Source organism: Streptomyces rishiriensis (genome assembly GCF_003112535.1).
Taxonomy (GTDB): Bacteria; Actinomycetota; Actinomycetes; order Streptomycetales; family Streptomycetaceae; genus Streptomyces; species Streptomyces rishiriensis.
In genome coordinates this window covers 266100-323467 of sequence record NZ_BEWA01000001.1, presented here as the reverse complement: position 1 = coordinate 323467, position 57368 = coordinate 266100, and the positions used below count along the sequence as shown (strand labels likewise).

Sequence of the window (57368 nt, the reverse complement as noted above, 5' to 3'; positions counted from 1 at the left end):
GCGGGTGGCAGGCCGATCGATGGCCGAGTTGCTGCGCACAACTGTCGCGCAGGCGGGTGGGGGCTGACTCCGGTGAGCGAGACGGGCGGCCCGAGTGCGAGTAGGTACTGAGCACAGGACTCGCCAAAGGGCTGTCCCGCAAAGATCTTGAAGCCGCCTCGGGCATGGTGGCCGGCTTGCGGCCCGAGATTCGGCATCGGACCCGGGGTGCAGCGCGTGGCCGACCCGTCGGTCCCCACCGCGGTGCTCACCGATACCCTGCGCCTCGTCCTCGGTCCGGATGCCGGGCACTCCTGAAACCCTGTGCCGGCGGGCCGGGTTCCCGGGGCGGCCTGACCGGCAAGGTCCACCGTGCGGTCGAGCATGGACAGAAGCCCTTGTCGGTGATGGTCACGGCGGGACAGCGGGGCGACTCACCGCAGTTCGAGCTGGTCTCGCATCCGATCCGGGTGCCCCGGCCCGGGCGCGGCAGGCCGCGCAAGCACCCGGACCGACAAGGCGTACGACTCCCGCAGCAACCGCTCCGGCCTGCGCAGACGCGGGATCAAGGCCACGATTCCCAGCCCCGGCGGACCGTGTCGCAACCGGATCGAGCGCGGCTCGCCCGGTGGACGGCCGTCGGAGTTCGAAGGGACGACGACAAGCAGCGGCACACGGTCGAGTGCGGGATCAACCGTCCGGGTCACCCGGCGCGCTGGGTCGTCTCCCCGGCCTGAGCGGGTACGGCGGGCAGGGGGACGGTGCAGGAGGCGCAGCGTCGGGCCTGTGCGGGGACGGGGCTGAGGCATTCGGGGCAGTCCCGTTTGGGGGCCTGGACGTCTTGGTGCGGGGCGAGGCGTTCGTGGAGCTTGTTGATCGGGAGCACGACCAGGAAGTACAGAGCGCTGGCGAGGAGGAGGAAGCTGATCGCCGCGTTGATGAAGGCGCCGTAGGGGAACTTCGTGGCGCCTACGGTGAAGGTCTTGCGGCCCATGTCGCCCGTGGCGCCGGTGGCCAGTCCGACGAGTGGTGTCAGGAAGGCGCTGACGAAGCCGTTCACCACGGCGGTGAACGCTGCCCCGATGACGATGCCGACGGCCAGGTCGACCACGTTGCCGCGCAGGATGAAGCTGCGGAAGCCCTTCACCTTCTCACTCCCAAGAGACTCTTGACGTCGACGGGCGGCCCCGAAATCGCGGTCAGCCCACTGCCTTCACCTCGGATGCCCTACCGCCCCTCACCCATGTCGGCTCCGCCGCGCGGCACGGTGATGGACGTCAAGCGCGCCATCGCGACCTGTCGCCCAGCATGAGCTGCACCCCGAAAACCGGCATTGGCTCACATACCGCCCTTTAGTAGTGTGTCCCATGTGGTGATCGAGTCTCGACGGTCCAGCCGACCTCCAGGATCATCCAGGTCTTCGGCGGGGCCATGACCCCCGTCGGTTGGACCTCGTAGCGGCCGTCTCGACGGGTGCCCCCTCGCTCGCCCGGGTGCGGCCCGCCCCCGCCCCTCCCGGGCGCGCGGGGCGGGGCGGGGCTGGTACGCCTACACCATTCCCCCGAGCCGCTGGTAGAGCACGTGCCGGGACCGTCGGGCACGGGTGACGAGCCCGGCCCGGTGGAGGATCTGCAGGTGGTAGGAGACGGTGGCCGGACTCAGGTAGAGCCGCTTGGCGATCTCCGTCGTGGAACGCGGTTGGCTCAGCTCGGCCAGGAGCTTTCGCCGCGTCGCGCCGATCAGCGGGTCCTGGGCGGGCGGAAGACAGTCGACCTTCGCGGCGGGATAGACGATGAGCGGGGTGCGCGGCGCGGGCGTTCCGGGCGGTTCCCCGGCGCAGAAGAGGGCCCGGTCGACGAAGACGCTCGGCGTGAGGATCACCGCTTCCGCGTCCAGCGTCAGCCGGTGGATGCTGTCCGTGCGGAGGTGGACGAGCAGTTCGCCGCCGCGCCATTCCAGGTTCGGGGCCAGCCGGTTGAGGGCCTCGGCGAGCCCGTACTGGGTGATATCGGAGGCCCGGGCGGTGACGTCGGCTTCCAGTCGGGTCCGGATGGCCGGCCACGAGGGCTTCAGTGCCGCGTGCCAGAACCGTGCCATCTCGTCGGCGAGTCGGCGCGCGAAGTGGTCCTCCCCCCGGCCGAGGGCCTGCAGGAGCTGCCGCGGCGCCGGGTGGCCGGAACCGGGGTCCCAGGAGTGGCCGTTGACGGCCTCGGCCAGCTCGTAGCGGATCCGTTCCTGCGGGGTCGTCGCGATCTGGTGCAGCGCGGTGTCGATGTCGGTCAGGAAGGCCGGGGGTTCCGGCCGCAGGAAGTCCGGGGCGTAACCGAGGGGGCCTCCTCCGCCGACCACGGCCAGCAGCCCGAGCCGGTGCCGGGTCAGCGCGTCCGTGGCCCTGCTCCGCCAGGACGGCGTCAGGGTGCCTGGGTTGAAGCCGACGAGGCGCAGCAGGTCTTTGGCCGAGCCCATCGGTGAGACCGCGAACCGCACGCCCCCCAGCCCCCGGGCGCCCAGGCGGATCCGGATCACACGCGTTCCCCTTTCGCCAGTCGCTTCGAAAGAAATCGAATCATTGGACCGGTCAATCGGCGTGCCGTTTCCTGGATTTCACCGCACAGACCGACCCCGAAAGGAAACAGGACCTGTGATCCTTCACAAGAAGCTGGCCGCCGTCGCGACCGCCGTGGCGGCCCTCACCGTCGGTGCCTCAGGCGCGGCATCCGCCCAGCCCGCCGAGCCCGCCGCCCACCACGTGGCCTGGGAGCAGGGCCAGGCGCCCGGGGCCCGGGCGGGCTCCCTCGCCGCGGGCATCTACGTCCGGATCTACAGCCTGTACCAGGCGACCCCGGGCCAGTGCCTGGACGCCGACGCCACCGCCGGCGGCAACGGCACCAAGGTCCAGGTGTGGGGGTGCAACGGCACTACCCAGCAAGAGTGGCTGCTGTCCACCGACGGCAGCCTGCGGAGCGTGCGGTTCCCGGGCATGTGCCTGGACGCCGACACCAACGGCGGCGGCGCCAACGGCAACCGGGTGCAGCTGTGGCAGTGCAACGGCACCACCCAGCAGCAGTGGTACCACCCCTCGGGGGACCTGGCCATCTACAACGCCCGCTTCAACAACGGCAACAACACCGTGCTGGACCGCAACACCAACGTCCCCGGCAACGGCGCCGAGGCCCAGCTGTGGGGCAAGAACTTCCAGTCCCAGCAGTGGTGGGACGTCCGGACCGCGTGACGCCTCCGGGCACCGGCACCGGCACCGGCGCCCGGAGAACAGCACGTCTCGACAGGAGGGAACACGCATGAACGCAGCGGCACGTCCTCGGAGGAAGCTCAGCGCGGGGGCCGTGGGACGCGCCGCCGCGATCGCGTCCCCCTCGCTCAAGGTCGGGGAGATCGTGGAGCTCTGGAACTGCAACAGCCAGCCGATCCACCGGAGAGTCCCTGACTCTTCTGCGTGTCCATCGCATCGGACGGTGCCAATGTGCGCACGACGTCGAACTCGTTGCCCTCGGGGTCGGCCATGACCACCCAGCTCCGGCCGGGGTCCTGGCCCACGTCTGCCTTGACGGCGCCGAGGCCGATCAGCCTCGCCACCTCCTCGTCGGTCCCGGCGTCGATCGGGCTGACGTCCAGATGGAGCCGGTTCTTCACGGCCTTGCTCTCGGGGACCTGGATGAAGAGCAGGGTGGGCGGCATCTGGCGGGCCCGGACCTCCTCGACGGTCGGCTCCCAGGAGCCGATCTCGACCTTGCCCTCGCTCCGGCCGATCACCTGGAAGCCCAGGACCGCGCACCAGAAGGCCGCGATCCGCTCCGGATCATGGCAGTCGACAACCAACTCGGTGAACCTACTGGTCATTGCTCCCCCCAGACAGTGCGGACGGGGCTCAGACTATGGGGTCGCGCCATCCCTCCGGTCGGTATCCGCCATGACCGGCCACCCATGCAATCGATCATCATGCCCGAGTGCCTGAGTCGACGTCAGGCTTGTTACCGGGTCCCGCGCCTGCGTCGGCTGCCGGTCGCGCACTCCTCGGGAGCCCGTGCGCTCGACACGATGATCGCCGCCTACGACATGCACCGGGGCCAGCCGGCCGCCGGTGAGCGCGCCCGCCGGGTCGCGGTCGCGGGCCCGGGCCGGCCGCCGGGCACCGACTCGGCGCACTGGTCGCGCCCCGCGCGCAGGGCGCCCTGCTGCGCGAGGCCGTCGACGTGCGCTCGACAGGGCCAATCCGGCCGCCGAGGCCCACCGCGCCGTCCGGGACGAGATGGACCCCGACTTCCAGTACGACGTTCAAGAGCTGAGCGAAACGCTCGAGTCGGAGCACGTCGAGTGGGAGTACGCCACGAAGAACATCGACTGGTACACCCAGGACACGCTCTTCTTCCAATTCACCTGACACTGCCGACGTTCGCCAGGCGGGCGGGAGCGCGACGGACCGAGGGGACGCCTGTCACGCGACCGCGCGGTGCTGAGCGGCAAACCAGATCGACGAGGATCAGTGGGATGAGCGATCATGTGTTCATGCCCCTGAGTGAGACGCTTGCCCGAGTCGACGCAGACCTGGCCGCCGGCCGGATTCCCGTCGCGCGCCAGCGTCTGCGCGGTCTCATCTCGTCCTTTCCGCACGACCTGACGCTCCGTCGGCGTCTGGCCGAGGTGTACCGGCGCTACGGCGACGCCGCCGAGGCCGGACGCTGGATGTTCCTCGAAGAGGACCGCGACGCGGACGAGACCGCCGCCTTCGAGTCGCGCTACGGGTCTCCCGGGTGGCGGATGAAGGCCCTCGCCTGGCGCGGCCCCGAGGCGTTGGCTGCCACATCCTTCGCGGAGAAGCAGTTGCTCGCAGTGCGGACCGCCTGCGCCGAGGAACTGGGGCGCCCCGTCGACTGGGACGACCCCGCCTCCTACGGCGAACTGGAAGAGCAGCACAAGGCGCCCTTCGAGCCATGGACGGTCGCAGGCGTGCTGGCGGGCGTCGGCAGCCTGGTGATCGCCCTTGCGTTCCTCGCGATCTGGATCAGAGGAGTCGCCGCCCTCTTCGAGTGACCCAGAGCACCGCGGGAGCAGGGGGCGTCCGCCCGGGGGCAGGGGGCGGAGGCGCGCGTTCTCTCAGGGGAACCGCCCGTCTCGCGGGCTCCGCTCAGGAAGAAAGCATCGGGAAGACAATCAAGTAACCGACAGTCATCACTTCTTCCCGCCTTCGGCTATTCTCCGAGGGGCGCACCGGGCCCGTGCAGGGCCGGCCGGACCCGGCTTCGCCCAGGGTTGCACGACAACTCGCCGAAGCGGAGCCTGTGTTCGCCCCCCGGATCCCCGATGGTGCCCGACCACCTTCCCGGATTGTGAAGGAGTGCGAATTGCGCGTACGTGTGGGCGTTCGAGGGCGCTTCCCATTGAGGGCGCTACGCGCAGTAGCAACGGTTGTCGTGTCCGCGGCCCTCGTGGTGCCCATGGCTGCGGCCCCGTCGAGTGCGAACACGATCGATGAGAGTGCGGCGGTCCGGGAAAGTGCGGCCGGCGGCCTTCGCCTGCCCCCGGCGACCCCGCGGGACCGCACTGCGAAGGCGCGCGCTCACCTGCGGGAGTTGGCGCGGAAGTTGGTGGACGAGGGAGTGCCTGGGGTAGTCGTGCGGGTGGACGACGGTCACGGCAGGCCGATCGAGATCTCCGAGCAGGCCGCCTGGACGAAGAAGGACCATCGGTTGCGGGCGGACGACGAGGTGCGAGAAGCGTCCAACACCAAGACGGTGATGGCCACCCTCGTCCTGCAACTGGTCGCCGAGCACAGACTCGCTCTGGCCGACCCGGTCGACAAGTGGCTGCCCGGCGAAGTGCGCAACGGCAGGGCGATCACCCTGCGCATGCTGCTCAACCACACCAGCGGGCTGTTCGACTACACCGAGGACCCCGCCCTCGCACCGGCGCTCACCGGCTGGGACTCCCACGTGTGGACGTCGACGGAAATCCTGGACCTTGTGAACGGACACCCGGCACTGTTCGAGCCCGGCACCGAGTGGTCGTACAGCAACACCAACTACATCGCGATCGGTGCCGTCCTGGAGAAGGCCACCGGGAAGACGCTCGCAGCGCTGGTCCGGGACCGGATCACCGAACCTCTCAGGCTCCACCACACCTTCTACGCCACCGGCTCCGCCTGGCACGACCGGCACGCGCACGGATACGAGCCCGACGCCGCCCACATGCCCGCGGGCGTCCCCGAGGAGTTCAGGCACTACGCCGGACCGCAGCACGACGACCACGTGGACGTCACGGGCGACTACGTCACGGCCGCCGGAGCGGATGCCGCGATCGTGTCCACCGCCGCTGACTGGTCCCGCTTCTACAATGCGCTGATGTCGGGCCGCTTGCTGTCCGCCGCCCAACTGGCCGAGATGCGCACGACCGTGCCGGAGAGCGGGCCGGAGGACCCGGACGAGCTCGGCTACGGGTTGGGCATCGAGACGGCGAAGACCTCCTGCGGCACGGTCTGGGACCATGTGGGCGTCGTCCCTGGCTATGCGACCTACAACGTCACCGACTCCACCGGCCGTCGCACGGCTTCCTTCTACTTCACCACGTCCACGCTCACCAAGGAGGCGCACCGGACCGGCGCGGCCCTGATGGACGCGGTCCACTGCGCCATGTTCGACTGACCCGCACGCCACGTCGTCCGCGTCCAATTCGTCGGACCCTCAGATGCGGGCGAAGACGTTCACCACCACTCCGATGTAGAGAATGACGAGGATGGTCCAGAACGTGTAGACGACGCCGGGATACCGGATGTACAGCGGTATCCGGATCGTCGGGTAACGCTTGCGAAGCTCACGTGGGGTCGGGGTACCCCCGAACTTCTCAGGAAGAGCCGCCCTGCGCCACACCTTCTCGAGCTCGGCCTCACGCCACTGGCGGGGATTGAGCATGACGGCGGCGCGGTCGTCACTCACGACGAGCACGGCACCGGCGATGCCGCTGGAGTTGATGTGGGTTCGCGCCACGGAGCCGGGTCCTTCGATGACGGTCAGCCGGCGTGCCCAGTTGCGCACCAGAACGGCGCCGTCGGCGAAAGCCACGTACGCGTTCACGGTGTGCAGGACCGCATAGGCCAGGTACCACAGGAAGGGGAGCGCGACGAGAGCGATGGCCGCGGGTATCGACATCGGCCCGAGCCCCTCACTGGTGCCGCGCCCGTTCGCGAGCAGGCGCGTCATGCTGATGCCCGGCACGAGGACCGCCGGTACCACGGCCAGGGCAACGCGTCCGAACCGGCTCTTGTCCGGGGATACGACAAACTCTGTGCGGCGGTCAGTCACGGTTGCTCTCCACTCTCTTCCACACGGCGGCGATGGAAGGCCGTCACGGACAGCGTCCCCCGATGCCGTCGGTGCCCAGTCCCCATTGCCTCCTTTGCCTTCTCATCAGAGGGGTCATCGCTCACCGCCGACGGGGACGGGGACGGGGAGACGACTGTCGCGTCAGTGGCGACCTGGTGATAAGCCGGGTCAGCTCGCCCGGGCTCCGGCGGCGATCAACCGGGCGTACCAGTCACGCATGCGTGCCGCCGCTCCACCGTTGAGCAACTGGTCCACGACGCCGCCGGAAGCGGCCGGTCCCCGTGATCCGCTTCCGGCGTGCTCCGAAGCCCGCTGCTGCTCCGCGCTCGGTGCGGGGGACAGGGAAGCGCCCCGTCCGGCCAGGGCGTAGCGCCGCCCGTCGGCTTTCAGCACGAGAGTGCCGAGCCGGGAGAGCCGGGCGGAGACCGCATGCGGGTCGACCTGCAGAACGGTGCTGAGCGAGCGGTCCCGCACGTGCAGGCTGTCGGGACGCAGGGTGACCAGCACGGGCTCGCAGTGCGCGCCGTTCCACAGGCTGCGCCGCCAGTAGACGATCCCCGAGTGCCCGGTGTCTGTGCTCATGCCGCAGATCATGGCATGGACACAGGCCTGTCCGGCCGGTCGGGCCGAGGTGCGCGCTCTGACGGCCCGGAGAAACCTGGGCCCCGAGCGCTGTGTCGACGCGTCGGCACGTCTGCCCGGGCAGGAAGCCGACGTGGCCGGCAACTCTTGACTCCTGCGACACAGAGGTTTCCTGATGGAACGTCGGGTCACTCGGCGGTCACTGGCCGGGACCGTCCCGGTCGGAAGGGAGTCCCTCTCGGTCGGCCGCGATCCTGGCGAGCGCGACGGCACTGGCCTGCCTGCCCGCGGTCACCGCTGCGGCCGCGCCCTCGCAGGCCCAGCCCTGCGTGCAGAAGGTGGCTGTGGTCAACAACGCAGGTCTCGTCCTTTCCTGGGCCGCCGCCGCCCGAACCGGCGAACAGTCCGCCCAGACCGACGAGTACCCGATCAACCAGGCCAGGGTCGTCGACCTGGCCACCACCTTATGGCCGCAGGGCACCGACGTCCGCCCGTTCGTCGACGCCGTGGCCGGAACCAAGGAGTTCGGCAGTTCTGACGTGTCCTCGCGTCACTTGTAGGGCGGCATGTTGCTGGTCGGGTATCCGGGACTCCAGTCCAGGTGGATCACGAGGACGATCCCGAGGAGGGTCAACACACCAACCCTGACCGGTCGTCAGGGACGTGTCAGGGGGAGGATGGGGGTGTTCCCGGATGGCACCGCCAGGGCGTGGCGGAATCATGATCGTCATGACTTCGACCTTCCTGTCTCGCCGGGCCCTCGTGAGTGGCGCTGTGACCGTCGCCCTCCTCGCGGCCGCCGCGGCCCCTGCTGCTGTAGCTGCCACGCCGCCGCCTGCGACTTCGCCCGCGTCCACCACGCTCCCGCCGCTCGATACGGCGGCGCTCCGCGCCGCGATCTCCGATCTGGACCACCCGCAGGCGACGGCCGCTCAGCTGCTGATCAGCGGCAAGGCGGGACATTGGTACGGCACGGCAGGAGTAGAGGACAGAAGGACGGGCGCACCGGTCTGCCAGGACGACACGTTCCGTGCGGGCAGCATCACGAAGGTCTTCGTGGCGACGGCCGTGCTGCAGCTCTCGGCGGAGGGCCGGTTGGACCTGGACAGGCCTGTTCAGGACTACCTGCCCGGCGTCCTTCCCGACGGCTACGCCCCGATCAAGGTCTCGCAACTCCTCAACCACACGAGCGGGTTGCCGGACGAGCGCATCCCCGACTCTCAGCGGACCGACACCCCGGAGCAGATCCTTGAGCACCGCTACGACCAGTGGACGCCGATGCAGCTGGTGGCCGCTCTCCCCGAGGACGCCCCGATGAAGTTCACGCCGGGCACGAAGCAGGAGTACCGGGGCATGAACTACGTCCTGGCGGCCCTGCTGCTCGAAAAGGTGACGGGCAAGCCGTACGGCAAGGTGATCGGCGACCGCATCCTGCGTCCGCTGGGCCTGCGTCACACGTCCTTCCCGGGCAACGACCCGAAGATCCACGGCCGTCACGTCCACGGCTACCTGGCGATGTCGGACGGCACCCTGCAGGACGCGACGGAATACAACCAGTCCGAGGCGTGGGGCGAGGGCGAAATCATCTCGACCACACGCGATCTGAACCGCTTCATCACAGCCCTGTTCACACCGGGCAAGCTGCTGCCGAGGGCGACGCTGGACAAGATGTTCGCCCTGCCGGCGCCGGAGGTACGGATGGTGGACGGCTCCCCGGCCCGCTACAGCGTGGGCCTTCAGACGGTCACGGTCAACGGCGTGTCCCTGTGGGGCAAGACAGGGGAGCGGTACGGATACAACTCGGCCATGGTGGCCACGCGGGACCTTGCGCGCAGCGCGGTGTTCTCGTGGACACCGACGCACCGTGATGCCACCCAGTTGCAGATGACCCTGCGGATAGCCGATGCGATCACGAAGCCGGAGGCGGCTTCGCGGTAGAGCGGTCAGGACTTGGCCTGCGCGTAGGCGCTGACGGTGTCCCTCCCCTCGTAGCGTGGAGTCCGTGATTGCAGGGGAAGTTGGGGTTCATGGGGTCCAAGCAACGGACGCACACGCCTGAGTTTCGCGAGGGTGCTGTACGCATTGTGATCGAGTCGGGCAGGCCGATCCCGGAGGTCGCCGAGGAGCTCGGTGTGCATTCCGGCACGCTGCACAGCTGGGTGTCGCGGTGGCGGCGCAACGGGCCGGCGTCGTTCCGACCAGCCTGCCGAGCCCGCACCGGGTGGGCGGCTGCGCGAAGCCGAGCGGGCCGAGCTTGGAGCGACTGCGGCGGGATGGGGCGGGGAAAAACAAGCGGATCCGCGAGCTGGAGATGGAGCGTGATGTCCTCAAGCGATGCATGGTCCTCTGGGTGAAGTGACCGAAACGGCCCCGGCCGCCCTGGCCGCGTTCATCGGTAACCGGAGGACCGAGCACCACGTCCCGCACCGCCTGGCCTGCCGGGTTCTGGGGGGTGTCGGAGTCCTGGTTCTACAGGTGGCGCGACAAGCCCACCACCGCGCGTGAGATCCGGCGCGGGCAGCTGGCCGACGTGATCCGGCAGATCTTCGAGGGCTCCGGCGGCACCTACGGCTCCCCGATGGTCTGGTTCCTCCTGGTCCGCGCGGGCTGGCGGGTCTCGGTGAACTCTGTCGCCCGTCTGATGGCCGAACTCGGCCTGGCCGGACGGAAGGTCCGCCGACGGCGCGGGCTGACCCGGCCCGGCAAACGGTCGGCGGCCCCGGACTTCGTACGGCGGGACTTCACCGCGGACGCTCCTGACCAGGTGTGGTGCGGCGACCTGACCGAGATCACGAACGGGCTGCTGCGTCAGTGTTTCCCGAAGGGCACCGACCTGTCCCGGTGGTCCGCCGAGGACCTCGAAGCCGTCGCCCTGGCGATCAATATCCGACCCCGCAAGATCCTCGGCTGGAAGACCCCGGCCGAGGTCTTCGAGGAGCAGCTACGCTCACTACTGCAGCTTGGTGTTGCAACGACTGGTTGAACTCGCCGAATACGGCTCCCGGCGCTTTCGCCGGGCCTGTCGTCGCTTGGGCGTGACCCGGTCCATGGGCCGCGTCGGGTCGTGTTTCGACAACGCCGTCAGCGAGGCGTTCCACAGCGTGCTCAAGGTCGAGTACGTCTACCGGCACACGTTCGCCACCCGCACCGAGGCCCGACTGCGGATCGCGACCTGGAGCACCGGCTTTTACAACACACACCGACTACACAGCGTGTGTGGATATCAGAGTCCGATCGACTACGAGCACGACCACCGGGCCAACTCCGCCTTGGAGCTCGCCGCTTAGGAGCTGTCCGGCCGATCACGTAACCCCATCGAGTCCACATCGTTGGCCCCATCATGGGGCGGGGTGAGCGTGGTGATCTGTCGGATGCCGAGTGGGCACGGCTGCGACCGTTCCTGCCGGTGAGCAACGGTCGGTGCGGCAGGTGGCGTGACCACCGGCAGGTGATCGACGGGATTTTGCACCGGGTACGGACCGGGGTTCAGTGGCGAGACCTCCCGGAGCGGTTCGGGCCGTGGAAAACGGTTTACGAACGTCACCGGCTGTGGTCGGGCGACGGCACCTGGGAACGCCTTCTGCAGCAGGTCCAGGCCGCGGCGGATGCGGCTGACGACATCGACTGGGACATCTCGGTCGACTCCACAAGCGTGCGCGCGCACCATCATGCCGCCGGCGCCCGCACCGACCTCCCTCCCGTGCCCGCCACATCAAAGGGGGGCGCGGCGGCAGAACACCAGGCCGAGACCGTGTGGCAGAGCCTGGTCGACCGCCTGGTGGAGGTGGTGCAGGAGGCGAGGGCTTGGGTCGCTCGCGGGGTGGCTTTACCAGCAAGATCCATCTGAGCGCCGACGGGCGCTGCCGACCGTTGTCCCTGATCGTTACCCCCGGCCAACGCGCGGACTGCACCCAGTTCGTGTCGGTACTGGAGAAGATCCGGGTTCCCCGCCTCGGGCCGGGCAGGCCCCGCAAGAAGCCGGGCAGTGTCGCTGCCGATAAGGCCTACAGCAACGGACCCTGCCGTCAGTACCTGCGACGCCGGGGAATCCGGCACACTATCCCGGAGAAGGCGGACAGCCAGGCCGCCCGCCTACGCAAGGGCTCACGCGGTGGACGGCCACCAGGCTTCGACGAGGACCGGTACAAGAAGCGCAACACCGTCGAACGTGCCGTCAACAAGCTGAAGAACTCGCGGGCGGTGGCTACCCGCTATGACAAACGCGGCTACGTTTTCCTCGGTACCGTCACTGCGCAGCCCTGATCATCTGGCTTCGTGCCTGATCGCCGGGCGGACGGGTGTTCGTGCCCAGCCGTCCGGGATCAGAAGATGGCCCAGGCTTCCCTCGGCAGCCGGTGGTAGACGTCATCCATGACATCGGCGGCCAAGAAGACGGGGCGCGTGAGCAAATGATCGCCGGCTCGCTGCACGCAGAGCGCCACCCCAAGAGTCAGCGATCCGGGCTCCGCGCCCGGCAGATAGAAGAGCTCCGTGAACGGTTCCCGGCTGTCCGCACGAGCGAACAGCCACTGTTCCAGCTCGGAGGGAACCTGGCCGACCAAGGCCGTCTCGTCCGCACGGACTTGCGGTCCCCGACGCGCATCGATCGAGACTCCACACAAACCCTCAACCGCGAAGTAGAGCTTCAGACCCACTTCGGAGTAGGTGTGGCACACGACGTCCCAGCGAGGGTAATGCTGGCGCGTGGCCGCACGGATGCCTCCGAGTGCAGCGAACGCCTCGTCAGAAGTCATTCCAAACCGCAGTGGACCCACGCTTACGAACGGATCGAAGATCCACTGCTGTCGTTCTCTGTTCGACAAGACGTCCCACAGGCCCATGAGCCGCAGCCTACGACGAAGCGTTCGGTCAGGCCCCAGACCCCCGACTCAGGGCAATCACATGATCGGCCGGACAGCTCCTAGAAGATCTCCACAGTTCGAGGGGATTGACACGGCGACAACGATGCTTGCGTCTGATCCACCCGGGCCCTCCACCATGCCCAGCCACCGTGGAGTCCACGACGATGCACATCAACCGCACCATCAGGAGTGATCGAACAGGGTGACTACGCTCTCAGGTGCTTGCGGGCCGAAGAAGATCTCCAGGTTCTGTGCCGAGCGCCTGGCGGCGTCGCTGCTACGCAGGAACATGCGTTCTTCGTAGGCGGTGAGCGCGACCTCGATGTCACGTCGCTCAACCAGCATGCTGGCCAGGTCCGCACCGTCATACATGGCGAGGTTCGCACCCTCGCCGGAAAAAGGCGACATCAGATGAGCGGCATCGCCGATGAGCGTCAAGCCGGGCACCCTGTCCCAGGTGAGTCCAATGGGAAGAGCGTAGATGGGACGCAGCAACGGTTCCGTGTCGCTCTCTGTCACGAAGGCGGTGAGCAGTGGCGACCAGCCATCGAACTCGTCGGCAACTTGGCGGAGGCCCTCGGACGGGTCGCCGAAGTCGATCGACCTCATCCACTCCTCGGGCCTGTTCAGTGCCACGTATCCGAGCACGCGCCCGTCGGCGTAGCCATGGGCGATGATGCCTTTGCCCGACGCAACCGCCATCAGCGTGCCGCTGCCGATCGCAGCCACGTGCGCTCGACGTTTCTGGCCACTGGAGGCGAGAGCGATCTCGATGAAGCAGGTTCCGCTGTAGACAGGTTTGGCGGGGGTGAGCAGCGGACGCACCTGCGACCAGGCACCGTCCGCGCCGATGACGATGTCGGCGCGCGTGGCCGAACCTTGGGCGAAGAGAAGGTCGTAGTCGCCCTCCGCACCGCGCCGGACCGAAGCGAGCTTGTGACCCCACCTGATCGTCGCGGGCGTCAGCGAGTCGATGAGCAGCTGCCTGAGTTCGCCTCGGTCCACCTCAGGACGGGCTGAGGCGGGGTTCGCAGGCATGTCGCACAGAATCGTGCCGTGGCGGTCGACCACACGCTTGGCGTCCTCGCCCGGGCGGACCCGAGTGAGGAACTCGTCGTAGAGACCGGCTGCGCGAAGCGCGACCTGGCCGGTTTCTTCGTGGATGTCGAGCAGGCCGCCTTGCGTCCGGGTCGTCGCCGAAGCTTCACCCTCGTAGATCGTCGCGGCTATGCCGTGAGCCTGAAGCACCCGGGCCAGCGTCAGCCCACCCAGTCCCGCTCCGACGATGGCGATGGTCTTGTGCATGCTGCGCTCCTCTGTCGCACCGGCACGCGCCGGCGATGGTCAGTGCCGGGAACGGACGGGATGCCCGGTCACAGCAAGGAGACGCTCAACGATCAGAACCATCTGCATCGATGTACGAGCGATGTCCTGCGGGGGGAGCCCGCGGAACATCGCTTTTCGCGACCAAGCGACTATAGCTCGGCGGCAGCCTCTCGGCGGCCGGGAGGGGTCATGTTGCGACGCGCTGCGCCCGCCACGTTCCTCCTCGACCACCGCCTCGGCTGGCTCAGCAGTCAGGCTCGCTGACTCGGTCGTCGGCGCGCGCCGTGCGGTGCTCGACGTGGCGGGCACCTTTGGGGCGTTGCGCATCCGACAGCGGGGGAGGGGCCGAAGTGTAGAGAGGGCGGCAGTGAGCGAAGTCGACGAGGCAGGAGACTGCCTGGCCCAGATGAATCCTGCGTCCCGAGGGTGGCCGGCCGGAGGGACGTGAATGCGGGCTCTGTCCATGCGAGGACCCTCCCGTCGGCGGGCAGCTCTGCGTAGTGGTGCCTGATGCCGCTTTGCTCGGCTCATACCGCGACGACAGCGCCGTGCTCCTGGTGCTCGTTCATGCCGTCCTCCCCGCGGAGCCGGCCGGCTCGGTGGCGCGGGAGAGGAACGCGGCGGTGGCGAGCCGGACCGCGAACAGGCAGGAGACCGGCGGCGGCTTCGCGGGCGGCCGGGTCGCGGTAGTGCCCGAGGTGCGCGGCCAGGGCGTGGGCGAGCCACACGTCGGCGCTGGCTTGGACGTACGACGTACGACCCGGCGCAGCGGGTGAGTTCGGCCCGGACGGCTTCGTCGCCTTCATGCACTGTTGCCCCGTTCCGCCTACTACGCGCACAGGGCGTCACGGCCGGCCCGGACGGTGCGGGAGCGGGCCGAGGAGGTGCTGGTGGGTGAGATCCGGGTGCTTCACGCCGGATCTCGCGGTGCCTACGGGGTCCCGCGGATCCACGCTGCCCTGCGGCGGGCCGGGCGGGTGGTGAACTCCAAGAAGATCGAGCGGCTGATGCGCAAGCACCGGATCGTCGGGATCACCCGCCGCCGTCGGCGGGGCCTGACCCGGCAGGCGAAGCGGGCGGTGTTCGCGCTCGACCTGGTCGGCCGGGACTTCACCGCGCCCCGGCCCGGAATGCGGCTCATCGGCGATATGACTGAACTCAGCACGCTGGAAGGAAAGTTGTATCTGGCGACCTGTATCGATCTTGCGACGCGGGAGGTGGTCGGCTGGGCGATGGCCGACCACCACCGCGGCGAGCTGCCGGTCGCCGCTTCGCGGATGGCGGCCGGGCGTGGCGGCCTGGAGCAGGGTTGCGTCATGCATACGGATCGGGGCAGCGAGTACACGAGTGACGAATTCCGCAGCGAAATACGCAAGTTGGGCATGAGGCAGTCGATGGGGCGCGTCGGCTCTTGTTACGATAATGCCGCCGCGGAAAGCTGGTTCGCCATCCTGAAAGCAGAGACCGGGACGACCATGTGGGAGACCCGCGAGGCCGCCCGGGCCGACGTTTTCCGCTACGTCGAGGTCGAGTACAACCGCAGCCGGCTCCGTCGGCACCCGGACTACGGGTACGTCACCCCCCTCGAAACGAGATCCTTGCTCAGTCAGAACCTCGTTCCGGCAGCGTAAACACCCGCTGTCCAGTTCGCGGGGGGACTTCATCACCTGGATCCTCCGAATTTCCGGACATGCAAGCACGCGAACGGCCGGGGTGACACCGGACTTACGTGCCCACCTGCGTGTCCCGTCGCTCCGGAGGACGTCCGGAGCGACGGGATCACCGGCCTGTGGTGCGGCAGGCGGCCGCTGGGCTCAGTGGAGGCTGCCGACGAGTCCCGCGTGGAAGGGGGTGAGATCCTCGACACGTCCGGCGCGGACCTTCTCCAGCCACTCGGGGTCCCCGAGCAGGGCACGGCCGACCGCCACGAGGTCGAACTCGTCGCGCTCCATGCGGTCGAGCAGCTCGCCGATGCCCGTGACCTCGGCCTGCTCGCCCTGGAACACCTGGAGGAACTCATTGCTCAAGCCCACCGAGCCGACGCTGATGGAGGGCTTGCCGGAGAGCTTCTTCGCCCAGCCCGCCAGGTTGAGGTGGGAGCCCTCGAACTCCGGGAGGTGGAAGCGCCGGGTGGAGCAGTGGAAGGCGTCGGCTCCCGCGTCGGTCAGCAGGCCGAGCATGGTCTGCAGTTCCTGCGGCGTCTCGGCGACCCGCGCCTGGTAGTGGTTCATCTTCCACTGGGAGAACCGGAAGGAGATCGGGAAGCCGGCGGAGACGCTCTGCCGGCATGCGGCCACGATCTGGGCGGCGAAGCGGCTGCGGCCGACGATGTCGCCGCCGTAGGCGTCGGTGCGCCGGTTGGTGTGGGCCCACAGGAACTGGTCGACCAGGTAGCCGTGGCCGCCGTGGATCTCGACGCCGTCGAAGCCCAGCGCCTCGGCCGACGCGGCGGCCGTGGCGTAGGCGGCGACCACGTCGTCGATGTCGGCGTGGGTCATCTCCCGGCCCGACTTCGTGCCGTCGAGGGCGATGCCGGAGGGACCGATCCGCGGGGCGTCGGGGACCGGCGGATTGCCGGCGGTGCGGTCCATGCCCACGTGCCACAGTTGCGGCATGATCCGGCCACCCGCCCGGTGGACCGCCTCGGCCACGGCCGACCAGCCGACGAGCGCCTCGTCGCCGTAAAAGTGCGGGACCCGGGCGCTGTTGCCCGCCGAGTCGTGGCCGACGTAGGCGCCCTCGGTGATGATCAGACCGACGCCGGCGGCCGCCCGCCGGGCGTAGTACTGCGCCACGTCCTCGCCCGGCACGCCGCCGGGGGAGAACTCGCGCGTCATCGGAGCCATCACGACACGGTTGGGCAGCGTGAGACCTGCCAGGGAGAACGGACGGACCAGGATGTCCCTGACACGTTCGACGGAATTCGTGGGCATCGGCGTTCGCCTTCGGTGAAGGCCGACCGCATGGACGACGGGGGATTCGGACCGTGTGGTCGGCAGCGTGGATGGGTGAGGTGGAACCGGGGGGCGGCCGGGCCGGGCTCAGTCCCCCGGCAAGGTCCGGGCCGAGTCCTTGCCGGGGCCGGGGCCGATCCCGGCGGTCGGCTGCACGGCGGCCGCCGGGGGCGTGGCCGGCGCCGCGCGGACGAACCACGCCGTGCCGAACGCGACCGCGGACAGGACGGCCGCGCCGACCAGGACGCCGTGCAGTCCGCTGCTGACGGCGTCCGCGACGACCTCGCGCACAGCGTCCGGCATGTCCTTCAGCAGAGCCGGGGTCAGTCCGCCCCCCGCGGTCAGCCGTTCCTGCGTGCCGGCGTCGAGCCGCTCGGCCAGCACGTCGCTCATGCGGCTGCTCTGCACGGCTCCGAGCACCGCGACCCCGAGCGAGCCGCCGATGGTGCGCACCAGGGTGACCGTGCCGGTGGCCGCGCCCATGTCGCGTGAAGCCGCGTTGTTCATGGTGGTCAGCAGGGTGCTCTGCATCAGGGCCCCGACGCCCACCCCGATGACCAGGGTGAGCGCGGAGGCCGCGACGAGCGGGGTGTCCGTGCCGAGCAGGAGCAGCAGCAGCGCCCCTGCGAAGGTGACGGCGCCGCCGGTGAGCGGCACGACGCGGTCCAGACCGCCGCCGTCCATCAGCCGCCCGGTGGCCAGCTGGGACGTCAGCATGCCGAGCATCAGCGGCAGGATGAGCAGGCCGCTGGCCGTGGACGAGGAGCCCTGGACGAACTGCATGTACGGCGGAAGGTAGTTGAGGACAGAGAAGAGGATGGCGCCGACCAGGAAGCTGAGGATCTGGGCCAGGGTGAAGTCCCGGCCGGCGAAGAGCCGGGGCGGCGTGATCGGTTCGGCCGTGCGCCGTTCCACCCGGACGAACCAGGCCAGGCTCAGCACGACGAGCACGGCGAGCCCGGTGATCTGCCAAGACGTCCACGCGTAGGCGGTGTCGGCCCAGCCGCCCAGCAGGGTGAGGGCGAGGATGCCGGTGGTGAGCAGGGCGGTCCCGAGGTAGTCGATCCGTCCCGTGGCGCGGCCGGCGGGCAGCCGTACGCCCTTGGCGATCGCCAGCAGCGCGACGAGGCCGACGGGCACGTTGACGTAGAACGCCCAGCGCCAGCTCACGTAGTCGGTGATGAACCCGCCGAGCAGGGGGCCGCCGACGAACGCGACCGGCATCATGACGCCCACCATCGACTGGATGCGGCCGCGCTCCTGCGCGGGCACCACCACGCCGATGACGGAGAGCGCGCCGACCATCAGGCCGCCCGCGCCCAGGCCTTGCAGGGCCCGGAACGCGATGAGCTGCCCCATGCTTTGGGCCAGACCGCACAGCACCGTCCCGACCAGGAACAGCAGCACGGAGTTCATGCAGGCGGCCTTGCGGCCGTAGAGGTCCCCCAGCTTGCCCCAGATGGGAGTGGATGCGGCCATGGCGAGCAGGTACGCCGTCACCGACCACGCGAAGCGGTCGAGACCGCCGAGGTCGCCCACGATCGTGGGAAGCGCGGTGCTGACGATCTGACCGTCGAGCGTCGCCAGGAAGATGCTGAGCATCAGCCCGAAGACGCCCAGCCGGGGCAGACCGGGCCGGTCGGGCGCGGGAGTGTCGGTCGCGCGGTCGTTCATCGCTGCCCCCAGGACACGAGTGGCGGGGGGTCAGACGGCATACCGGCGGACCCGCCTGGCCTCGCGCAGGGCCTGTCCCCACCAGGTGAGCTGGTCGAGCATCGCCTTGGCCGCGACGTCGCACCCGGGGTCGGACGGCCTGCCGTCGGCGCCGAAGACCTCGCCGTAGTTGTGGAAGCTGACGGTGTTGCGGATCGTGACCGCGTGCAGCTCCGCGAGCACGACGCGCAGCTGTTCCACGGCGCGCAGGCCGCCCGAGATGCCGCCGTAGGAGACGAAGCCGACCGGCTTGGCGTGCCACTGCTCGTTGTGCCAGTCGACGGCGTTCTTCAGCGACGCGGGGAAGCTGTGGTTGTACTCGGGCGTGACGATCACGAAGGCGTCGGCCCGGGCCAGCCGCGGCGACACCGCGCCCAGCTGGGCCACGACCTCGTCGGAGGGGGCCTGCCCGAATGCCGGGAAGACGGTCGGCAGGGGGGTCGCGACGAGGTCGACCAGGTCGGCCGTCATGTCCTCGCGCTGCGCGATGTGTGCGGCGATCCAGTCGGCGGCGACCGGGCCGAACCGTCCGTCCCGGGTGCTGCCGATGATCACCGCGGTTCGCAGAACGTCGTCCGTCACGTCGGGCATGGAAGGCTCCTCGATGGTGTGTACGTCGTATCATTCGCGTACAACGTACACAGCAAGGTGTACAGCGTCTACTCCTGATACGATGTACACAGCACCGTTCGTCGGAAGGAACCGCGATGGCCGCCCAGGAGAGGCAAGTTGGGAGCGAGGGCAAGGATCACGTCTCCGTGTGGGAGCGCCTCGAACGACCGGCACCCGTCCCCCGCACCACCCTCACCCCCCTGCGGATCGCCGAGGTCGCCGTCGGCGTAGCCGACGCCGAGGGACTCGACGCCGTCACCATGCGCCGCCTGGCCACCGAACTCGGCGTCGCCCCCATGGCCGCCTACCGCTACGTCACCGGCAAGGACGAGCTCCTCGAGTTGATGGTCGACTTCGTCTACGCGGAGCTGGAGCTGCCCGACGGCAAGGAAGGCTGGCGCGCGACCATGCGGTCCGTCGCCCTGCGGATAAGGGAGGTCCTGCTGAGGCACTCGTGGGTGACGCGGGCGACGTGGTGCGCGCCGACCCCGAACCAGCTGGCCGTGCCCGAGGCCGTCCTGGCCACGCTCGACGGCCTCGGGCTCGACGCGGACACCGCCATGGCGGTCTACAGCACCCTCACCGCCTACGTGCACGGCGCGGTGGACTCCGAGGTCGCACTGACACAGATGCTGCGCGTGCGCGGCTGGTCCACCCGGGAGGAGGCCCGCTCGGGACTCGCCTCGCAGATGGCCTGGCTCCTGAGCACCGGCCGTTTCCCGATGTACGCGCGCTACATCGGCGAGGCCCGGCGCAAGGACGACCAGCAGTGGCAGTTCGAGACCGGCCTGGACTCCGTCCTCGACGGCATCGCGGCCCGCCTGGCGATCTGAGAGGGCGCAGGCCCCAGAAGAACCGCGAGTGGGAGGCGCAGTATCCGTATCCGGCCCACCCGGCAAGGTCCGACCGCTTCACCGTCGGCCGCGACATGCCGCACGGCACCAGCGTGGAGTCGACGATCCAGTGATTGTCGAACCAGAAGTCCGTGTCCGCAGCCAGCATCCTTATCGCCTTCTTGACCAGCGGCAACGCCGCCTTGAGGCGCTTGTTGTACCCGGACTGCTGCGGCAGACACGGAATCATCGAGGACATGTGCGAGTTCGCGTAGCGCAGCCAGCGCGTCTCGGAACCGAAGCCCAGCAGAGCCTGAGCGACCGTGAGCGTGACCAGCTCCGCATCAGTCAACTGCGGTGGCCTGCCCATCCATCGGCCTGTCGCGCGGCCGGAGTGGCCGCCGATCGCCCGCCACGTGACGGAGGTACGCAGGTCGGTGCCCGCCGTGTCGAGGACCACGTCGAACAATCCCAGTTCCGTGGGGGACACGGTCCGGTGGTCTGCGGCGTGGTGGGCACCGAGCGTACGGACGAAGTCGAGGTTGGCAGCGCGGGCCAGGGCCGTGACCTCGGCGCCGTACGCCTGTCCAAGCTGGACGGCGGCGTTGCCGACGCCGCCCGCCGCGCCCCGTACGAGCAGCCGTTCGCCGGGGCTCAGTGCGGCCTTGTCGCGGAGAGCCGTGACGGCCGTGGTGGCCACCGGCAGTGCGGCGGCGGCCACGAGGTCCAGCCCGTCCGGGACCCGGCCGAGTCGCTCGGGCCGTACCGTCACGTACTCGGCGGGGCTGCCGAATCCGGAGTTGCGGCCCAGGGCGCCCCACACCCGGTCGCCGACCGCTACGCCAGTCGTGCCGGTGCCGAGTGCGGCGATTTCGCCAGTGAAGTCCAGCCCGATGCGCTGCGGGAATTTTCGGCCGGTGATGAGGCGGAGCCGACCGGAACGGGCGGCCAGTTCGGCGCCGTTCACGCTGAACGCGTGCACGCGTACGAGGACCTCGCCGGGTGCCGGGCCGGGGCGTGGCACCCGGCTCACGTACAGCACGTCGGGGCCGCCGAAGCGGTCGAACAGCACGGCTCTCATCGTGCGGTCGTCCATCGTTGTGTTCTCACCTTCGCCACAGTGGCCGTGCGGGGGGATCGTGGCGCCGAGCGTAGGCTGGCAAGCGGACGAGATCGTCCAGTTGACCGGAGGTGAGAGAGAGTCGTGGGGGAATCCTCGCGGATCGCGGGGCAGGACAGTCTGCGGGCGGACGCCCGGCGTGGCTGTGACGTTGTTCAGCGGCCCCGGCATGTTGGCTTCGAGCGGCCCCAGCTGGTGGGTCGCACGGGTGCACTGAGGGGTGGTGACGGGGCGAAGTGGCCCCACCTCGGCTCTTGCGGTGAGACGGTTCCTGTGGTTTCCGGCAGGGGCGGTGCTGCGGATGTCTTTGTCCAAGCAGGAGCTGTTCGACCGGATCCGGCGGGACAGCTGGCAACAGCAGCTGTCGATCCGGGCTCTGTCGAAGAAGTACGGCGTTCACCGCCGCCTCGTACGGGAGGCGCTCTCCTCGCCGGTTCCCACCCCGCGCCGCCGGGCGGTGAGGACGGCACCTCGGATGGAGCCGTACAAGAAGACGGTCGACGCCTGGCTGCGGGCTGATCTGGATGCGCCGCGCAAGCAGCGACACACCGTGCGGCGGATCGTCGCGCGGATCGAGGAGGAGTTCGGCGAGGCGATCCCGTATCCGACGGTCCGGGACTTCGTCGCGGCCCGGCGCAAGGAGATCGCCGCCCAGGCGGGGGCTCCTGTCGAGGCGTTCGTGACCAGGCACAACGCGCTCGGTGCGGATGCCGAGGTCGACTTCGGGGACGTCTACGTGGATGTGGCCGGGCAGCGCACCCGCTGCTACTTGTTCGCCTTCCGGCTGGCTTATTCGGGTAAGGCCGTGCACCGCATCTCGCGGTCGTGCGGTCAGCAGGCGTTCTTCGAAGGCCACGTGCACGCGCTGACCACGCTGGGCGGTTATGTGGGTGACAACTCTTCCGCGATCTCGTATTCCCGGCCAGGATGGTCGCTCCCGTCGAGGAGCACGGATGGCCTGGCAGCCAGAATTGGTACGACGCATCGACGCCGCCGGAAACCCTGCGGGGCATCACTGGGGCACGCCCTGGTCGACGACTACCTGGAGTTCGTGGCGGCACGTTGCCGGCCGAACACGCTGCTGGCCACCGCCTACGAACTGAAGGTCTTCTTCTCGGTGGTCTCCAAGGAGCCGACCGAGGTCGCCACCGCGGACATCTTCGCGTTCATCACCGCGCAGAAGAAACCACGGCGGGGGACGAAGGTCGTCCGGCTAGAGGACGGTGAAGCGGGGCTCTCGGCACGGACCATCAAGCGTCGGCTCGCCAGTGTCTCCGGCCTGTTCGGCTACTTGATGACCCGCGATGACCTCGCCGTCGACCGCAACCCGGTGCCGACGGGGCTGGCCAATCGCCGCCGGAGCGGCAATCGAGGGACGCCGCTGTTGCGCACGCCCCGCACCCTTCCTCGCGTCCTCGGGCCACGCGAGGTCGAAGAGGTGCTTGGTGCACTGAATACCAGGCGGGACCGAGCCATGGTTCTGGCAATGCTGCTGGGCGGACTGCGCCGCTGCGAGGTGCTCGGCCTGCGGCTGGGCGACCTGTCGCCGGGCGAGCGTCGGGTCTTCGTCCGTGAGGGCAAGGGCGGGCACCAGCGCCTGATACCGATCTCCGCACAGTTCTTCGCCGTGGTCGGCGACTACTTGGACCAGGAGCGTCCTGCAGCCGAGCACGACCGGCTTTTCGTGGTGCTGCGCGGGCCGACCCGCGGTCGGCCGCTCTCCTCGGACGGTCTGGACGAGATCCTCGACGGCGTCCGGAAGCGGACCGGACTGCCGAGGCTGACCTGCCACCAGCTCCGTCCCGCGAGCAGATCTTCGACGGACTCCTTCACCGACTCGACGAACAGGCCGGGTGACGACGTCACTGGGCGGGACGCCAGAATCCGGTGCTCCGATATCGCCACCAGTAAAGGACAGTGCGGTCGTCAGGCCAGGCGGCTAGCTGCACGGCCTTGGGCTCGAAGCGGTCGCGGTCGGTATCGATGGGGCGCCAGCTCGGGTCCAGCGGCTCGTCCTCCTCGGGATGCCTGACATGTTCCATGGACCGTTCGTCGCATGCTCCATAGTCCTGGAAGTTCTGCTGGGCTTCCATCAGCGAGGGCCGGTTGGCGCCACCTGAGTAATCTGGCCAGCGCAGCTGGATCACGTCGTCCTCCCAGAAGCAGACTGGGCAGATCTGATACGAGCCGGGCGGGTCGTCCATCGTCAGGCGACCGCAACACACGCAGGGGTACTTCAGGATCACGTCCGACATCCTGCCGGATACCCACGTGAAGCCCCAGCGAGTTTCCTGGGCTTGACATCGAGACCCGCATATTAGAGGGGTGCCGGCCGGGCAGGTCCGGTACGACAACCTCACCCCGGCCGTGAAGAAGGTGGTCTTCCGCAGCGCTCGCGGGAGGAGAACCCACGCTGGACCAGCTTCCATGAGTACTACGGATTCATCCCGTTCTACTGTGAGCCGGGACTGCGTGGCGCCCACGAGAAGGGCGGTGTCAAGGGCCAGGTCGGCTACTTCCGCCGCAACTACCTCACCCCGGTGCCCCAGGTGGACAGCCTGGATGAACTCAACGCCCGGTTGGCCGAGTTCGAGGCGAAGGAGGACGAGCGGCGGATCGGTGCCAGGATGCGGACAATCGCCCAGGACTTCGCCCGTGAGGCCGGTCACCTGCTGCCGCTGCCGGACGATCCGTTCGCCACCGGCATCACCCTCACACCCCGCGTCGACCGCTACGGCATGGTCACCGTGAAGATGTGCCGGTACTCGGTCCCGGTCCGCTTCATCGACCGCAAGGTCACCGTGACTCTCACCTGCGACGACCTGACCGTCTATGACGGTCGGCGGGAGATCGCCCACCATCGGCGGCTGACCGGCCGCGGCGCCGAACACCTCGTCCTGGACCACTACTTGGAAGCCCTGCTGACCAAGCCGGGAGCACTGGAACGCTCCGAGGCCCTCCACCAGGCCCGCGCCGAGGGCACCTTCACGGCCGTCCACGAAGCCTTCTGGGCCGCGGCCAAGAAGAACCTTGGCGACATCGAAGGAACGAAAGTCCTGGTCAAAGTGCTGTTGCTGCACCGCCACCAGCAGCACGCCGACGTGGTGACCGGGATCCGCACGGCCCTCGCGGCGGGCACTTTCAACGAGGACGTCATCGCCCTGGAAGCACGCAAGGCGGTCCAGGCAGCCGGGCGGGCACCGACCGTCACCGCCAGCGCCCCCGCCCCGGAACCATTGGATCTGGCCCCGGCCCCGGTCACACCCCTGACACCATGCCGTCTCGCCCCCGCTCTGCCCTCCGATCAGCGTCCCTTGCCCCGCCTGGAGCAGTGGGACGAGCTGTTGCGGCTTCGACGGAAGGACTCATCATGACCACCGCCCATCACGCCCTGACCGCACAGGCATCCGACGCGGCGATCGACACCGCCTGCCGGCTGCTGCGTCTGCCCACCATGCGAGCCCAGGCCGCCGACACGATCGCCCGGGCTGAAGGCGAGGGCCTGTCCTATGCCGGATTCCTCGCCGAACTACTGATGGCCGAATGCGAGGACCGGGACCGGCGCCGGGCCGAACGCCGCATCCGGGCAGCTCACTTTCCCCGCGAGAAGTCACTGCGGGAGTTCGACTACCGCGTCGATCCCAACGTCGATCCGGCAGTGATCCACAATCTCGCCACCTGCGAGTGGATCGCAAAGGGCTACCCACTGTGTCTCATCGGAGACTCGGGCACGGGCAAGTCGCACCTGTTGATCGCGCTGGGCACCGCTGCAGCGATGGCCGGCTATCGGGTCCGCTACACCACCGCGGCAGCCTTGGTGAACGAGCTGGTCGAGGCGGCAGACGACAAGCAGCTGGGCAAGACCATCGCCCGCTACGGACGCGTCGACCTCCTCGAAATCGACGAGCTCGACTACCTCGAACTCGACCGCCGGGGCGCGGAAATGCTCTTCCAGGTTCTCACTGAGCGTGAGGAGAAAAGCAGTATCGCGATCGCCTCCAACGAGGCTTTCACCGGCTGGAGCAGGACATTCACCGATCCACGGCTCTGCGCGGCGATCGTGGACCGGCTCACTTTCAACGCCACCCTGATCGAGACCGGCACCGAGTCCTACCGCCTGGCTCGCTCCAAAGCCCTGGCGGAGCAGAAGGGCCGACAGTAGAGGAGCACCCGATCACCTTCGCCGGCTGACGCCATGGGACGATCTTCGCCGAGCTGAGCGGACAGAGGGGGCGGAGATGCAGTACATCGTGCACGAAAACCCGGTCGGTCGGGCCGAGAGCAACTACATCGCCCAGGCCGATCTGGCGCCCTTCGACCTCGACGGGCAGATCGAGCAGCTGTGGCTCCTGCCCGAAGAGGACGGCACATACGCGGTGGCCTGCATCCCCTTCATGACCTACGGCCTCGCTCTCGGAGACCGGGTCCGTCTGTCACCGGCGTCACGCGTGGTCGACGTTGCCCAAACGAGCGGACACCGCGTCCTGCGCACCCTGCTCAGGCCGAACACGGACGCTGAACGACTTGGCCGCAGCATCAGCCTCATCAAGAACTCGATCAAGGAATCCGGGCTGCTCAGCGAATGGCACGGGGAGCGCTTCGTCGCCATCGACGTCCCTCCCGGGGCCGACATGAGCCCGTTGTTCGCCCTGCTGCAACGGGAAGTCGCCGAGGCCGGCGCCTTCTGGGAATGGGCCGACGCCATGCCGTTCTCAGCCACGCGGAGCTGACCGCCCCGCGGCTGGTCCCAGCGCAAGCCAATTCCCGGGGCCACTTCAGGACGTCGGGAAGCTACAGATCCTTCACCAACTGGGGCCGCTCGAAGCCAACATGCCGGAGCCGCTGAACGACGTCACAGCCAGCCCGGCGCAACCGGCTGCGCATCCTCTCGGCTGCCCGCGTGGTTTTCGCCGAGCACGGCATCGACGCGCCCATGGCGACCGTGGCCCGGCGGGCGGGGGTCGGCGTGGCGACGCTGTACCGGCGTTTCCCGACGCGGGACGCCCTGGTGCGGGCCACGTTCGCGCACCAGACGGACACCTGTGCTCAGGCGCTCACCGAGGCGCTGGCCGAACCCGATCCGTGGCAGGGCTTCCAGCGGCTGGTCGAGACGGTCTGCGAACTACAACGGGAGGAACGGGGCTTCCCGGCCGCGTTCGTCGCGGCCTTTCCGGACACCACGCGAGAACACACGCGAGTATGTGAGCAGGCCGAGCGGGACTTCATGGCCCTGGTCCGCAGGGCTCAGGCGGCGGGCGCGCTGCGGGCCGACTTCCACCCCTCCGACCTTGCCGTAGCCCTGTTGTCCCACTGCGGTCTGGTCACCGCACTGCCGGGTGACCGTGCGGCGTCCCGGCGTCTGGTGGCCTACTTGCTCCAGTCGTTCCGCGCCGAGGCGGCCCACGGAGCGCTGCCGGCGCCGAGCGCACTGTTGCTGCGCAGTCTTCCGCTCGCGGCCGACGGCTCCCAGGGACAGCAACCCTCCAGAGCCTGATACGCCGAAGTCGGACCAGTGGCTTTGTGCGGCGGTGAAGTTGGATAGCCGCAGGTCGAGGGGGCCAGCCAGCATCGCCTCGACCAGGTTGGCGCGGCACCGGTCAACGACGGGCTGGCGTAACCGAAACCGGCAACCCCTCCACCCACACTCGGGATTTCGGCGCCGTTCCTCTGCTTCCGCGAGTTACCAACGTTTTCCCCGCGGGTCTCTACTGGCCATGAGTACAAGATCGCTGCTGGACCGGCCTTCGCGGTCGGGCCCCCGCGTCGTGGAGCCCGGCGGCGAAGAAGGGTCAGGGGTTGTGCGAGCGGGTCATCGGGAGCTGCAGGAGCTGGGCGACGACCTTGCTCGGCTCGCCGACCGGGGCGAACTCCACGGGCTGCTGGAGCTGGTAGATGGAGCCCTGCGGTGGGAAGACGGTGAGGCTGTCGTTCAGGGTGGTCATGGTCTTGGTGTTGGACAGGACCAGCGGGGTGCCGCCGCCCGGGGGCTTCTCGATAGTGAGGGTGAAGTCGTGGAACAGGGTGTTCTTGAACTTCGGGGGCATGTTGCCGAGGACTTCGAGCAGGCTGAGCGGGGTGGCGTCGGTGTCGGCCTGCGAGAGGGTCACGCGCCCGAGGGCCGGGTGGTCGGCGCTGTACTCCTCGCCGATGATCTTCAGCTTCACGCCGCCGAGGCCGCCGACGATGTTGGCCTCGACCCGGACCTTGACGCCGCCCTTGAAGTCCAGGGTGACCAGACCGAGCTCATCGAACTTCATCGGTACGTCGACCGCGTAGCCGGAGCAGGGAATCTCCAGGCCGATCGGGGGGAGCAGACCGCCGATGGACACCATCAGAACGCCTCCACATGGCAGGGCAGCCCGCGCGAAGCGACGCGGAGATGCCGTCTGTAGCTGACGTGCTGGAGGCTACTGATCACCGGGCGGCTGAACGGGATGCCCGGGCCGTACGGGCCCCGTAATGATGAATCGGCGCCGGCCGCCGCGCGTCCCCTGGGGTACGAGTCGTGGCTGGAGCGTCCGGTTGATCCTGCTGGACCGCGAGCTCGAGGTGATCGGGATGGCCTCACAACCGGATGACACCGCCGTCCGCATCCGCCCCGGGGTGTAAACCCGTGGGCCGATGCTGCGCGGGAGGGGCACGTGACAGCGTTCCCCTGTGCCCACGGATCAGCCGTAGCGGCATGGTTGACGATCCGTCACTACGGGAGGGTCCATGACCACCACGCCGTTCATCAGCCGGAAGGGCATGACGCGCCGGAGCGTGCTGGGAGCCGCGCTGGCCGCTGTGCCGTTTGCCGCCGTTTCCGGCCCCGCGGGGGCCGACCCGGCCGCTCCCGCCGTGACGCGACTGATGCTGCCCGTGCCGACCGGGCCGCACCCGGTGGGCACGGTCCAGCTGCACCTCGTCGACCGGTCGCGTCCGGACGACATCGCGGGCCCCGGGCACTTCCGCGAGCTGATGGCCACCGTCTGGTACCCCGCCCGGGACGTCCAGCGGTACCCGGTGGCGCCCTGGATGCCAGCCGGAGCCCTTCAGGCGTTCCTCACCGACGTCGGTTTCAGCGATCTGGCCCCTCTGGGGCCGGTCACTGCCGGCCACGTGGGCGCTCCGGTGCGGCGATCAAGCCAACGGCTGCCCGTCGTCGTGTTCTCGCACGGCGCGCACAGCCACCAGGGCGACCACACCGTCATGGTCCAAGAGCTCGCCAGCCACGGATACGCGGCTGTGACGGTGGCTCACCAGTACGACACGTACACCGAGTTCCCCGACGGTCGGATCGCCGTCCCGCTCTACGGCAGGCAGGCGCCGACGCTGCCCGGGGACTTCGCTGCTGACTTGCGCTTCGTCCTCGACTGCGTCGAGCAGCTCGCCGCCGGATGCAATCCCGACGTCGACCACAAGGAGCTGCCGGCCGGGCTGCCGGGCTCCCTCGACCCGCAGCGTATGGGTGCGTTCGGCTGGTCGAAGGGCGGGACGGCCACAGCCTGCGCCACGCTCGCGGACGAGCGCATCCGGGCCGGGCTGAGCCTCGACGGCCCGATGCAGATGAACCCGCCACTGGCCGGCGACTTGGACCGGCCGTTCATGATGATGTCCGCCCGGTATACCCGGGCCACGGATCCCGAGGCCGTCGCATTCTGGTCGCACCTGCGGGGCTGGAGGCTGAACATTCAGGTTCAGGGAGCCGTCCACGTCTCGTACGGCGACAACGAGGCGCTGTTCCCGCAGGTGGCGAAGGTGCGCGGATGGAGCGGGCAGCAGCTCCAGGACGTGATCGGCACCCTCGATCCCGACCAGGCGGTGAAGATCCAGCAGGCATACCCGCTCGCGTTCTTCGACGAGCACCTGCGCCACCGTCGGGGGCACCTGCTCGACGGGCCGTCCCCGGTCTTCCCGGCAGTGACGTTCCTCCCCTGAGTGCCGCAGTGGCGAGTTCTCTCACAGGTTCTTGAGGAGCGCGACGACTGGGCCGAGTTCCACCCGAACCGCCTCGGATTCGGCGCGCCGTGGGCCGGCTCGTACGACACGTTAGGGAACCCGCAGTCGAGATCGTTTGGCAGACAGTCACGGTCACCTGTCACAGGACAGCGGACGCCCTTCCTGATCCGCGCCACCGCACGGCCGTGTGGCTGAACAGTGGGTCCTTCCTCGTGCAGTGGACGGCTGGTCGAGTTCTGGGCGAACGAAGCCGAGTGTCAGGAGTCGCTGGGCTTCCACTCCGTACGAGATGAGGCGTCCGTTCCACAGGACACGACCAGCGACGAGGTCGCCGCGCACCACGCCCGGCCACGTCCGGCCCTGGCCACTTGTGCGGGTTCCGGAGATCCTTATGGCTCGCCCGGAGCGTCCTCGTGCCCCGCGCCGCCACCGGCCGCCTGCCCTTCGGTACAGGAGCCGGCGACGCGGGCGCGTACCGCGTCATGTCCGCCGACCCACCCAAGCCTGGTCCATGCACACCTCTTGAGGATGCGCCGGTGTATGTGACACGCTCATGACGACTGGGTGTCGGCCAATGTGTCGACCTCATGTCATGCACTCGCACTACCCCCACCGTGGATGTGAGCGCTTACTCGAGCAGCCGGCGATCGCATTCCCCCCTTTCAGGAGTGCCTCCTTGCAGCCAGGAATGGCCCGCGCCGCCCCCCCAGAGCGACCCAGTAGCCAGTGAAATCCTGACCGTCAGTAGCTGATTGGCATGGGTTGCCGACGCCGGCGGATGGCGAGTCTGGTAGGTCCACCCGTCACAGATGCCGGATCGCCCTGGATGAGTACTACTCATCAATGGACTGGGCGTGATCCGCTCGCGTCTGGGTGAGTCGACCATGATGGCTTTGCCGAGGAGTGAGATATGCCCATCTCCTTCCGAAGTGGGTTGCGACAAGGTCGAGGGCGGAGCTGATGCTCCTACCGACGCCGGCTGACGGCTGTGTTCGGAGAGACGGCAGCGGCCGGCGGTTCTGCGGTGGCCCCGCCCCACCGTCCACCGGCCCGATTCGGACGCGCCCGTCGCCACCGCGTCGCTGCCCTACGCCGTCCACGCCTGCGGCCGGCCGTGCCTCGCGGCCCACTCGACCACGAGGGCGCCGTTCGCGTCGTACAGCGAGCCCGCTGCGCCGGATCCGGCGCGCATCCCACCACGCCGTTGTCGCCGGGCTACCCGTCTGACATCACCGCAGCCGGCTGTCGCCGAGCCGGGCGGCGAACCGGGCAATGTCGCTCGCAGCCGCGCGGCGTAGGCCCCCTGACACCCCGCGCGGCTGCCCCTATCTCCAACGATGCGCAAGGAGGCCCGTGATGCCTGGAACCACCACACCTTTGTTACGCGCGGCCGTGGCAGCAGTCTGCTCTTTCGGCCTGCTCGCTACGGTCGGCACCACGGCTCATGCCGGTCCGCAGTCCGCGGTGCGGGCGTCGCCGCCCATCTACCTCGACACCTCCTACTCCTTCCCGGAGCGGGCCGCGGACCTCGTTTCACGGATGTCCCCGGACGAGAAGGTCCTGCAACTGCGCACCAACAGCGCGCCGGCCATCCCGCGGCTGGGCGTACAGCAGTACACGTACTGGAGCGAGGGGCAGCACGGCATCAACACGCTGTTCGCCAACACCAACCCGGGCTCCGTGACCGGCGGTGTGCACGCCACCAGCTTCCCCACCAACCTCGCCGCGTCCATGTCATGGGACAAGGACCTGATGTACGAGGAGACGACGGCGATCTCCGACGAGGCCCGAGGCCTGCTGGACAAGTCGCTGTGGGGAACCGGGCAGAACAACCTCGGGCCCTCGCGGGACGACTACGGGATGCTCACCTACTGGGCGCCGACGGTCAACCTCGACCGTGACCCGCGGTGGGGCCGCACCGATGAGGCGTTCGGCGAGGACCCGTACTTCACCGGGCAGATGGCGGGCGCGTTCGTCAACGGCTACCAGGGCCAGCATCCAGACGGCACCCCGCGGAGCAAGTACCTGAAGGTGGCCGCGACGGCGAAGCACTACGCGCTCAACAACGTCGAGCAGGACCGCACCGGCATCAGTTCGAACGTCTCCGACGACGACCTGTTCGACTACTACACCGCCCAGTTCAAGAGCCTCATCGAGAAGTCGCAGGTCGCGGGCCTGATGACGTCCTACAACGCGATCAACGGCACACCGTCGGCGGCCAACACGTACACCACCAACCAGATCGCGCAGCGCACGTACGGCTTCGGCGGGTACATCACCTCCGACTGCGGCGCGGTCGGTACCACGTACCAGTCCTTCCCTGCCGGCCACGACTGGGCACCACCCGGCTGGACCACCGACCACAAGGGCGCGAACGCGACGTGGACCAGCACCGCCACGGGCCGGAAGGTGTCCGGAGCAGCGGGCGGCCAGGCCTACGCACTGCGCGCGGGCACCCACGTCAACTGCACGGGTGCGGAGGCCACCTCACCCAATCTGGAGCAGGCGATCGAGGCCGGCGTCCTCAGCGAAGGCGTCATCGACAACGCGCTGACGCACCTGTTCACCGTCCGGATGCGGACCGGTGAGTTCGACCCCGTGAACCAGCAGGAATACACGAAGATCACCAAGGACGTCATCGAGTCACCGGCCCACCAGGCCCTGGCACGGACTGTCGCCGACAACGCGCTCGTCCTCCTGCAGAACGACGAGGCCGCCGGCGCCGGCAGGCCGCTGCTGCCGGCCGACCCGGCCAGGCTGGACAAGGTCGTCATCGTCGGCGACCAGGCCGGGAAGGTCACCCTCGGCGGCTATTCGGGCGATCCCACCAAGAAGGTGGACGCGGTTCAGGGCATCACGGCCCAGGTGAAGGCGGCAAACCCGCACGCGCAGGTCGTCCACGACGCGGCCGGCACCTCCAGCACCGCGACCGGCGCGGCGACGCTGAGTGCCGAGACCCGGGCGGCCATCAAGAGCGCCGACCTGGTGGTCGTCGCGGTCGGCACCGACGATGCCACCGCGGGCGAGGGCAAGGACCGCGGCGGGCTGGCCCTGCCGGGCAACTACGGCAGCCTGATCGATCAGGTCACCGCCCTGGGCAACCCCAGGACGGTGCTGGACATCCAGTCCGGCGGGCCCGTCGCCATCGAGCCCTACCGCGCCAAGGTGGCCTCGATCGTCTTCGCCGGCTACAACGGCCAAAGCCAGGGTGACGCCCTCGCCGACGTCCTGTTCGGCAAGCAGAACCCCGCCGGGCACCTCAACTTCACCTGGTACAAGGACGACTCGCAGCTGCCCGCCCTCTCCGACTACGACCTCGCGCCCGGCGGGACCGGCGGTCTGGGCCGCACCTACCAGTACTTCACGGGTGCGCCGACCTACCCCTTCGGCTACGGCCTGAGCTACACCACCTTCGCCTACTCCCACGTCCGCGCCGACCGCTCCTCCGTGAACGCCGACGGGACGGTGACCGTCCGCTTCGACGTCACCAACACCGGCGCCGTGCCCGGAACCACCGTCGCCCAGCTCTACGCGGGCACCGGCTTCATGCTCAAGGACCGCGAACTGCCGAAGAAGCGGCTCGTCGGCTTCCAGAAGACCCGGGTTCTCCAGTCCGGCGCCACCCAGCGCATCACCCTGCGCGTCCGGGTGCCCGACCTCGCCTTCCACGACGGCCGGAAGGCCAGGCAGGTCGTCCACGACGGCACGTACCGGTTCGAGGTGGGGCCGGACTCCGCCACCGACGCAGGAACCGCCAGGATCACCGTGCACGGCAGCCTCACCCCGCACGTGAAGCACGTGACGGTACAGCCGGAGGCCGTGGTCTACGGGGCGGGCGACACCATCGACCTCACCGCCCGCAATCGGTGGATCAGGGACGACACAGACCCCACGGCCCAGCCCGGCCGAAACCTCAACGTCATGGCCGACCACATCGTGGAGGCGGTCAACGACGACGGCTCCTTCCTTGACCTGTCCAGGGCCAAGGTCCGCTACACGAGCAGTGATCCCTCCGTCGCCACCGTCAGCCGCACGGGGCTGGTCACCGCGGTGGGTAACGGCGTGGCCACCATCCGCGTGACCGTGCACGGCGTCACCGGCTCCGCGGTGATCCGCGTCCACCACACCCTGGCCCTCGCCGCGGACCCGATCGTCAAGCCCGGCACCCTCGTCATGGCGACCACCACCTACACCAACACCGGCCCGACCGTCCTGCCGAGTGCCTCGGTCACTCTGGACGTGCCCGACGGCTGGCGGGCCACCCCCTCCTCGCCGGCCACCTTCCCGAGCATCCCGGCCGGCGCCTCGGTCAAGACCACCTGGACGGTCACGCCGCCCGCGGGTGTCAGGCCCGGCACCTACGCGCTCGCCGCCTCGGCCCGCTACCAGGGCGCCCGGGCCAGCGACGACGCGGCCGGCCGGCTGCTCGTCCCCTACGCGTCCCTCAGCGACATCACCAAGAACACCGGTGTCAGCGACGACGCCACTCCCGGCGCCGGCGATCTCGACGGCGGCGGTCAGAGCCTGTCCCAACAGGCCCTCGCCGTCCGGGGGATCACCTCCGGCGGCACGGTCACCCACGGCGGGCTGACCTTCACCTGGCCTGTCACCGGCACCGGCAAGCCCGACAACATCGTGGCCGGCGGCCAGACCGTGCCGTTCACCGGAAGCGGCACCAAGCTCGGCTTCGTCGGCACAGCCGACTACGGCAACGCCTCGGGCACCGGCCTGATCACCTACACCGATGGCACCAGCCAGCGCTACACCCTGTCCTTCGCCGACTGGTGGAGCACCAGCCCCGCCGACGGCACCGACATCGTCGCCACGACCGACTACATCAACAGCGGCAGCGGCAAGGTCCAGCAGAAGGTCAACGTGTACGGCGCCACCGTGCCGCTCCAGGCAGGCAAGACCGTGGCCTACCTGACTCTGCCGAACGTCGGCTCCGACGCGGTGTCAGGCCAGGTGGCCATGCACATCTTCGCCACAGCCATCGGTTGACCACCATCCCCGGCGAGTGCCGGTTCGCCACAGCCACCGGCCGACCACCCGTCCCCGGCGGGCACCGCATTCCGCGGCGCCGCCGGCCCTCCCCCGAGGGGCCAGGGTCGGCGTACGACAAGTCCCCACCTATCACCGGAAACGAGGTTCCTCCATGAGACGCACTCTGCGCGCGGTCCTGGCGATGGTGCTACTGCCACTGGTCGCGGCCCTCACGCTCCTGGCGCCCCAACCTGCGGCGGCGGCCAGCCTGACCCGCGTCACCGGCTTCGGGAACAACCCCACCAACCTCAACATGTACGTCTACGCGCCCGACCACGTGGCGTCCAGGCCCGCCCTGCTGGTCCTGGTCCACTACTGCGGGGGATCGGCCGGGGGGATCTTCGGCGGCAACGGGCACGACTACGCCACCGCCGCCGACCGGTACGGCTTCATCATCGTCCTGCCCGAGGCCACCCGTGACGGGCACTGCTTCGACGTCTCGTCACCCGCGGCGCTCAGGCGTGACGGCGGCAGCGACTCCACCGGCATCATGTCGATGGTCGGTTACGCACGCCAGCGCTACAACGTCGACCCGGCCCGCATCGTCGTCAGCGGATTCTCGTCGGGAGCCATGATGACGAATGTGCTGGCCGCCGAATACCCCGATGTCTTCAGTGCCGCCTCAGCGTTCTCCGGAGTGCCGGCGGGCTGCTTCGCCACCGGTGACGGCTCCCAGTGGAACAGTCAGTGCTCCGGCGGCAACATCATCAAATCGGCTCAGCAATGGGGTGACCTGGCCCGTTCCATGTACCCGGGCTACAGCGGCCGCTACCCCCGTATGCAGATGTGGCACGGTACCACCGACACGACCCTCGCCTATCCCAACTTCGGCGAGGAGATCAAGCAGTGGACCAACCTCCACGCGCTGAGCCAGACACCCGCCGCCACCGATCGGCCGCAGTCGTCCTGGACCCGCACCCGCTACGGCGGCACCGGTTCGCAGGCCCCCGTCGAGGGCATCAGCATCGCGGGCACGGGCCACACCCTGCCGCAGCCCGGCATGCTCGCCTACGCCATCACCTTCCTCGGTCTCGACGGCGGCGGCACCACTACTCCGCCGCCCAGCACCTCCGGTGCGCTGCACGCTGTGGGCGCGAGCAAGTGCCTGGACGTGCCGAACGCGTCGACGACGGCAGGTACGCAGATGCAGATCCGGGATTGTCAGGGCGGGGCCGGCCAGCTCTGGACCCTTACCGGGTCCGGGCAGCTGACGGTGACCATCTCGGGGACCACCTTGTGTCTGGACGCCTACAACCACCAGACCACCTCCGGCACCAAGGTGGTGACCTGGCCGTGCAACGGCGGGGCCAACCAGCAGTGGAACCTCAACGCCGAGGGGACCGTCACCGGCGTCCAGTCCGGGCTCTGCCTTGACGTCACCGGCGCCTCCACCGCCAACGGCGCCCCGGTTCAACTGTGGACGTGCAGCGGCGGCACCAACCAGAAGTGGAACCTCAGCTGACTCCACCACTGTCCGGGCCGGCCACGCCCCGGCCCGGACACTGCGGCTGCCGATGGAGCATCCGCCCAGTTCACGACTGGTCCCTTCGACGATCGGGAGGGTGCCGTCGTCGGCTGCCCGGGAAGAGCGGTGGGTCGGCGCTGGCGAAGGTCAGCGGACGCCACGGAGGTGCCGAGCCGCCAGGCCGTCTGCGAGGTGTCGACGGCGACGGTCTGCCCGGTCAGCAGGCAGGACTTGTTCGCCGCGCGGCCCTTGTAGAGGGCGGGGAAGAGCACGCTCTTCGCGCTGCCAGATGCGGTTGAGCCGCAGGTACCCCGCCCCCGCGGGCCAGGGCGTCGTGCCGGCCGTCGGCAGCAGACAAGCTGCGCGACCCGTCCCTGGACGGGGAGGTTTGATCGACGAGAGCGTTTCCTCCGGTGACTTGAGTGTTCCCCTGTCCTCAGGTCAGGAGGGTGTCAGGGGAAGGTCGTCTGTGAAGGAGTTGACGGGTGGGGAGATCTCCTCGATGCGGTGCACGTCCAGGATCACCGCCGCGGACTTCGTGCCGAGCGTGCCCTGCCGGTGCGAGGTTCCGGTGACGGCCACCCAGGTGTCGGCGGGCGGGGCAGCCGTCCCGTGCATACGTACCTTCACCGACTCGGAGTCCGCCGCGCAGCAGGTGAAGATGATCCGGGTCAGGTACCAGTCGCCGCCTTGCGCTGCGGGGGTGACGAAGCCGGTCATCTTGATGCTGCGACCCCTGATCGCCTGCTTCCGGTCCTGCTGAACACGGGCGGTGAAATCCGTGAGAGTCATCGGCACGGGCGAGGCGGCCGGCAGCGGATCGAATTCCTTTTCCTTTTTCACGGCCTTGCCGGCAGCTCGCGAGGCCGTGAAAGCGCCGAGGGCGGGCGGGGCGTAGAGGAGGAGACTGAGCGCGGGCAGGAGCAGCAGCCAGGCGATGCGCGGGGCGATGGAGTGGTCATGGCCGTGCTCGACGTCGTGGCCGTGCGTATGTCCGTTTCCTTTCTCACGCCCTCGGTCCAGTACCGCGCTTGCCATGCCCAGCAGCAGGAGTAGTACGCCGGAGGCGATGAGCTGGGGGCGCAGACCTTCCTTGACGTAGCGCAGATAGAGGTCGCTGAACAGGGCTGCGTGCAGCAGGCCCAGGCCGGACAGGACCAGCAGAAGGATTTGTGCGTGGCGTTTCACAGCAGTGCGCCTCCGATCAGGACGCTGGCGAGTACGGCGACGACGGTCGTCGCGGTGGAGAAGCGCAGTGCGAAGGGGCGTCCGAACGTGCCGGTCTGAAGAGCGATCAGTTTCAGGTCGACCATCGGTCCGACCACCATGAAGGCCAGTCGGGCGGTGGGTGAGAACCCGGTGAGCGAGGCGGCGACGAAGGCGTCGGCCTCCGAGCAGACGGCGAGGACGACAGCGAGCACTGCCAGGAACAGCACCGACAGCCAGGGCGAGCCGGAGACAGCGTCGAGGACGGAACGCGGCACGGTCACGTTGAAGGTGGCCGCGGCCATGGCGCCGACCACCAGGAACCCGCCGGCGTGGAGGAAATCGTGCTGGAAGCCGAGGCGGAACTCCGTCCAGCGGCTGTGGCCCGACTGGTGACCGGTGTGCCGGACGGTGGGGCGCAGCCACGCCTCGCGGCCCAGCCAGAGCCACAGCCAGCCCATCACGGTCGCGGTGGCGAGCGAGGCGAGCAGCCGGGCCGCGACCATGGCGGGACTGCCGGGGAAGGCGACGGCTGTGGCGGTAAGCACGATCGGGTTGATCGCGGGTGCCGAGAGGAGGAAGGCGAAGGCGGCGGCCGGTGGGACCCCGCGTCGGATCAGGCTGTTCGCAACCGGTACGGAGGCGCACTCGCAGCCCGGCAGGACGACGCCGGCCGCGCCGGCCACCGGGACGGCGAGCGCGGGGCGCCGGGGGAGTGCCCTGGTGAACAGATCGGCGGGCACGAAGGCGTTGATGGCCCCGGACAGGGCTGTGCCCAGGAGGAGGAAGGGCAGCGCCTGGACGGTGATGGCCAGACAGATCGTGCGCCAGGCCGCCACGGCGGGGTGGTTCAGCCACGAGATCCCGGTGAACGCCACAACGGCCACCAGGCAGAGAGCCACTGCGATGCCGGTGACGAACGGCCACGACGGGGTGCGGCATTCATCGGCGCCCGCGCGTGGGACCGTCGTAGCGTCCACACCCAGCACGCCGACCGTTTCATCCGTTTTTTGCATGTCTACTCCGGATGTCGGATGTCGCGCCGAAGATAGGCGAGAGACGGTCTTCACGGTGGGCGCACACGCCGCTATGAAGCGAATGACGAGAATCCGGACGAGTCACTCTTTACGGATCCTGTCTTCGACCAGGCCGGAGCATGGTCGATGAAGGGCATGCCATGATCAGGCCCCGTCCCACGACCCACCACGCGCCTTGGCCCGCGCTGCGGACTGCGCTGTTCGCGTCCGACGGGACGATCCTGGGGGGCGGCGCCCACCATCTGGTCGCCGAAGGGCCCCTGCCCTGGCGGCAGAGCGCGACGGCGACGGCAGTGCTCTTCGGCGTCGGCCTCGCCGGTGTCCGACGGCCCCGCTCGCTGGCCACAGTGGCCGCGACGCACCGGCGCCTCGCGCACGACTACGGCCATCGGCCCTGCTGGCCATGTCCGGCCCCATGAGGCCGTCCTCCTTTTTTCCCATCCGGGATCGACCGGAGGATGGGAGCGGCGGGCCGAGTGCGTACTCCCACACGGGCATGGGCATGGGCGCCGCCGGCGTTGACGTGGGTCAGGGCCTGTTAAACCGGTCAAGGCCGACGGCACCATCGTCTTGACGAGACGCCCCAGCCCCCGTGCCGACAGGGCGAGCGCGCCCAGCAGACCGGCTGCGCAGGGCAGCACTGCGGCGGTGAGGGCGAACCCGCCGTGGCGGCGACCGAGGCCGCGTGTCGGGCGAGTGCCCTCCCGGCGAGTCGCCGTTCGCTTCCGGTCTCGCCGTCCTCAGGACCCCGACGGCGGCTGGGGGCCGGGCGGCGGTGCGTAGTAGTACCGGCGGCACGCCCTGACGAGGGTTTGTCCGGACAGCGTGAAAACATCGGCGAAGTCCGTGCCGGCCGGCGTCCTGCCCGCGGCGCCGGGAGCGGAGTGCACCACGCGTCCCAGCGCCACGATCGTCTCACCGTCGGCTATGACGGTGTCCAGTTCATGCCGTCTGAGCGGCGACACCTGCGCCGTGTGGGCCCTGAGCACCGCCTCGCGCCCGCGTCGCGGCGGCGCGCCGGGGTGGTCGAGGGTCACGTCCGTCTCCGTGAGGGACGCGTATCCGTCTATGTCCCCGATGTCGAGGTAGTGGTAGGTGAGCAGTACGTGGTTGACGCCGGCCGCCGTCACCGCTGGATGGGCGGAGGACGTCCGGATCCTGTCGCTTGTCATGAATCGATGGCCGACCTCTCGTGAGCGGTGAACGGACGGGGCGGTGAACCGAAGGAGCGGTGAACGGACGGAGCCGTCCTGACGGGCGCACCGGGCTATCGTCCGACCCCGCGTTAACCCGCCGCTATCGCTGCGGTATCCCGGCCCAGTGATCTCCCGTGTCCACATCGTTGGTCACCGCTGATCACTCGCGTGAGGGATCACCACCGGCCGGCGGGCCGGGCGTCGCCCAGCCTGTGACCAGGGCGTGTTCGGCGCCGGTGCCCCCGGGCGGCACCGCTGTTCACCTAGTGCTCAAGCCTCGTTGCGCAAGGGGGAGGGTCTTATACTCGGCTCTCGGAGCGTGGTGATCCACTTTGGGTGTTGAGGGAGCAAGTCATGGGCGCAGTGAACGTCCGGCCGCAAGACCGGACGGTGGGCCCTGCCTTTCAAGTGCTGGGCGAACTCAAGGTGTTGAGTGGCCGTGGCGCCGTGCCGATCTCGGCGGGCAGGCAGCAGGTCCTCCTCGCGGCCCTGCTGCTGGAAGCCGGACGGGTGCAGAACTGCGATCACCTGATCCGGCTGCTGTGGGCCGAGGACCCGCCGGAGACGGCGCGCACCCAGGTGCAGATCTGCGTCTCCCGGATGCGAAAGACCCTGGCGGACGCGGCGGTCCCGGCCACGATCATCACCCGGCCGCCGGGCTACGTGCTGCACATCGACGAGTCCGCCCTCGACCTGAGCGTCTTCAGGCGGGCGGTGGCCGAGGCCGGCGCGCTGGTCGGCCGGGGCAGCCCGGCCGAGGCGGCCGGCACCCTGCGCGCGGCGGTGGGCCTGTGGCGCGGGCCGTGCCTGAACGGAACGTCCAGCGAGGCGCTCGCCCGGATCGCCCAGCACATCGACGAGGAGCGCTTGTCCGCGACCGAGTCGTACCTGGAGCTGGAGCTCGCGCTGGGCCGCCATCACCAACTGACCGCCGAGATAGCCTTCCTGGTGAGTGACAACCCCCTGCGGGAACGTTTCCGCGGGCAGTTGATGCTCGCCCTGTACCGCTCCGGACGACAGGCGGAAGCCCTGGAGGCGTACCAGCAGGGACGCAAGCTGCTCCAGGAGGAGCTCGGCCTCCAGCCCGGCGAGGACCTGCGCAGACTGGAGCGGGCGATCCTGACCGAGGACGCCTCCCTGCGGCTGGAGCAGATACCCCTCACCATCGTCAGCGAGCCGCAGCCGTCGGCGAGTCGGCCGGCCGCGCCTCCGTCCTCGTTCCTCGAGGGGACATCGTTGTCACACGAGCGGTCCACGACCAAGCGTGGTCATGTGCCCCGACAACTGCCCGTCGATACCGCCGACTTCGTCGGCCACGAGGACCTTGTCGCCGAGGCGGAGGCCGTCCTCACCAGCACCTCGCCCGGCCGGGCCACCGGCATCGTCGTCGTCAACGGCCGTTCAGGCATCGGCAAGAGCACCTTCGCCGCCAGAGTCGCCCACCGGCTGGCCGACTCCCACTTCCCCGACGGCCAGCTCTACTGCCAGCTGCGCGGCGGCCGTGCGGATCCGCTCGCCCCCCGGGAGGTCCTCGGCCGCTTCCTGCGTGCACTGGGCCTGCCGGGGCCGGCCATTCCCGACTCCCTGGAGGAGCGCGGCGAGATCTACCGCAGCATGCTGGCGGACCGGCGGATCCTGGTGGTCCTGGACGACGCCGCCAGCGAGGAGCAGGTCTTCCCCCTGCTTCCGGGCAGCCGCTCCTGCGGCGTCCTCGTCACCAGCAAGACACGGCTGACCGCCCTGCCCGGCGCCCACCGCGTGACCCTGGACATCCTCGGCCGGCAGGAGTCGCTGGACCTCATCGGGAAGGTGGTCGGCCAGGACCGGGTGCACCGCGAACCGGAGGCGGCCAAGGCACTGGCCGCCACCGTGGGAGGCCTGCCGCTGGCGCTGCGCATCGTCGCCGCGCGTCTGGCGGCCCGCCCGCACTGGCCGCTGGCGTCGATGGTGCAGCGTCTCGCCGACGAGAGCCGGTGTCTGGACGAACTGACCCATGGGGAGATGACGGTGCGCGCCAGCCTCTCCCTCACCTACGAAGGACTGGCCGGAGCCGACCGCAGGCTCCTGCGACTGCTCAGCCTCGTCAAGGGCTCCGCCTTCCCCGGCTGGATCGGCAGCGCGCTGCTCGACGACCCGGACGCCAGCCCCTATCCGTCAGACCTCATGGAACCGCTGGTCGACGTGCAGATGATCGACGTCGTCGGCGCCGACGCCACCGGTGAACCGCGCTACGGCTTCCACGACATCGTCCGGCTGTTCGCCCGCGACCGGCTGGCCGCGGAGTCCGACGCGAGCGAGCGCAGAGCTGCGGGCCGTCGGCTGGGAGGCGCCTGGCTCTCCCTGGTCGCCCAGGCCCAGCGGCGCATCTTAGGCACCGGCTACATCAACGGGTCGGCCCCGCGCTGGAACCCGCCCGTGGCGCACGTCCGCACCGTCCTGGCCCGGCCGATGGAGTGGCTGGACACCGAACGCGAGAACCTCAGCCTGACCGTGGAGAGCCTCGCGCAGGACGGCGAGGACGACTACGCCTGGGAACTCGCCGTCAACCTCGCACCCTTCTTCGAGGCGCGCGGCTACCTGGACCACTGGGCCCGCACCCACCGCAAGGCGCTGACCGCGGTGCGCCGCCGAGGCAACCAGTTGGGTCAGGCGGCGCTGCTTGCCTCCCTCGGTTCGCTGTACCTCAACCGCCGCGACCTCGCGGAGGCACGCAAGGCACTGACGGTGGCGCGGGAGCTCTTCGAGACGCTGGGGCACGCCAAAGGCCTCGGAATGTGCCGCAGGGACCTCGGCATCGTGGAGCGGCTCGCCGGCCGTGACGCCGCGGCGATGCAGCTCTTCCTGGAGGCGGAGCACGACTTCGAACGATGTAGTGAGCCCTGGGCGAGGGCCTCCGTGATCGTTCAGCGCGCGGCCGTCCTGCTCAGGCAGGGCGACGTCGAGCGGGTGGAAGCGGAACTGGAAGACGCGCTGCACATCTGGCGCGACCTCGGGTACCTGGGCGGACAGGCCCGGGTGCTGCAGCGCGCGGGCCAGCTGCACCTGTACCGGGGGCAGCTGGAGGACGCCCGCAAGGTGTTGTCCGAAGGCCTGTGCATGGTCAGGGACGACGGCGACGTCATCGGCGAGGGGTACATGCTGCTCGATCTGGGCCGGGTGCACGCTCATCTGGGAGACCGGGCCGAGGCGGCCTCCCTGTTCGACCGGGCGCTCACCGTCCGCGAGGAGATCCTGGACCAGGCGGGTGCGGCCTCCGTACAGGTCGACATGGCCGACCTGGCGCTGCGCGCAGGCGACGCGGCCGGGGCCGGCGACCTGCTCGCCGACGCCACGAAGGTGTTCGCCACCCTCGGCATGGTCGAGGAACAGAATCGTGCCGCAGGCCTGCTGGCGCGGCTGTCCTCGCCCGGTCTGCCCGATGGCGGATGACACCGTGACCGTCCCGGCTCGGAGCATGCCCGGGACCCGCCGCCGACCGAGGACTGCGGCGCTCGGATGAAACCGGACCGTGGTGAGACGGGTGATCAGCCGTCCGCCGGCGCCGGTGCGCCCGCGCGCGCAGGGCCGAGCGCGCGCGTTTCTGCGCCGTTTCGTGGGACGGGAGGACGAACTGGACCCGTTTCCGGGTGCTGCTGGAGGAACCCTCGGACCCGGCCGCGGCGCCGGACGACCGCACGAGCCCGGTCGCGGTGCTGGCGCTGCACGGGCCCGGGGGAATCGGCAGGACGACACTCCTGCGGCGCTTCGCTGTGGACGCCGAGCGGCGCGGCCGGCACGTCGTCGAGGTGGACGCGGAACGGACCGAGCCGACCGAGAGGGCCTTCGCCGCCGCGGCGGACGCGGCCGGGACCGGTCGGCTGGTTCTGCTCGTCGACGCCGCGGACCACCTGGGGAGCCTGGAAGACTGGTTCAGGGACCGTTTCCTCACCCGGCTGGCACCTGGCTCCCTCGTGGTGCTGGCCGGACGCCGGCCCCCGAGCCTGCGCTGGCGCACCGACCCGGCCTGGTACGACACACTCCGCGTCGTACGTCTGGAGGGCCTGTCCCCGGCCGGGTCTGCACGGCTGCTGCGGGACGCCACGACCGGCCGGACCGCCGACCGGGCGGCCCGGCTCGCCTTCGCGGGCGGACATCCCCTGGCTCTGCGGCTCGTCGGCTCCGACCGGGGCGACGGACCGCCCGGCGAGTGGCAGCCGTCGCCGCACGTCGTCGAGGATCTGCTCGACCGCGTGGTGGGTCCCGTGCCGTCACCCGTCCACCTGCGGGCGCCGGAGATCTGCACCCACGTGACGGAGGTCCCCGAGGACCTGCTGCGGGCCCTGCTGCCCGATCACGCGCACGAGATGTTCGACTGGATGCGCCGGCAGCCCTACGCCACCAGCCACCGCAACGGCCTGCGCCTGCTGGGCGCGCGAGACCGCCTGCGACGCCGAGGACGTCTCCTCGGTGCGGGTTTGATGCGCGAGGAGTTGGGTGCGGAGGGTGATGAGCCCCTCGACTTCCGGCTGCACCGACGGCCGGCCGGTTTTCGCGTGTACAGGTCGGTCCGGTCGGGTGATGTCGGCGGCTTTCCTCGGTCTGTTGCCGGCCGGGGACTGCGCCCGGGCCGGCGGGTGCAGCTGGTGCCTTTTCTTCTGGTGCGCAGGCGTTCGGCGGACCGGCCGGCCGCGCTGGCCGCCACGTCCTCGCGGACGGCTCCCTGCCCGGCCCGGACACCGTGATCGGCCCGCTCCGGCACAGCCCATCAGGGCGGTATCCGGAAGTGATAGCGCCGTCAAAGTGGAGTGATTACACGGCCTCCTAATTTTCTCGCTCAGAAGCACGAAGCAGTGGAGAAGCGAGTGAGGGAGCAGCTCATGAACCGTATCGACGCGCTCGTCGTGAAAGCCGTCACCGTCGTCGCCGTCGTGGTCGCCGCCCTCGCCCCGCTGGGTGCGGCGGCCGGCGCAGCAGCCGCACAGCCGCAGCACGCGATCACCACGCAGGCCGGCAGTGACGGCACCACCGACGACACCAACCCCTGGAGCTGACGGTACCGGCCGTCATCGGGCGCACCGCGGTGGTCGCGAGGCGCCGCGGCGGTGACGTCCTGGACGGACGCCCGAGCGGTGACCAGCCGCGCGTCCCCACCTTCGCCGGCCTTCGTCCCGCCCGCGGGAGGCCCACGCGGCCGACGGGAGCGACACAAGGCAGCCCCAGCTGGAAATGAGGTCGTGTGGATTTCCGAATACTAGGCTCTCTGCAGGCGAGCGCGGACGGTGTGACCGTCCCGCTCGGCGGAGTGATCAAACGCCGTCTGGCCGCCTATCTCCTGCTCAACGCCGACCGGGTCGTGCCCACGCACAAGCTGCTCGAGGTCCTGTGGCCCGAGGAGACCCCCCGTACCGCGCGCAAGATGATCGGCAACGCAGTCCGGGGCCTGCGGCTCGATCTGGCGCACGGGGCCCCGGAGACCCGGGCGGTCCTGCTGACGCGCGCTCCCGGATACCAGTTGCGCGTCGACCCCGACGCCGTGGACCTGTTCCGCTTCCGCCGGGCCGTGCAGCGCGCACGGGCCGAAGCCGGTGCCGGCGCGCATGCCGCGGCGGCACGCACGCTGCGCGAGGCGCTCGGGCTGTGGCAGGGGGCCGCACTCGCCGACCTGGCGGAGGCCGGCCTGAGATGGCCCGAACTGGACGGCCTGGAGAGCGAGCGACTGGACGCCCTCGAGGATTACTTCGAAGCCGGGCTGGCGATCGGCAACCACCACGAACTCCTGGGTGAGTTGCAGACGGCCGTCGCCGAGGACCTCCTGCGGGAGCGGCTGAGCGGCCAGCTGATGCTGGCGCTCTACCGGTGCGGCCGGCAGACGGAGGCGCTGTCGGTGTTCCGCCGCATCCGGGGCGAACTCGTGGAACAGTACGGTCTTGAGCCGTCGCGGGAGCTGCAAGGTCTGGAACGGGCCATCCTCGCACACGATCCCGACCTGGACGTGGTGTCGGCCGTGCCGACCGAGCCGGTGGCTGTGGAGCACCAAAGGGCGTCCGAGCAGGCGCGCGTGCCGTCCCTCGTCGGGCAGCAGACCGCCCGCCGGCCGGACGCCTCCGGCGCCCCGTTGACGAGCCGCGTGCTGTCGCGGATGGCTCCCGACGGCAGACGCGATCATGGTGTGGTGCCCGCCCTCGTCGAGGACGGAGGACGACAGCGTGCGGGACACCGGGCGGGACACCGGCGCGGACGTGTCAGCGTCGTCCTGGTGTGGGTGCGTCACGACCTGCCCGACGGCCGCGACCTGGACGACGTCCAGCAGGCCATGGCGGAGATCGAAGCGGTGATGCGGCAGGAGTGCGCGCGCAACGGGGGGACAGTCGGGTCGGCGACGGCACCGATGTTCTCCGCCGTGTTCGGCGCCGACGGCCCCCGCCGGGACGACGCCACGCGTGCGGTACGGACCGCCTTCGCCGTGCGGGACTGGCTCGACTTCAGCCGTCTGCGCGGCGGCGCGTCCGGTGCCCGTCTGCACGTCGCCGTGGGCACCGGCGACGCCTGTCTGGCGTACCTGCCGGCCCACCGCGGCGTTCCGAGTGTCACGGGGGATCCGGTCGACCGGTGCTTCCGGCTGCTGGCGATGGCACCCGAGGGCCAGGTACGGGTGTGTGAGGCCACCCGTCGTGCGACGGAGCCGGACATCTCCTATCATCTGGGTCCCGAGCCCCCGGACGGCTGGGAGGCGGTCCGCTCCCGGCCCGCCGCGATCCACGGCCTGCAGACGGAAGACGCGTTCCTGGGGACCGGCTGAGCCATGGAGGGGACGGCCCGCGCCGAGGCTCACGGCCCGACCTCGCCGAAGAGGTGGGGGAAGTGGTTGATGTCACGCGTGACCCGGGCGATCAGGGTGCGCATGCTGTGCGGTGCGTCGGCGAAGCCGAGGCCGTCGCGGTGGCGCAGCACCGCGGCGCGGGACAACGGCAGCGCACCGGGTACGGCGTAGCGGATCGCACCGGAGGTGTCACGGCAGGGCAGCACGTCGCCCCGGGCGTACCGGCTGGCGCTGAACGGGATGTCGAGCGTGCCGTCGGCGAAGGCCGCGACGGCGGCACGGGCCGGGTCGGCGGCGCCGAGGACCGGGGCGACGAGGTCGTCGACTTCGGCGAGCAGCCACTCCAGTTCCTCCTCGACCCGTTCGGTGTCGACGGTGACGAAGTCCAGCAGCGGTGAGTTGGCGATCGCGGCCAGGCGCATGCCGTCGATGTTCGCCTGGGCGTCGGGAATGCCCAGTGCCTCCTGGTGGGTCTTGGTGACCAGTTTGGCCGCGCCGCCCAGCCGGGCGGTGAGCGCACCGTAGAAGATCAGCTGCTCGGCGTGGGAACGCCGGGTGGGGAAGACGCCCATGAACTCGTGCAGTACGGGATACACCTCGACGTCCGCCGGCAGATAGCGCCGCGCCAGTTCGGGGATGGCGCGCAGTGCGGCGACGTCCTGGGCGAGGTGTCCCCCCTGCGGATAGGACAGGGACAGGCAGCCCACGCCCTCGGCGGCGGTGAGAGCGGCCTCGATGACGCCGATGGCCAGACTGATCGACGGTGGCGTCAGCACGCCGGTGAGGGTGCCGAACAGCTCGCGGTCCACCGTCAGCCCGGCGCGCCGCAGGTCACCGGTCATCGCGTCGACCTCGCGCCAGCAGGCCAGCGAGTGAGCGAGCGGTACGTCCTTGCAGTAGGGGAGGTTGTAGGAGATGCCGCCGCCCTCGAACGATGTCGCGCCGGCCGCCATGGCGACCTCGAACAGACGGCGGGGGTCCGGGGAGCCGTGCCGGATCTCCACCGGCGCGGACACCGACTCGACCAGTTCGCGGCCACGCCGCCAGCCATGCGCCACGAGCGGGTAGCCGTTGAGCGCGCCCGGGTCCGTACGGGCCAGGCGGGCGGCGTGCTCGAAGCGGTTGAGCCGTGTGTGGGAGTCGATGGTGATGGTCAGGACGTCCGGCTGTGCACCGGCGTCGAGGGAGCGCATCAGCTCCAGCATCTCGGTGTGTCCGCCTACCCCGCAGCGGGGCTGGACGGCCACCACCGCGTCCTTCACCGAGCGGGCCAGTACGTCGCGGGCGGTCGGCGTCCCGCGGGTGCGGGCGTAGCGCACGATGTCGGCCGTGGAGGGAAGGTCCGGGTCGGTGAGGGGGTGCGCGTCGGCGGCGAGGCGCATGTTCCGGCTCATATGGCTCGGGGGAGTGGGGGCTGCGTGGTCCGGCGGGCCAGTTCGCGCAACAGGGGGAGGAGATCGCTCAGCTCGGTCAGGATGTGGTCCACTCCGAGCCGGTGCAGTCGGTCCAGCGCGCCGGGATCCTTCGTGCTGCCCACGGACAGGTTGCCGCCGAGGACCACCGGGCAGGGCAGCTGCCCGGCGGCGCGGGCGGCAGGCAGGTCACGCAGGTCCTCGTGGGCGTGGCCGTTGAGACTGCCGATCACCACGGCGAGGACGCCGGTGTTCTCGCGCACGGCCCGCACGAACTCCGAGACCGGCGTACAGACGCCCAGATTGATCACGGTGTAGCCCTCGGCGCGCAGATCGTGCGCGATCAGCTGATTGGCCACCGCGTGCGCGTCGCTCGCCGTCACGCCCAGCACGACCACGTCGTGCGGGGACTCCGGCGAGTCGGTGTGCGCGGGAACGCCCCGCATGGATTCTCCTTCCCTGTGGACCGGCTCGGTGCTCGCTGCCCGGACCGGGCTCACGGACCGGTGCCGCCGGCCAGCGTCTCGGCCAGTGCCCTGGTGGCCCGGACGTCCTGTTTGCCGTTGGCGTTGACCTTGATCTCGGGCACCACGTACACGCGTCGGGGCACCAGTTCCCGCGGCAGCAGGGAGGCCAGCCGCGTGCGGATCTCACGCTCCGTGGGCGGTGTCTGTGCGGACCGGTCGTCGAAGACCACGAAAGCTTCCACCGTGTCCAGGACGCCGCCGCGCACGACGTCGAACGCGGCATCGGCGAGCTGCGGCAGCGAAAGTACGTGGCGGCGCAGCTCCGCCGTCTCGAACCGGTGGCCGCTCACCTTCAGTTGACTGTCCTGCCGTCCGAGGTGGAGCAGCGTGCCGTCCGCCAGCACCTCGACGATGTCGCCTGTGCGGTAGGCGCGTCCGCCGAAAGCGGGGTCGTCGAAGAAGCGGTCGCCACCGCCGTCGAGATATCCGCGGGCGATGCCGAAGCCGCTGATGATCAGCTCGCCCTGGCCCCCCACGCCCACTGGACCGCCGCGGTCGTCCACCACGTAGGCCGCGGTGTTCCAGGCGGGGCTGCCGATGGGCAGCGTGGGCAGGTCGGGCATGTCCCGTACCGTGAAGCGGTAGGCGCAGCAGCCGATCGTGGTCTCGGTGGGCCCGTAGTGGTTGACCACCTCCACGCCGTCGAGCCGGTCGGCCATCTGCCGCAGCAGGGCGGGTTCCAGCGGCTCGCCGCCGATCATCAGCCGTCTGGCGGCCGACCGGTAGTCGGGCTGCAACATGCGCTCGAACAGCCGGAAGTGACTGGGGGTGGCCTTGATGAAGTCGTACGGTCGCGTGCGTCGGGCGTACAGGCTCGCATAGTCCGTCGAGTGTTCGATCATGACGATCGTGCGGCCGTGCGCGAGGGGTACCCACAGCGTGGTGAGCGCCAGGTCGAAGCTCATGCTGGCGAACACCGGACAGGCGGCGCCGCCGGCCTGTGGCAGGACATGGGTCGCCGCCCAGCCGATGTGGTTGACCAGGGAGCGGTGTTCCACCAGCACGCCCTTGGGCATCCCCGTGGAGCCGGAGGTGAAGACCACGTAGGCCAGATCGTCGTGATGCGGGTCGGACGTGACCGGGGCCGGAGCGCCCGCCGGCAGGTCCGGCACACCGGAGGTGTCCAGCGTGGGCAGGCCGGAGGCGCACTCGGCGGAGCCGGTGCCGTCCCACAGCATGAAGCGGGGCCGGACCTGGTCGAGGATGAGGCGCACGCGCCCGACCGGGTTGGTCGGGTCGATCGGCGCGTAGGCCCCGCGGACGGCCATCACCGCGATCATCGCCGCGACCGTCTCCGCGCTGCGGCGGGCGATGACGCCGACGACCTCGCCGGGCTGCACGTCCATCTCGCGCAGCCTGGCGGCGAGGGACACGCTGCGCCGCCACAGCTGCCGGAACGAGGTGGTGGTGTCACCGCATTCGAGCGCCACCGCGTCCGGCGTGGTCTCGGCCCACCGGCGTATCAGCTCCACCACGGAGGACGCAGGCAACTCCCTGCGTTCGCCCACGAGGGTGGCGCCCGGAAACTCCCCTGCTCGGTGGCCGGTCATGGCAGAACCTTTCTTCGTCTCGTGGAGCGGTACCCGGTCCCGTCGGAACCGGGTGGGGGAGGGCTGGGTCCAGGCTTAACGCCAGCCTCGGCCCGAGACACCGCGGAAGTCCCACACGTCGAGTCGGTGCACGTCCGCGAGCTCGGCCGGGACGTGATCCGAGCCGGTCGCGCGGAGCAGGAGGCCGGGCAGCGGCCGGTCACGGGTGGGCCGGCCGGTCGGCTCGACGAACTCGGCGCCCAGGCCGGCCAGGACCTTGGCCCCCGCCTCCGCCAGGTCCCTGGTCCACATGAGCACGCGGGTGCCGGGCAGGAACTCGTGAGCGATCTCGACGAGGTCCGCGTAGACCTCAGGGGTGCGGGCCTCGCACTCGACGACGGTGGTCGGTGTCGGTCCCCCGTCGTCGTCCGTGCCGGAGCGATGGGCGACGAGATAGCCTTCCGCGCCTCCGTCCCCCGACCGCGCGACGAGGTAGTAGTACTTCGCCAGCGGGTTGGAGGCGCGCCAGCCGAAGTATGCGCTGTCGCGCGCGACGCGGACACGGCCGTCGGCGGGCACCGCGCGCAGCACCTCGGTCATGGCGTCGAGGTCCGGGGCGCGTGTCGCGGTGACCGGCAGCCCGGAGCGCGGGCCGCGGGTGACGGGCAGTTCGTCCCACGGGCCGCGGTGCCCGGCGCCAGGGGCCCGCGTCAGCACGGACTGTCCCCAGACGCCGACCTGCCGCCAGCCGCGGACCAGCATCGCCGGCACGGTGCCCTGGTCGCCGAAGTCGAGCAGCCACGGGACCCTGTCACGGCGCAGCCGGGAGAGCACCTCGTCGACCATCGCGTGGAAGAGCGAGCTGTTGCGGTACTCGGCCGCGACGATCGTGTCCGTCAGGCAGGGCAGCGTGAACCGGCGCCCGTCCCTCTCCCAGCAGGAGCCGAACGCCCCGACCATCCCGATCAGTTCGGCACCGTCGGCCGCGGGGGAGCGGGCGATCACCGTGTAACGGCCGTCGAGGTAGGGGTTGGCGCGGTACTTCCACGCCAAGTACGCCTGGTTTCCCTCCGGTCCGCCGGCCCACAGGCCCTCCTGGAGGGCGCAGATCTCTGCGTGATCGTCGGAGGTGAAGCCGGTGAGGGTGAATTCCGCGGGCACGTCAGACTTCCCCTCGTTTCGCACGGACGAACCGGGCGATCGTCTCCAGGGTGCGGAAGTTGTCCTCAAGCACGTCGGCACCGGTGATGGGGATGTCGAACCGCTTCTCCAGCTCGACGAACAGCTGAAGGAACATCGAGGAGTCGAGGACGCCGCCGGCCATGAGGTCGTAGTCGGCCGGGATGGAGTCCGTCAGCAGGAGGTCGCACAGGATCCTGTGCACTTGGTCGAGTACCGCGCTCTCGGCCGGCGCGAAGCCGTATTCCATGTCTCACCCGTCTCCGTAGATGCGCCACCGGCGCGGGGTCACCATTGCCCGCCTCGCGGGATCCGTCGTCGCCCGCAATTCAGCGGGGAGCTCGCCGCTGCCTGGTGAATCTAACGCGGCCGGACAATCAGTGAGGTAATCGCCGGGCCCCCTCCGCGGCAATCGATCCGTCCCTCGCGTGGCCCTCGCGTGATTACCCGCCGGTGAGGGGCGGGACGTCTCGCTTACCGGATGGTGGACGGAATGCGGGGCCTGCGTGACTACCGTCTGGGCCGTGTTGCAAAAGCAGCACCGGCCGCCCGAGGGCGGGACAGGCGGGAATGGCCGAACACGGCCCGGCGGTCGGGGCGGGATTCTGCTGCGCCGACCGGTTCCTTCCCGCTACGCCACACCCACCCGCCGGCGCGTGCCGCCGGCGCGGAGAGGAGACCCTGTGACCTCACGCCCCCGTATCGAACGCACCACCGTCGGCATCGCGCCCGCCCGCGCCGGGCGCCCTGCCGCCGAGGTGGAGTCGTATGCGCTGGACACCGGCAAGGGGCCCGCGATCACGGTGTGGAGCTACGGCGCCACCCTGGTCGAGGTCCGTGTACCGGACCGGGAGGGCAGGTGCGCCAATGTCTGCGTGCGGTTGACCGACCTCGACTCCTACCTGGACCGCGGGAGGAACCCCTACGTCGGTGCCAGCGTCGGCCGCTACTGCCGCTGCGTGGCGGGCGCGGAGTTCACCCTCGACGGGGTGCGCCACACGCTGGACCGCAACGAGGGCGAGCACCATGTGCACGGCGGATCCGAGGGTCTCGACCGCCGCGTGTGGTCGGCCGACGCGTCGAGCGACGGCGACGCCCTGGAGGTGCGGTTGTCGGTGACCAGCCCGGACGGCGACCAGGGTTACCCCGGCGAACTGACGGTGGGTGCGAGCTACCGGATCGGACCGGACGGCACGCTGGACATCGGGTACACCGCGCGCACCACGGCGCCCACCATCGTCGGCATGACCCACCACGCGTTCTGGAACCTGGCGGGTGAGGGCACGGTCGACGGGCACCGGCTCCGCCTCGACGCGACCGAAGCGGTGCGCTTCGACGCGGACCTGATCCCCCTTCCGGGCGCTCCCGAGGACGTCTGCGGCACTGCCCGCGACTTCACGACCGAACGGTCGCTGGACGGCGTCGTCGTCGACAACTGCTTCCTGGCGTCGGACGGGCCGGTGCTCGCGGAGCTGTCGCATCCGGACAGCGGCCGGGTGATGCGGGTCAGTACGGACCAGCCGGCCGTCGGCGTCTACACCGGGGACTGGTTCGCCCAGCGTCCGCGTGGCGGGATCTGCCTGGAGACCGGGGCGTTGCCGGACGCGCCGAACCGCCCGGACTACCCGTCCGCGCGGCTCGACCCGGGCGACGTGTACCAGCACCGCACCGTCCACCGGTTCGGCTGCGGCTGAGCCGGCTCACGTCAACGCGCGGTACAGGTACATCCGTCGCGGCCCCGCACCGGCGTCGGACACCGGGGCGCAGCGGCGGAAGCCCAGAAGCACCATGCACTCCACGGTGGACTCTATGTCCGGATTCACTTCGGCCCGCAGCACGTCCGCGCCGCGCTCACGCGCGAGCGCCATGGCCCGGCGCAGGCACAGCGGCCCGGCGAGCGAGGCGGCGGCTACGAGATCGGGCCGGACGGCGAGCCTGCTCAGGTAGGCCGGACTGCGGGCCGCCGGGAAGACTCCTGGCGGCACCTCGAAGGCCGGCGCCTCGGTGAGGGTGAACATGGCCGCGGCCCGCCCTTCGCTGCGCAGCAGGTGCACCAGACCGTTGCGGACCCGGAACTCCGTGGTGGCGGGATTGCGCCGCGGCACGGGTGAGGCGAACCGCTCCGCTTGACAGCGGTCGCTCGCGCACAGCAGTTCGTGCACCTCGTCGGCGTCCGTGGCGACTTCCCAGACCGGCGTCCTCATCGTGCACCCGACTTCACGGTGACGGTCATGAATGCTTTATCCGGCATGTTCTGTTCTTCTCCTTCACGTCCGGTGGCCTCTGTGCCGCGGCCGCCGCGAGCGTAGACGGACTACCTTCCGTGGCGGTTAATCCGGAACAGGTCCAGGTATTCCATGGGAACCGTCCGGTAATTCGAGGGATGCGACCGCGTGCTTTGTTACTCGGCAATGGCACTCCCTTACCGGGGGCGATATGTGCCCGAGAGTTCCGCTGCTACTCTCTCGCAGAGAGCGCGGGCCCTGTGACACCGCGATATTCGAAGGTGGACGAGTCGTTTCGGAGAAGGCGGCCCGGACGGAGCCCGCCCGGCCTTCTCCGTAACCGCGGGCCGCCCACGCCAGCCGCCGGCTCACCGCTCCGAGACGCCGGTGTCGCCGGGCGCACGAGCGGCCCGTGCCGCATCCGCCGTCGTCCGAGTACCGAAGCGGCGTCCGGCAGGGTCCGCCCGGACCCCGGCCCGCTTCCCGGTTCTGCTTCCCGAAGGAGACAGTCGAATGTGTGGTATAGCCGGATGGGTCGCCTTCCAGCGCCATGTGGGCCGGGAGCAGCATGTCCTGGACGCGATGACCGGGACCATGTCCTGCCGCGGCCCGGACGCGGCCGGCACGTGGACCGACCCGCGCGGACATGCCGCGCTGGGCCACCGGCGGCTGGCGGTCATCGACCTCGACGGCGGCGCCCAGCCGATGACACTGGACACCCCTGCGGGCACGCTGGCCCTGGTCTACAGCGGTGAGGTCTACAACTATTCGGAGCTGCGAGAGGAGTTGCGCCGCCGGGGGCATGTCTTCCGCTCCGCCGGCGACACCGAGGTGGTGCTGCGCGGCTACCTGGAATGGGGTGAGGCGGTCGCCGACCGGCTGAACGGCATGTACGCGTTCGCGGTCTGGGACGCCCGCTCGGCGAAACTGGTGATGATCCGCGACCGCATGGGCGTCAAACCGCTGTACTACCAGCCCACGGCGGACGGTGTCCTGTTCGGCTCGGAGCCCAAGGCACTGCTGGCCAACCCGTTGGCCACCAGGGCCGTCGGCCTGGATGGGCTGCGTGAGCTCTTCGGCTTCGTCAAGACGCCGGGACACGCGATATGGGCGGACATGCGCGAAGTCAGGCCTGGCACGGTCACCACGGTCGGCGCGGGCGGCGTTCGTGAGCACGTCTACTGGACGCTGAGCACGAAAGAGCACACCGACGACCTGACGACCACGGTCGCCCACGTGCGCGAACTGCTCGAGGACATCGTGGCTCGGCAACTGGTCGCTGATGTGCCGCTGTGTCTGCTGCTCTCCGGCGGACTGGACTCCAGCGCGCTGACCGCGCTGTCGGCGCGGCGACTTGCCGCCCACGGCAACAAGGCGCACAGCTTCGCCGTCGACTTCGCAGGACAGAGCGACAACTACGTACCGGACGCGGCACGGCCCACGCCGGACGCGCCCTACGTGCGGGACATGGTCGCGCACGTGGGCACCGTGCACACGGACGTCGTCCTCGACACGGGCTCGCTGGCGGACCCGACCGTGCGCCGCGCCGTGATCACCGCGCGGGACATGCCGGTCGGCACCGGTGACACGGACGCCTCGCTCTACCGGCTGTTGCACGCGGTCCGCAGGCACTCGACGGTGGCGCTGTCCGGTGAGAGCGCCGACGAGGTGTTCGGCGGGTACCACTGGCAACGCTCCCTGGAGGCGCAGCAGGCGGGCACCTTCCCCTGGATGTCGCCGGCGAACGGGTTCCCCCCGGGCACCCAGGGCCGGGACGGCTCCGTACTGCGGCCCGAACTGCTCGACGCGCTGGACCTGCCCGGCTACATCGCGGACCGCTACGCCGAGGCGGTGGCCGAGGTGGAGCACGTGCCCGGTGACGACTCGGAGGCCCGCGCCCGGCGGGTGACCTCGCACCTCGGCATCACCCGGTTCATGCGCACGCTGCTGGACCGCATGGACCGGCTGAGCATGGCCGTCGGCCTGGAGGTGCGGGTGCCGTTCTGCGACCACCGGCTGGTGGAGTACGTTCACAACACGCCGTGGGCCATGAAGAGTTTCGACGGCCGCGAGAAGAGTCTGCTGCGCGCGGCCGTCCGGGACGTGCTGCCCGCCTCCGTCGCCGACCGGGTCAAGAGCGCCTACCCGTCCATCCAGGACCCGGGCTACCTGACCGTGTTGCGCGGGCAGGCGAAGGAGCTGCTCGTCGAACCGGAGCACCCGGTGTTCGACCTGGTCAGCAAGGTGTGGATGGAGGAGGCCGTGAACGGCGGGACGGGCCCGGCCGTGCGGAGCGGGCTGGAGCGCTGCCTGAACCTCGCGACCTGGCTCGACGCCCACCGCCCCCGGCTGCTGCTGACCTGAAGCGCTGCGGAGCACCACCCGGGAAGGTCGTCGCGCCGACGCCGCCGCCCCCGCTCGGGCCGACGGTCCTGCTGACCGATCCGGTCTCGCCCGGCCGGCCCGTGCCGGATACGGGGTTCCCGTCGGCGAGTCTGCCGGCCGGAGAGGTGACGGCCCGGCCGAGCGCGCCCGCGGCCGTACCGCACGGTCGCACCCCACCCATCCGACCAACCTCTTCCACGATCCGAAGTGAGCCATGAGGGAGTGCCGCTCGATGACCTCTGCCGACCACACACGCGCCCATGGGTACCTGGGAGCCGGCCCGGATTTCCCGCACTCGGCGTGGCGCACCCCGTTCGACGCGCTGCACCGGTTCGCGCGGCGTCAGGGCGACGCGCCACTGATCACCGCCGTGGCCCGCGACGGTAGGGATACCACGCTGGACTACCGCACCGCCGAGACCGCGAGCGCGCGACTCGCGGGATGGCTGTGCGCCGAGTTCGGCACTGCCCGCCCGGCCGTGCTCGCGCTCGCCCCGACGAACGATGTGCCCTCCGTCCTCGCGGTGCTGGGAGTGCTCCGCGCCGGGTTCGGCCTCCTCATGCTCGGTCCCTCCGATCCGCCGGAACGCCGCGCCCGGCAGATCGAGGCCGCCGGCGCGCTCGCCGTGCTGCGCGTACCCGGCACCGACGCGCCGGACGAGGACTCCACGGCGCTGCCGCACTGGGAGGAGCTCCAGGAGCGGGCCCTGCCCCTGCCGCCCCTCGACCCGGCCGCCGAGGCGCTGTACTTCGCGACGTCCGGGTCCACCGCGGCGTCCAAGCTCGTCGCCCAGTCCCACGTCAACGCGGTGGCCAACGCCGAGGCGGTGCGACGTCACCACGTCCTGATGCCCGGCGACCGGGTGCTGGGGTGCCTGCCCATCCACCACGTCAACGGCCTGCATTTCACCGTGCTGGGCACCATGACGGCCGGGGCGCACACGATCCTCGCCGAGTCGTTCTCGCCGATGACCTATCAGAAGACGCTGCGGCACTACCGTCCCCGCATCGCGAGCGTGGTACCGGGCGTGCTCGAAGCGCTCGTGGAGACCTGGCGCGGCGCCGAAGTGCCTCCGGACTTCGACTACTTCGTCTCGGCGGCGGCCCCGCTGACCACGCGCACCGCCCGCGCGGTCGCCGACCGGCTCGGCGCCCGGGTGCTCCAGGCCTACGGCCTCTCCGAGACCACGAACTTCTCCACCACGATGCCGGCGGATCTGTCCGACGACACCTACCGTCGGCTCATGCTGGATGCGGACATCCCCTCGGTCGGCGTGGCCGTCTACGGCAACGAGGTGGCGGTGCTCGACGAGAACTGCCGTCCGGTGCGCGCGGGAGAGGTGGGTGAGGTGTGCATGCGGGGCTTCAACGTCATGTCCGGTTACGCAGGCAACGCCGGGGCCACCGCGGAGGCGTTCCGTGACGGATGGTTCCACTCACAGGACCTCGGTCACGTGGTGCGGGAGGAGGGACGCGACTACGTGGTCCTCACGGGCAGGCTGAAGAACATCGCCAAGGTGTCCGGGGAGACCGTGTCATTGGAGGAGATGGACCGCGTCCTGCGCGCCCTGCCGGAGGTCCGCGACGCGGCCTGCGTCACGGTTCCGGACCGGTTCACCGGAGAGAGCATCATCGCGGCCGTGGTGCTCACCGGGCGCGCGGATGCGGCGGGGCCCTGGGCGGCGCTGCGGGCCAGGTTCTCTCCGGCGGTGCTGCCTTCGCGCCTGGTGCCGGTGGAGGAGATACCGCGCACCGCGACCGGGAAGGTGCTGCGCCCCCGGCTGTCCGCGTCGCTGTCCGAGGCACTCGCCTCGGGCCGGCTGCGGTGAAGGGCGGGCCCTCGGCCGGTGCGGACGGAAGGCCTTCAGGACTCGAGCCGCGAGCGGCCGGCCAACGCGGCGGCCAGTGCCCGGGTGTGCCCGGGAAAGGCGAGCTCCACCGCTTCGCCGAGCACGTGACAGCCCTGCGTCTCGGATGTGGGCACCAGCTCGGGAAGTCCCGTGGCCGCCAGCTCCGGCAACAGCGCGAACAATTCCAGCGTGTCCCGTGTGCTGTGCGCCCCGTAAAGACGAACATCCTGTGCCGACGCCACGATCCCGGTTTCCTCACG

At 69.9% G+C, this 57368-nt stretch carries 49 protein-coding genes and 8 pseudogenes (2 of these 57 cut by a window edge); 30 read left to right on the top strand and 27 right to left on the bottom strand.

The annotated features are described in order from the left end of the window. Positions 1-67: the 3' end of a TetR/AcrR family transcriptional regulator gene (locus Sri02f_RS01515; RefSeq protein ID WP_108999215.1), read on the top strand. Its footprint begins 524 nt before the window's first position; the window shows 67 of its 591 coding nt (coding positions 525-591); its start codon lies off the left edge, out of view; it ends in the stop codon at positions 65-67. Between the two features lie 615 nt (positions 68-682). On the opposite strand, the gene mscL is transcribed toward Sri02f_RS01515, so the two are convergent. After that, positions 683-1126, bottom strand: a complete 444-nt coding sequence (gene mscL, locus Sri02f_RS01505) for a large conductance mechanosensitive channel protein MscL (RefSeq protein WP_108999214.1) — start codon at positions 1124-1126, stop codon at positions 683-685. 401 nt (positions 1127-1527) lie between these two features. Next, a complete protein-coding gene (locus tag Sri02f_RS01500) occupies positions 1528-2505 on the bottom strand; it encodes a winged helix-turn-helix domain-containing protein (RefSeq protein WP_218029827.1) in 978 nt (325 codons plus the stop codon). A 115-nt stretch (positions 2506-2620) separates the two neighbouring features. Here Sri02f_RS01500 and Sri02f_RS01495 point away from each other — a divergent pair, with 115 nt between their 5' ends. Beyond that, a complete protein-coding gene (locus Sri02f_RS01495) occupies positions 2621-3211 on the top strand; it encodes an RICIN domain-containing protein (protein WP_218029825.1) in 591 nt (196 codons plus the stop codon). Between the two features lie 239 nt (positions 3212-3450). Here Sri02f_RS01495 and Sri02f_RS01490 read toward each other — a convergent pair. Continuing rightward, positions 3451-3837: pseudogene (locus Sri02f_RS01490) on the bottom strand (VOC family protein); the annotation flags it as partial. Between the two features lie 241 nt (positions 3838-4078). Between Sri02f_RS01490 and Sri02f_RS44315 the strand changes: the two are divergent. The 3 genes from Sri02f_RS44315 to Sri02f_RS01475 all read left to right on the top strand — a co-directional run bounded on the left by Sri02f_RS44315 (position 4079) and on the right by Sri02f_RS01475 (position 6635). Further along, on the top strand, positions 4079-4378 hold the full coding sequence (locus Sri02f_RS44315) for a DUF7691 family protein (protein WP_445009684.1): 300 nt from the start codon (positions 4079-4081) through the stop codon (positions 4376-4378). A 125-nt stretch (positions 4379-4503) separates the two neighbouring features. Further along, a complete protein-coding gene (locus Sri02f_RS01480; RefSeq protein ID WP_108999277.1) occupies positions 4504-5028 on the top strand; it encodes a DUF6584 family protein in 525 nt (174 codons plus the stop codon). Between the two features lie 482 nt (positions 5029-5510). Continuing rightward, positions 5511-6635 carry a serine hydrolase domain-containing protein gene (locus Sri02f_RS01475; RefSeq protein WP_373865057.1) on the top strand — a complete coding sequence of 375 codons (1125 nt, stop codon included), beginning with the start codon at positions 5511-5513 and terminating at the stop codon, positions 6633-6635. Positions 6636-6674: 39 nt separating this feature from the next. Here Sri02f_RS01475 and Sri02f_RS01470 read toward each other — a convergent pair whose 3' ends face one another. The 3 genes from Sri02f_RS01470 to Sri02f_RS41025 all read right to left on the bottom strand — a co-directional run bounded on the left by Sri02f_RS01470 (position 6675) and on the right by Sri02f_RS41025 (position 8247). Further along, entirely contained in the window at positions 6675-7292 is a 618-nt protein-coding gene (locus Sri02f_RS01470) for a hypothetical protein (protein WP_159106644.1), read from the bottom strand. Positions 7293-7481: 189 nt separating this feature from the next. Next, complete coding sequence (locus tag Sri02f_RS01465; protein ID WP_108999210.1) at positions 7482-7895, bottom strand: hypothetical protein; 414 nt, start codon at positions 7893-7895, stop codon at positions 7482-7484. A gap of 199 nt (positions 7896-8094) precedes the next feature. Next, entirely contained in the window at positions 8095-8247 is a 153-nt protein-coding gene (locus Sri02f_RS41025) for a hypothetical protein (protein WP_159106643.1), read from the bottom strand. Here Sri02f_RS41025 and Sri02f_RS01460 point away from each other — a divergent pair. The 7 genes and pseudogenes from Sri02f_RS01460 (at position 8240) to Sri02f_RS01435 (ending at position 12178) form a co-directional block, all read left to right on the top strand. Continuing rightward, positions 8240-8455 carry a hypothetical protein gene (locus Sri02f_RS01460; RefSeq protein ID WP_108999209.1) on the top strand — a complete coding sequence of 72 codons (216 nt, stop codon included), beginning with the start codon at positions 8240-8242 and terminating at the stop codon, positions 8453-8455. The genes Sri02f_RS41025 and Sri02f_RS01460 overlap by 8 nt on opposite strands. Before the next feature lie 169 nt (positions 8456-8624). Further along, positions 8625-9833 (top strand): serine hydrolase domain-containing protein, encoded by a 1209-nt coding sequence (locus Sri02f_RS01455; RefSeq protein WP_108999275.1) that lies wholly within the window; start codon positions 8625-8627, stop codon positions 9831-9833. Between the two features lie 89 nt (positions 9834-9922). After that, complete coding sequence (locus Sri02f_RS01450; RefSeq protein WP_245970302.1) at positions 9923-10249, top strand: transposase; 327 nt, start codon at positions 9923-9925, stop codon at positions 10247-10249. Between the two features lie 98 nt (positions 10250-10347). Further along, positions 10348-10566: pseudogene (locus Sri02f_RS43815) on the top strand (IS3 family transposase); the annotation flags it as partial. Between the two features lie 114 nt (positions 10567-10680). Further along, positions 10681-10878, top strand: a pseudogene (locus Sri02f_RS42485) (transposase); the annotation flags it as partial. Positions 10879-10930: 52 nt separating this feature from the next. After that, complete coding sequence (locus Sri02f_RS01440) at positions 10931-11182, top strand: integrase core domain-containing protein (protein WP_245970294.1); 252 nt, start codon at positions 10931-10933, stop codon at positions 11180-11182. Positions 11183-11235: 53 nt separating this feature from the next. Continuing rightward, a pseudogene (locus Sri02f_RS01435) lies at positions 11236-12178 on the top strand (IS5 family transposase). 39 nt (positions 12179-12217) lie between these two features. On the opposite strand, the gene Sri02f_RS01430 reads toward Sri02f_RS01435, so the two are convergent. The 3 genes from Sri02f_RS01430 to Sri02f_RS42175 form a co-directional block, all read right to left on the bottom strand. After that, positions 12218-12736: a hypothetical protein gene (locus Sri02f_RS01430; protein ID WP_108999206.1), complete on the bottom strand. Its 519-nt coding sequence runs from the start codon at positions 12734-12736 to the stop codon at positions 12218-12220. A 204-nt stretch (positions 12737-12940) separates the two neighbouring features. Further along, positions 12941-14062: an FAD-dependent oxidoreductase gene (locus tag Sri02f_RS01425; protein ID WP_108999205.1), complete on the bottom strand. Its 1122-nt coding sequence runs from the start codon at positions 14060-14062 to the stop codon at positions 12941-12943. A 548-nt stretch (positions 14063-14610) separates the two neighbouring features. Then, positions 14611-14889: a hypothetical protein gene (locus Sri02f_RS42175; RefSeq protein ID WP_245970293.1), complete on the bottom strand. Its 279-nt coding sequence runs from the start codon at positions 14887-14889 to the stop codon at positions 14611-14613. Positions 14890-14946: 57 nt separating this feature from the next. Here Sri02f_RS42175 and Sri02f_RS01415 point away from each other — a divergent pair, with 57 nt between their 5' ends. Beyond that, positions 14947-15714: an IS3 family transposase gene (locus Sri02f_RS01415; RefSeq protein WP_245970336.1), complete on the top strand. Its 768-nt coding sequence runs from the start codon at positions 14947-14949 to the stop codon at positions 15712-15714. Positions 15715-15897: 183 nt separating this feature from the next. Here Sri02f_RS01415 and Sri02f_RS01410 read toward each other — a convergent pair whose 3' ends face one another. From Sri02f_RS01410 to Sri02f_RS01400, 3 genes are all read right to left on the bottom strand, one after another. Continuing rightward, positions 15898-17016 carry an NADH:flavin oxidoreductase gene (locus Sri02f_RS01410; RefSeq protein WP_108999203.1) on the bottom strand — a complete coding sequence of 373 codons (1119 nt, stop codon included), beginning with the start codon at positions 17014-17016 and terminating at the stop codon, positions 15898-15900. A gap of 108 nt (positions 17017-17124) precedes the next feature. Continuing rightward, entirely contained in the window at positions 17125-18711 is a 1587-nt protein-coding gene (locus Sri02f_RS01405; RefSeq protein ID WP_245970292.1) for an MDR family MFS transporter, read from the bottom strand. Positions 18712-18741: 30 nt separating this feature from the next. Next, positions 18742-19341: an NADPH-dependent FMN reductase gene (locus Sri02f_RS01400; protein ID WP_108999202.1), complete on the bottom strand. Its 600-nt coding sequence runs from the start codon at positions 19339-19341 to the stop codon at positions 18742-18744. Between the two features lie 116 nt (positions 19342-19457). Here Sri02f_RS01400 and Sri02f_RS01395 point away from each other — a divergent pair, with 116 nt between their 5' ends. Then, positions 19458-20195 carry a TetR/AcrR family transcriptional regulator gene (locus Sri02f_RS01395; RefSeq protein WP_108999201.1) on the top strand — a complete coding sequence of 246 codons (738 nt, stop codon included), beginning with the start codon at positions 19458-19460 and terminating at the stop codon, positions 20193-20195. 4 nt (positions 20196-20199) lie between these two features. Here Sri02f_RS01395 and Sri02f_RS42480 read toward each other — a convergent pair. Both Sri02f_RS42480 and Sri02f_RS01390 read right to left on the bottom strand, forming a co-directional pair. Next, positions 20200-20601, bottom strand: a pseudogene (locus tag Sri02f_RS42480) (transposase family protein); the annotation flags it as partial. A gap of 21 nt (positions 20602-20622) precedes the next feature. After that, positions 20623-21291: pseudogene (locus Sri02f_RS01390) on the bottom strand (alcohol dehydrogenase catalytic domain-containing protein); the annotation flags it as partial. A 283-nt stretch (positions 21292-21574) separates the two neighbouring features. Between Sri02f_RS01390 and Sri02f_RS43810 the strand changes: the two are divergent. After that, the gene (locus Sri02f_RS43810; protein ID WP_307721018.1) at positions 21575-23347 is read left to right on the top strand and encodes a tyrosine-type recombinase/integrase; all 1773 of its coding nucleotides are present in this window, start codon (positions 21575-21577) and stop codon (positions 23345-23347) included. A 37-nt stretch (positions 23348-23384) separates the two neighbouring features. On the opposite strand, the pseudogene Sri02f_RS43805 reads toward Sri02f_RS43810, so the two are convergent. After that, positions 23385-23519 (bottom strand): annotated as a pseudogene (locus Sri02f_RS43805) (CPCC family cysteine-rich protein); the annotation flags it as partial. A gap of 345 nt (positions 23520-23864) precedes the next feature. Here Sri02f_RS43805 and Sri02f_RS01375 point away from each other — a divergent pair. The 4 genes from Sri02f_RS01375 (at position 23865) to Sri02f_RS01360 (ending at position 26809) form a co-directional block, all read left to right on the top strand. Further along, entirely contained in the window at positions 23865-24689 is an 825-nt protein-coding gene (locus Sri02f_RS01375; protein WP_108999199.1) for a Mu transposase domain-containing protein, read from the top strand. Beyond that, positions 24686-25477: an IS21-like element helper ATPase IstB gene (gene istB, locus Sri02f_RS01370; protein WP_108999198.1), complete on the top strand. Its 792-nt coding sequence runs from the start codon at positions 24686-24688 to the stop codon at positions 25475-25477. Before Sri02f_RS01375 ends, istB begins: the two co-directional genes overlap by 4 nt. A 76-nt stretch (positions 25478-25553) precedes the next feature. Continuing rightward, positions 25554-26045 (top strand): DUF4265 domain-containing protein, encoded by a 492-nt coding sequence (locus Sri02f_RS01365; RefSeq protein ID WP_108999197.1) that lies wholly within the window; start codon positions 25554-25556, stop codon positions 26043-26045. A gap of 146 nt (positions 26046-26191) precedes the next feature. Next, the gene (locus tag Sri02f_RS01360; protein ID WP_108999196.1) at positions 26192-26809 is read left to right on the top strand and encodes a TetR/AcrR family transcriptional regulator; all 618 of its coding nucleotides are present in this window, start codon (positions 26192-26194) and stop codon (positions 26807-26809) included. 295 nt (positions 26810-27104) lie between these two features. Here Sri02f_RS01360 and Sri02f_RS01355 read toward each other — a convergent pair whose 3' ends face one another. Next, a complete protein-coding gene (locus Sri02f_RS01355; RefSeq protein ID WP_108999195.1) occupies positions 27105-27647 on the bottom strand; it encodes a hypothetical protein in 543 nt (180 codons plus the stop codon). Positions 27648-28029: 382 nt separating this feature from the next. On the opposite strand from Sri02f_RS01355, the gene Sri02f_RS01350 reads away from it, so the two are divergent. From Sri02f_RS01350 to Sri02f_RS01335, 3 genes are all read left to right on the top strand, one after another. Further along, positions 28030-29235, top strand: coding sequence for an alpha/beta hydrolase family protein (locus tag Sri02f_RS01350; RefSeq protein ID WP_108999194.1), 1206 nt, complete (start codon positions 28030-28032; stop codon positions 29233-29235). A gap of 1413 nt (positions 29236-30648) precedes the next feature. Then, on the top strand, positions 30649-34257 hold the full coding sequence (locus Sri02f_RS01340) for a glycoside hydrolase family 3 C-terminal domain-containing protein (RefSeq protein WP_218029822.1): 3609 nt from the start codon (positions 30649-30651) through the stop codon (positions 34255-34257). Positions 34258-34411: 154 nt separating this feature from the next. Further along, the gene (locus tag Sri02f_RS01335) at positions 34412-35761 is read left to right on the top strand and encodes an extracellular catalytic domain type 1 short-chain-length polyhydroxyalkanoate depolymerase (protein ID WP_108999191.1); all 1350 of its coding nucleotides are present in this window, start codon (positions 34412-34414) and stop codon (positions 35759-35761) included. A 130-nt stretch (positions 35762-35891) separates the two neighbouring features. On the opposite strand, the pseudogene Sri02f_RS42465 reads toward Sri02f_RS01335, so the two are convergent. The 3 genes and pseudogenes from Sri02f_RS42465 to Sri02f_RS01320 all read right to left on the bottom strand — a co-directional run. Next, a pseudogene (locus Sri02f_RS42465) lies at positions 35892-36051 on the bottom strand (metal ABC transporter permease); the annotation flags it as partial. Between the two features lie 154 nt (positions 36052-36205). Next, positions 36206-36952, bottom strand: a complete 747-nt coding sequence (locus Sri02f_RS01325) for a TIGR03943 family putative permease subunit (RefSeq protein WP_108999190.1) — start codon at positions 36950-36952, stop codon at positions 36206-36208. Next, on the bottom strand, positions 36949-37986 hold the full coding sequence (locus Sri02f_RS01320; protein WP_245970287.1) for a permease: 1038 nt from the start codon (positions 37984-37986) through the stop codon (positions 36949-36951). Before Sri02f_RS01320 ends, Sri02f_RS01325 begins: the two co-directional genes overlap by 4 nt. A gap of 161 nt (positions 37987-38147) precedes the next feature. On the opposite strand from Sri02f_RS01320, the gene Sri02f_RS01315 reads away from it, so the two are divergent. Continuing rightward, positions 38148-38426 carry a hypothetical protein gene (locus Sri02f_RS01315; RefSeq protein WP_174855562.1) on the top strand — a complete coding sequence of 93 codons (279 nt, stop codon included), beginning with the start codon at positions 38148-38150 and terminating at the stop codon, positions 38424-38426. 321 nt (positions 38427-38747) lie between these two features. Here the strand turns inward: Sri02f_RS01315 and Sri02f_RS01310 are convergent, their stop codons facing one another. Beyond that, positions 38748-39179 (bottom strand): nuclear transport factor 2 family protein, encoded by a 432-nt coding sequence (locus Sri02f_RS01310; protein ID WP_159106641.1) that lies wholly within the window; start codon positions 39177-39179, stop codon positions 38748-38750. Between the two features lie 378 nt (positions 39180-39557). Between Sri02f_RS01310 and Sri02f_RS01305 the strand changes: the two genes are divergently transcribed. The 4 genes from Sri02f_RS01305 (at position 39558) to Sri02f_RS01295 (ending at position 45981) form a co-directional block, all read left to right on the top strand. Next, positions 39558-42632 carry an AfsR/SARP family transcriptional regulator gene (locus tag Sri02f_RS01305; RefSeq protein WP_245970279.1) on the top strand — a complete coding sequence of 1025 codons (3075 nt, stop codon included), beginning with the start codon at positions 39558-39560 and terminating at the stop codon, positions 42630-42632. Between the two features lie 197 nt (positions 42633-42829). Further along, the gene (locus Sri02f_RS01300; protein ID WP_108999187.1) at positions 42830-43924 is read left to right on the top strand and encodes an ATP-binding protein; all 1095 of its coding nucleotides are present in this window, start codon (positions 42830-42832) and stop codon (positions 43922-43924) included. Between the two features lie 135 nt (positions 43925-44059). Continuing rightward, positions 44060-44233: a hypothetical protein gene (locus Sri02f_RS41020; protein WP_159106640.1), complete on the top strand. Its 174-nt coding sequence runs from the start codon at positions 44060-44062 to the stop codon at positions 44231-44233. A 185-nt stretch (positions 44234-44418) separates the two neighbouring features. Then, positions 44419-45981: a BTAD domain-containing putative transcriptional regulator gene (locus Sri02f_RS01295; RefSeq protein ID WP_108999186.1), complete on the top strand. Its 1563-nt coding sequence runs from the start codon at positions 44419-44421 to the stop codon at positions 45979-45981. Between the two features lie 29 nt (positions 45982-46010). On the opposite strand, the gene Sri02f_RS01290 is transcribed toward Sri02f_RS01295, so the two are convergent. From Sri02f_RS01290 to Sri02f_RS01270, 5 genes are all read right to left on the bottom strand, one after another. Further along, on the bottom strand, positions 46011-47384 hold the full coding sequence (locus Sri02f_RS01290) for a methylaspartate mutase (RefSeq protein ID WP_108999185.1): 1374 nt from the start codon (positions 47382-47384) through the stop codon (positions 46011-46013). 8 nt (positions 47385-47392) lie between these two features. Then, positions 47393-47860, bottom strand: a complete 468-nt coding sequence (locus Sri02f_RS01285) for a cobalamin-dependent protein (RefSeq protein WP_108999184.1) — start codon at positions 47858-47860, stop codon at positions 47393-47395. A 50-nt stretch (positions 47861-47910) separates the two neighbouring features. Next, on the bottom strand, positions 47911-49491 hold the full coding sequence (locus Sri02f_RS01280; protein ID WP_108999183.1) for an amino acid adenylation domain-containing protein: 1581 nt from the start codon (positions 49489-49491) through the stop codon (positions 47911-47913). Between the two features lie 75 nt (positions 49492-49566). Continuing rightward, positions 49567-50631: a GNAT family N-acetyltransferase gene (locus Sri02f_RS01275; RefSeq protein ID WP_159106638.1), complete on the bottom strand. Its 1065-nt coding sequence runs from the start codon at positions 50629-50631 to the stop codon at positions 49567-49569. Between the two features lies 1 nt (position 50632). Further along, positions 50633-50899 carry an acyl carrier protein gene (locus tag Sri02f_RS01270; protein ID WP_108999272.1) on the bottom strand — a complete coding sequence of 89 codons (267 nt, stop codon included), beginning with the start codon at positions 50897-50899 and terminating at the stop codon, positions 50633-50635. Positions 50900-51332: 433 nt separating this feature from the next. Between Sri02f_RS01270 and Sri02f_RS01265 the strand changes: the two genes are divergently transcribed. Then, a complete protein-coding gene (locus tag Sri02f_RS01265) occupies positions 51333-52343 on the top strand; it encodes an aldose epimerase family protein (protein ID WP_245970277.1) in 1011 nt (336 codons plus the stop codon). Between the two features lie 6 nt (positions 52344-52349). Here Sri02f_RS01265 and Sri02f_RS01260 read toward each other — a convergent pair whose 3' ends face one another. Further along, the gene (locus tag Sri02f_RS01260; protein ID WP_245970275.1) at positions 52350-52853 is read right to left on the bottom strand and encodes a hypothetical protein; all 504 of its coding nucleotides are present in this window, start codon (positions 52851-52853) and stop codon (positions 52350-52352) included. 534 nt (positions 52854-53387) lie between these two features. Here Sri02f_RS01260 and asnB point away from each other — a divergent pair. Both asnB and Sri02f_RS01250 read left to right on the top strand, forming a co-directional pair. Further along, complete coding sequence (gene asnB, locus Sri02f_RS01255; protein WP_108999181.1) at positions 53388-55238, top strand: asparagine synthase (glutamine-hydrolyzing); 1851 nt, start codon at positions 53388-53390, stop codon at positions 55236-55238. Positions 55239-55491: 253 nt separating this feature from the next. Next, a complete protein-coding gene (locus Sri02f_RS01250; protein WP_245970274.1) occupies positions 55492-57087 on the top strand; it encodes a class I adenylate-forming enzyme family protein in 1596 nt (531 codons plus the stop codon). Positions 57088-57122: 35 nt separating this feature from the next. On the opposite strand, the gene Sri02f_RS01245 is transcribed toward Sri02f_RS01250, so the two are convergent. After that, positions 57123-57368, bottom strand: partial view of an NUDIX domain-containing protein gene (locus Sri02f_RS01245; RefSeq protein WP_245970272.1) — the 3' portion only. 147 nt of this gene lie beyond the right edge of the window; 246 of the gene's 393 nt are visible here — the last part of the coding sequence; its start codon lies beyond the right edge, outside the window; the stop codon is at positions 57123-57125.

What these genes read in the sequence shown, in the direction of transcription:
- Sri02f_RS01480 (WP_108999277.1), top strand. Translation starts at nt 4,504, where the DNA reads ATGCCCCTGAGTGAGACGCTTGCCCGAGTCGACGCAGACCTGGCCGCC.
- Sri02f_RS01465 (WP_108999210.1), bottom strand. Translation starts at nt 7,895, where the DNA reads ATGAGCACAGACACCGGGCACTCGGGGATCGTCTACTGGCGGCGCAGC.
- Sri02f_RS01455 (WP_108999275.1), top strand. Translation starts at nt 8,625, where the DNA reads ATGACTTCGACCTTCCTGTCTCGCCGGGCCCTCGTGAGTGGCGCTGTG.
- Sri02f_RS01450 (WP_245970302.1), top strand. Translation starts at nt 9,923, where the DNA reads ATGGGGTCCAAGCAACGGACGCACACGCCTGAGTTTCGCGAGGGTGCT.
- Sri02f_RS01430 (WP_108999206.1), bottom strand. Translation starts at nt 12,736, where the DNA reads ATGGGCCTGTGGGACGTCTTGTCGAACAGAGAACGACAGCAGTGGATC.
- Sri02f_RS01425 (WP_108999205.1), bottom strand. Translation starts at nt 14,062, where the DNA reads ATGCACAAGACCATCGCCATCGTCGGAGCGGGACTGGGTGGGCTGACG.
- Sri02f_RS42175 (WP_245970293.1), bottom strand. Translation starts at nt 14,889, where the DNA reads ATGAAGGCGACGAAGCCGTCCGGGCCGAACTCACCCGCTGCGCCGGGT.
- Sri02f_RS01410 (WP_108999203.1), bottom strand. Translation starts at nt 17,016, where the DNA reads ATGCCCACGAATTCCGTCGAACGTGTCAGGGACATCCTGGTCCGTCCG.
- Sri02f_RS01405 (WP_245970292.1), bottom strand. Translation starts at nt 18,711, where the DNA reads ATGAACGACCGCGCGACCGACACTCCCGCGCCCGACCGGCCCGGTCTG.
- Sri02f_RS01400 (WP_108999202.1), bottom strand. Translation starts at nt 19,341, where the DNA reads ATGCCCGACGTGACGGACGACGTTCTGCGAACCGCGGTGATCATCGGC.
- Sri02f_RS01395 (WP_108999201.1), top strand. Translation starts at nt 19,458, where the DNA reads ATGGCCGCCCAGGAGAGGCAAGTTGGGAGCGAGGGCAAGGATCACGTC.
- istB (WP_108999198.1), top strand. Translation starts at nt 24,686, where the DNA reads ATGACCACCGCCCATCACGCCCTGACCGCACAGGCATCCGACGCGGCG.
- Sri02f_RS01365 (WP_108999197.1), top strand. Translation starts at nt 25,554, where the DNA reads ATGCAGTACATCGTGCACGAAAACCCGGTCGGTCGGGCCGAGAGCAAC.
- Sri02f_RS01355 (WP_108999195.1), bottom strand. Translation starts at nt 27,647, where the DNA reads ATGGTGTCCATCGGCGGTCTGCTCCCCCCGATCGGCCTGGAGATTCCC.
- Sri02f_RS01350 (WP_108999194.1), top strand. Translation starts at nt 28,030, where the DNA reads ATGACCACCACGCCGTTCATCAGCCGGAAGGGCATGACGCGCCGGAGC.
- Sri02f_RS01335 (WP_108999191.1), top strand. Translation starts at nt 34,412, where the DNA reads ATGAGACGCACTCTGCGCGCGGTCCTGGCGATGGTGCTACTGCCACTG.
- Sri02f_RS01320 (WP_245970287.1), bottom strand. Translation starts at nt 37,986, where the DNA reads ATGCAAAAAACGGATGAAACGGTCGGCGTGCTGGGTGTGGACGCTACG.
- Sri02f_RS01315 (WP_174855562.1), top strand. Translation starts at nt 38,148, where the DNA reads ATGATCAGGCCCCGTCCCACGACCCACCACGCGCCTTGGCCCGCGCTG.
- Sri02f_RS01310 (WP_159106641.1), bottom strand. Translation starts at nt 39,179, where the DNA reads ATGACAAGCGACAGGATCCGGACGTCCTCCGCCCATCCAGCGGTGACG.
- Sri02f_RS01305 (WP_245970279.1), top strand. Translation starts at nt 39,558, where the DNA reads ATGGGCGCAGTGAACGTCCGGCCGCAAGACCGGACGGTGGGCCCTGCC.
- Sri02f_RS41020 (WP_159106640.1), top strand. Translation starts at nt 44,060, where the DNA reads ATGAACCGTATCGACGCGCTCGTCGTGAAAGCCGTCACCGTCGTCGCC.
- Sri02f_RS01290 (WP_108999185.1), bottom strand. Translation starts at nt 47,384, where the DNA reads ATGCGCCTCGCCGCCGACGCGCACCCCCTCACCGACCCGGACCTTCCC.
- Sri02f_RS01285 (WP_108999184.1), bottom strand. Translation starts at nt 47,860, where the DNA reads ATGCGGGGCGTTCCCGCGCACACCGACTCGCCGGAGTCCCCGCACGAC.
- Sri02f_RS01280 (WP_108999183.1), bottom strand. Translation starts at nt 49,491, where the DNA reads ATGACCGGCCACCGAGCAGGGGAGTTTCCGGGCGCCACCCTCGTGGGC.
- Sri02f_RS01270 (WP_108999272.1), bottom strand. Translation starts at nt 50,899, where the DNA reads ATGGAATACGGCTTCGCGCCGGCCGAGAGCGCGGTACTCGACCAAGTG.
- Sri02f_RS01260 (WP_245970275.1), bottom strand. Translation starts at nt 52,853, where the DNA reads ATGAGGACGCCGGTCTGGGAAGTCGCCACGGACGCCGACGAGGTGCAC.
- asnB (WP_108999181.1), top strand. Translation starts at nt 53,388, where the DNA reads ATGTGTGGTATAGCCGGATGGGTCGCCTTCCAGCGCCATGTGGGCCGG.
- Sri02f_RS01250 (WP_245970274.1), top strand. Translation starts at nt 55,492, where the DNA reads ATGACCTCTGCCGACCACACACGCGCCCATGGGTACCTGGGAGCCGGC.